Annotated in this window: 56 protein-coding genes, 1 tRNA gene and 3 pseudogenes (1 of these 60 cut by a window edge); 19 read left to right on the top strand and 41 right to left on the bottom strand. The window is 65.4% G+C overall.

Annotated elements, in window-relative coordinates; genetic code table 11:
- Positions 1–34: 34 nt before the first annotated feature.
- Entirely contained in the window at positions 35–1,291 is a 1,257-nt protein-coding gene (locus EH209_RS00565) for a M14 family zinc carboxypeptidase (protein ID WP_126661064.1), read from the bottom strand.
- A gap of 108 nt (positions 1,292–1,399) precedes the next feature.
- Positions 1,400–1,696, bottom strand: coding sequence for a hypothetical protein (locus tag EH209_RS00560; RefSeq protein WP_126661063.1), 297 nt, complete (start codon positions 1,694–1,696; stop codon positions 1,400–1,402).
- A gap of 95 nt (positions 1,697–1,791) precedes the next feature.
- Here EH209_RS00560 and EH209_RS00555 point away from each other — a divergent pair, with 95 nt between their 5' ends.
- The gene (locus EH209_RS00555; protein ID WP_126661062.1) at positions 1,792–3,207 is read left to right on the top strand and encodes an FAD-binding oxidoreductase; all 1,416 of its coding nucleotides are present in this window, start codon (positions 1,792–1,794) and stop codon (positions 3,205–3,207) included.
- 31 nt (positions 3,208–3,238) lie between these two features.
- On the opposite strand, the gene EH209_RS00550 is transcribed toward EH209_RS00555, so the two are convergent.
- Together EH209_RS00550 and EH209_RS00545 are read right to left on the bottom strand one after the other, a co-directional pair.
- Complete coding sequence (locus tag EH209_RS00550; RefSeq protein ID WP_126661061.1) at positions 3,239–5,128, bottom strand: histidine kinase N-terminal 7TM domain-containing protein; 1,890 nt, start codon at positions 5,126–5,128, stop codon at positions 3,239–3,241.
- 125 nt (positions 5,129–5,253) lie between these two features.
- The gene (locus EH209_RS00545; RefSeq protein ID WP_126661060.1) at positions 5,254–6,945 is read right to left on the bottom strand and encodes a thiamine pyrophosphate-binding protein; all 1,692 of its coding nucleotides are present in this window, start codon (positions 6,943–6,945) and stop codon (positions 5,254–5,256) included.
- 174 nt (positions 6,946–7,119) lie between these two features.
- Between EH209_RS00545 and EH209_RS00540 the strand changes: the two genes are divergently transcribed.
- Positions 7,120–7,986, top strand: coding sequence for a UbiA family prenyltransferase (locus EH209_RS00540; protein WP_126661059.1), 867 nt, complete (start codon positions 7,120–7,122; stop codon positions 7,984–7,986).
- Positions 7,987–8,017: 31 nt separating this feature from the next.
- Here EH209_RS00540 and EH209_RS00535 read toward each other — a convergent pair whose 3' ends face one another.
- Positions 8,018–8,275, bottom strand: a complete 258-nt coding sequence (locus EH209_RS00535; RefSeq protein WP_008895135.1) for an amphi-Trp domain-containing protein — start codon at positions 8,273–8,275, stop codon at positions 8,018–8,020.
- Positions 8,276–8,413: 138 nt separating this feature from the next.
- Between EH209_RS00535 and EH209_RS00530 the strand changes: the two genes are divergently transcribed.
- Together EH209_RS00530 and EH209_RS00525 are read left to right on the top strand one after the other, a co-directional pair.
- Positions 8,414–10,540 (top strand): hybrid sensor histidine kinase/response regulator, encoded by a 2,127-nt coding sequence (locus EH209_RS00530; RefSeq protein WP_164721975.1) that lies wholly within the window; start codon positions 8,414–8,416, stop codon positions 10,538–10,540.
- A gap of 153 nt (positions 10,541–10,693) precedes the next feature.
- Positions 10,694–10,984, top strand: coding sequence for a hypothetical protein (locus tag EH209_RS00525; protein ID WP_126661057.1), 291 nt, complete (start codon positions 10,694–10,696; stop codon positions 10,982–10,984).
- A 1,231-nt stretch (positions 10,985–12,215) separates the two neighbouring features.
- Here the strand turns inward: EH209_RS00525 and EH209_RS00520 are convergent.
- Entirely contained in the window at positions 12,216–13,394 is a 1,179-nt protein-coding gene (locus tag EH209_RS00520; RefSeq protein ID WP_126661056.1) for a redox-regulated ATPase YchF, read from the bottom strand.
- Between the two features lie 142 nt (positions 13,395–13,536).
- Here EH209_RS00520 and EH209_RS00515 point away from each other — a divergent pair, with 142 nt between their 5' ends.
- On the top strand, positions 13,537–13,908 hold the full coding sequence (locus EH209_RS00515) for a 2Fe-2S iron-sulfur cluster-binding protein (RefSeq protein ID WP_126661055.1): 372 nt from the start codon (positions 13,537–13,539) through the stop codon (positions 13,906–13,908).
- A 145-nt stretch (positions 13,909–14,053) separates the two neighbouring features.
- Positions 14,054–14,263, top strand: a pseudogene (locus EH209_RS24495) (DUF2267 domain-containing protein); the annotation flags it as partial.
- Between the two features lie 151 nt (positions 14,264–14,414).
- On the opposite strand, the gene EH209_RS00505 reads toward EH209_RS24495, so the two are convergent.
- On the bottom strand, positions 14,415–15,716 hold the full coding sequence (locus EH209_RS00505) for a hypothetical protein (protein WP_126661054.1): 1,302 nt from the start codon (positions 15,714–15,716) through the stop codon (positions 14,415–14,417).
- 43 nt (positions 15,717–15,759) lie between these two features.
- Complete coding sequence (locus EH209_RS00500) at positions 15,760–16,491, bottom strand: GNAT family N-acetyltransferase (protein WP_126661053.1); 732 nt, start codon at positions 16,489–16,491, stop codon at positions 15,760–15,762.
- A gap of 217 nt (positions 16,492–16,708) precedes the next feature.
- Between EH209_RS00500 and EH209_RS00495 the strand changes: the two genes are divergently transcribed.
- The gene (locus EH209_RS00495) at positions 16,709–17,167 is read left to right on the top strand and encodes a hypothetical protein (protein WP_126661052.1); all 459 of its coding nucleotides are present in this window, start codon (positions 16,709–16,711) and stop codon (positions 17,165–17,167) included.
- A 95-nt stretch (positions 17,168–17,262) separates the two neighbouring features.
- Here the strand turns inward: EH209_RS00495 and EH209_RS00490 are convergent, their stop codons facing one another.
- From EH209_RS00490 to EH209_RS00480, 3 genes are all read right to left on the bottom strand, one after another.
- Complete coding sequence (locus EH209_RS00490; RefSeq protein WP_126661051.1) at positions 17,263–17,835, bottom strand: DUF7344 domain-containing protein; 573 nt, start codon at positions 17,833–17,835, stop codon at positions 17,263–17,265.
- Positions 17,836–18,252: 417 nt separating this feature from the next.
- Entirely contained in the window at positions 18,253–18,948 is a 696-nt protein-coding gene (locus EH209_RS00485) for a helix-turn-helix domain-containing protein (protein ID WP_126661050.1), read from the bottom strand.
- Positions 18,949–19,313: 365 nt separating this feature from the next.
- Complete coding sequence (locus EH209_RS00480; protein ID WP_126661049.1) at positions 19,314–19,709, bottom strand: SPW repeat domain-containing protein; 396 nt, start codon at positions 19,707–19,709, stop codon at positions 19,314–19,316.
- A 383-nt stretch (positions 19,710–20,092) separates the two neighbouring features.
- Here EH209_RS00480 and EH209_RS00475 point away from each other — a divergent pair, with 383 nt between their 5' ends.
- The 3 genes and pseudogenes from EH209_RS00475 to EH209_RS24490 all read left to right on the top strand — a co-directional run.
- Positions 20,093–20,548: a response regulator gene (locus EH209_RS00475; protein ID WP_126661048.1), complete on the top strand. Its 456-nt coding sequence runs from the start codon at positions 20,093–20,095 to the stop codon at positions 20,546–20,548.
- Positions 20,549–20,737: 189 nt separating this feature from the next.
- Positions 20,738–20,971 (top strand): hypothetical protein, encoded by a 234-nt coding sequence (locus EH209_RS00470; RefSeq protein ID WP_126661047.1) that lies wholly within the window; start codon positions 20,738–20,740, stop codon positions 20,969–20,971.
- 165 nt (positions 20,972–21,136) lie between these two features.
- A pseudogene (locus tag EH209_RS24490) lies at positions 21,137–21,432 on the top strand (hypothetical protein); the annotation flags it as partial.
- A 176-nt stretch (positions 21,433–21,608) separates the two neighbouring features.
- Here EH209_RS24490 and EH209_RS25235 read toward each other — a convergent pair.
- The 4 genes and pseudogenes from EH209_RS25235 to EH209_RS00450 all read right to left on the bottom strand — a co-directional run.
- A pseudogene (locus EH209_RS25235) lies at positions 21,609–21,728 on the bottom strand (DUF7692 domain-containing protein); the annotation flags it as partial.
- Between the two features lie 184 nt (positions 21,729–21,912).
- Entirely contained in the window at positions 21,913–22,155 is a 243-nt protein-coding gene (locus tag EH209_RS24485) for a DUF7563 family protein (protein WP_126661046.1), read from the bottom strand.
- A 266-nt stretch (positions 22,156–22,421) separates the two neighbouring features.
- Positions 22,422–22,596 (bottom strand) — tRNA-Trp (locus EH209_RS23800).
- Between the two features lie 52 nt (positions 22,597–22,648).
- Entirely contained in the window at positions 22,649–23,560 is a 912-nt protein-coding gene (locus EH209_RS00450) for a DUF5794 domain-containing protein (RefSeq protein ID WP_126661044.1), read from the bottom strand.
- A 525-nt stretch (positions 23,561–24,085) separates the two neighbouring features.
- Between EH209_RS00450 and guaB the strand changes: the two genes are divergently transcribed.
- Positions 24,086–25,588 (top strand): IMP dehydrogenase, encoded by a 1,503-nt coding sequence (gene guaB, locus EH209_RS00445; RefSeq protein ID WP_126661043.1) that lies wholly within the window; start codon positions 24,086–24,088, stop codon positions 25,586–25,588.
- Between the two features lie 73 nt (positions 25,589–25,661).
- On the opposite strand, the gene EH209_RS00440 is transcribed toward guaB, so the two are convergent.
- From EH209_RS00440 to EH209_RS00415, 6 genes are all read right to left on the bottom strand, one after another.
- Positions 25,662–27,335, bottom strand: a complete 1,674-nt coding sequence (locus tag EH209_RS00440; RefSeq protein ID WP_126661042.1) for an AMP-binding protein — start codon at positions 27,333–27,335, stop codon at positions 25,662–25,664.
- Between the two features lie 106 nt (positions 27,336–27,441).
- A complete protein-coding gene (gene cmk / locus EH209_RS00435; protein ID WP_126661041.1) occupies positions 27,442–28,053 on the bottom strand; it encodes a (d)CMP kinase in 612 nt (203 codons plus the stop codon).
- 87 nt (positions 28,054–28,140) lie between these two features.
- On the bottom strand, positions 28,141–28,674 hold the full coding sequence (locus EH209_RS00430) for a hypothetical protein (protein WP_249038718.1): 534 nt from the start codon (positions 28,672–28,674) through the stop codon (positions 28,141–28,143).
- Entirely contained in the window at positions 28,671–30,248 is a 1,578-nt protein-coding gene (locus EH209_RS00425; RefSeq protein ID WP_126661040.1) for a sodium/proline symporter, read from the bottom strand. The genes EH209_RS00430 and EH209_RS00425 overlap by 4 nt, the downstream gene beginning before the upstream one ends.
- Positions 30,241–30,756: a hypothetical protein gene (locus tag EH209_RS00420; RefSeq protein WP_126661039.1), complete on the bottom strand. Its 516-nt coding sequence runs from the start codon at positions 30,754–30,756 to the stop codon at positions 30,241–30,243. The genes EH209_RS00425 and EH209_RS00420 overlap by 8 nt, the downstream gene beginning before the upstream one ends.
- A 265-nt stretch (positions 30,757–31,021) precedes the next feature.
- Positions 31,022–31,522 (bottom strand): cupin domain-containing protein, encoded by a 501-nt coding sequence (locus EH209_RS00415; RefSeq protein WP_126661038.1) that lies wholly within the window; start codon positions 31,520–31,522, stop codon positions 31,022–31,024.
- Between the two features lie 120 nt (positions 31,523–31,642).
- On the opposite strand from EH209_RS00415, the gene EH209_RS00410 reads away from it, so the two are divergent.
- A complete protein-coding gene (locus EH209_RS00410; RefSeq protein ID WP_126661037.1) occupies positions 31,643–32,167 on the top strand; it encodes a hypothetical protein in 525 nt (174 codons plus the stop codon).
- 158 nt (positions 32,168–32,325) lie between these two features.
- Here the strand turns inward: EH209_RS00410 and EH209_RS00405 are convergent, their stop codons facing one another.
- The 12 genes from EH209_RS00405 to EH209_RS00355 form a co-directional block, all read right to left on the bottom strand.
- A complete protein-coding gene (locus EH209_RS00405) occupies positions 32,326–34,098 on the bottom strand; it encodes a YcaO-like family protein (protein WP_126661036.1) in 1,773 nt (590 codons plus the stop codon).
- 61 nt (positions 34,099–34,159) lie between these two features.
- Positions 34,160–35,311, bottom strand: coding sequence for an SPFH domain-containing protein (locus EH209_RS00400; RefSeq protein WP_126661035.1), 1,152 nt, complete (start codon positions 35,309–35,311; stop codon positions 34,160–34,162).
- A gap of 151 nt (positions 35,312–35,462) precedes the next feature.
- Complete coding sequence (locus EH209_RS00395) at positions 35,463–36,695, bottom strand: cation:proton antiporter (protein ID WP_126661034.1); 1,233 nt, start codon at positions 36,693–36,695, stop codon at positions 35,463–35,465.
- 164 nt (positions 36,696–36,859) lie between these two features.
- Positions 36,860–38,311, bottom strand: coding sequence for an MATE family efflux transporter (locus EH209_RS00390; RefSeq protein WP_126661033.1), 1,452 nt, complete (start codon positions 38,309–38,311; stop codon positions 36,860–36,862).
- Complete coding sequence (locus tag EH209_RS00385; protein WP_211338306.1) at positions 38,312–39,028, bottom strand: TetR/AcrR family transcriptional regulator; 717 nt, start codon at positions 39,026–39,028, stop codon at positions 38,312–38,314.
- A 173-nt stretch (positions 39,029–39,201) separates the two neighbouring features.
- A complete protein-coding gene (locus EH209_RS00380) occupies positions 39,202–39,411 on the bottom strand; it encodes a hypothetical protein (RefSeq protein WP_126661032.1) in 210 nt (69 codons plus the stop codon).
- Between the two features lie 178 nt (positions 39,412–39,589).
- Positions 39,590–40,042 (bottom strand): RNA-binding protein, encoded by a 453-nt coding sequence (locus EH209_RS00375; protein ID WP_126661031.1) that lies wholly within the window; start codon positions 40,040–40,042, stop codon positions 39,590–39,592.
- A 58-nt stretch (positions 40,043–40,100) separates the two neighbouring features.
- Positions 40,101–40,304 (bottom strand): DUF1918 domain-containing protein, encoded by a 204-nt coding sequence (locus tag EH209_RS00370; protein WP_126661030.1) that lies wholly within the window; start codon positions 40,302–40,304, stop codon positions 40,101–40,103.
- Positions 40,305–40,343: 39 nt separating this feature from the next.
- Entirely contained in the window at positions 40,344–40,691 is a 348-nt protein-coding gene (locus EH209_RS00365; protein WP_126661029.1) for a hypothetical protein, read from the bottom strand.
- Positions 40,688–41,503: a succinylglutamate desuccinylase/aspartoacylase family protein gene (locus EH209_RS00360; protein WP_126661028.1), complete on the bottom strand. Its 816-nt coding sequence runs from the start codon at positions 41,501–41,503 to the stop codon at positions 40,688–40,690. The genes EH209_RS00365 and EH209_RS00360 overlap by 4 nt, the downstream gene beginning before the upstream one ends.
- Positions 41,504–41,621: 118 nt before the next feature.
- Complete coding sequence (locus EH209_RS23795; protein ID WP_164721974.1) at positions 41,622–41,795, bottom strand: hypothetical protein; 174 nt, start codon at positions 41,793–41,795, stop codon at positions 41,622–41,624.
- A 155-nt stretch (positions 41,796–41,950) separates the two neighbouring features.
- On the bottom strand, positions 41,951–42,631 hold the full coding sequence (locus EH209_RS00355; RefSeq protein WP_126661027.1) for a type 1 glutamine amidotransferase domain-containing protein: 681 nt from the start codon (positions 42,629–42,631) through the stop codon (positions 41,951–41,953).
- A 147-nt stretch (positions 42,632–42,778) separates the two neighbouring features.
- Between EH209_RS00355 and EH209_RS00350 the strand changes: the two genes are divergently transcribed.
- Positions 42,779–43,324, top strand: a complete 546-nt coding sequence (locus EH209_RS00350) for an Hsp20/alpha crystallin family protein (RefSeq protein WP_126661026.1) — start codon at positions 42,779–42,781, stop codon at positions 43,322–43,324.
- 82 nt (positions 43,325–43,406) lie between these two features.
- Here EH209_RS00350 and EH209_RS00345 read toward each other — a convergent pair whose 3' ends face one another.
- The gene (locus tag EH209_RS00345; protein ID WP_126661025.1) at positions 43,407–44,411 is read right to left on the bottom strand and encodes a DHH family phosphoesterase; all 1,005 of its coding nucleotides are present in this window, start codon (positions 44,409–44,411) and stop codon (positions 43,407–43,409) included.
- Positions 44,412–44,705: 294 nt separating this feature from the next.
- Between EH209_RS00345 and nirK the strand changes: the two genes are divergently transcribed.
- From nirK to EH209_RS00325, 4 genes are all read left to right on the top strand, one after another.
- Positions 44,706–45,806, top strand: a complete 1,101-nt coding sequence (gene nirK, locus EH209_RS00340) for a copper-containing nitrite reductase (protein ID WP_126661024.1) — start codon at positions 44,706–44,708, stop codon at positions 45,804–45,806.
- Between the two features lie 145 nt (positions 45,807–45,951).
- The gene (locus EH209_RS00335; protein WP_126661023.1) at positions 45,952–46,356 is read left to right on the top strand and encodes a helix-turn-helix domain-containing protein; all 405 of its coding nucleotides are present in this window, start codon (positions 45,952–45,954) and stop codon (positions 46,354–46,356) included.
- A 223-nt stretch (positions 46,357–46,579) separates the two neighbouring features.
- Entirely contained in the window at positions 46,580–47,758 is a 1,179-nt protein-coding gene (locus EH209_RS00330; protein ID WP_126661022.1) for a thiolase domain-containing protein, read from the top strand.
- Positions 47,758–49,185 carry a zinc ribbon domain-containing protein gene (locus tag EH209_RS00325; RefSeq protein ID WP_126661021.1) on the top strand — a complete coding sequence of 476 codons (1,428 nt, stop codon included), beginning with the start codon at positions 47,758–47,760 and terminating at the stop codon, positions 49,183–49,185. Before EH209_RS00330 ends, EH209_RS00325 begins: the two co-directional genes overlap by 1 nt.
- 75 nt (positions 49,186–49,260) lie before the next feature.
- Here EH209_RS00325 and EH209_RS24480 read toward each other — a convergent pair whose 3' ends face one another.
- From EH209_RS24480 to EH209_RS00305, 4 genes are all read right to left on the bottom strand, one after another.
- On the bottom strand, positions 49,261–49,917 hold the full coding sequence (locus EH209_RS24480) for a hypothetical protein (protein ID WP_249038717.1): 657 nt from the start codon (positions 49,915–49,917) through the stop codon (positions 49,261–49,263).
- A 115-nt stretch (positions 49,918–50,032) separates the two neighbouring features.
- Positions 50,033–51,031, bottom strand: coding sequence for an ornithine cyclodeaminase family protein (locus EH209_RS00315; protein ID WP_126661020.1), 999 nt, complete (start codon positions 51,029–51,031; stop codon positions 50,033–50,035).
- Positions 51,032–51,083: 52 nt separating this feature from the next.
- On the bottom strand, positions 51,084–51,299 hold the full coding sequence (locus EH209_RS00310; RefSeq protein WP_049914556.1) for a hypothetical protein: 216 nt from the start codon (positions 51,297–51,299) through the stop codon (positions 51,084–51,086).
- 637 nt (positions 51,300–51,936) lie between these two features.
- The gene (locus EH209_RS00305) at positions 51,937–52,137 is read right to left on the bottom strand and encodes a DUF7835 family putative zinc beta-ribbon protein (protein WP_126661019.1); all 201 of its coding nucleotides are present in this window, start codon (positions 52,135–52,137) and stop codon (positions 51,937–51,939) included.
- A 284-nt stretch (positions 52,138–52,421) separates the two neighbouring features.
- Between EH209_RS00305 and EH209_RS00300 the strand changes: the two genes are divergently transcribed.
- Positions 52,422–52,772 (top strand): ArsR/SmtB family transcription factor, encoded by a 351-nt coding sequence (locus tag EH209_RS00300; protein WP_126661018.1) that lies wholly within the window; start codon positions 52,422–52,424, stop codon positions 52,770–52,772.
- Between the two features lie 61 nt (positions 52,773–52,833).
- Positions 52,834–53,112 carry a DUF7521 family protein gene (locus EH209_RS00295; protein WP_008895192.1) on the top strand — a complete coding sequence of 93 codons (279 nt, stop codon included), beginning with the start codon at positions 52,834–52,836 and terminating at the stop codon, positions 53,110–53,112.
- A 6-nt stretch (positions 53,113–53,118) separates the two neighbouring features.
- Here the strand turns inward: EH209_RS00295 and EH209_RS00290 are convergent, their stop codons facing one another.
- The 3 genes from EH209_RS00290 to EH209_RS00280 all read right to left on the bottom strand — a co-directional run.
- The gene (locus EH209_RS00290; RefSeq protein WP_126661017.1) at positions 53,119–53,865 is read right to left on the bottom strand and encodes a competence/damage-inducible protein A; all 747 of its coding nucleotides are present in this window, start codon (positions 53,863–53,865) and stop codon (positions 53,119–53,121) included.
- A gap of 171 nt (positions 53,866–54,036) precedes the next feature.
- Positions 54,037–54,633, bottom strand: a complete 597-nt coding sequence (locus EH209_RS00285) for a DUF4013 domain-containing protein (RefSeq protein ID WP_164721973.1) — start codon at positions 54,631–54,633, stop codon at positions 54,037–54,039.
- Positions 54,634–54,923: 290 nt separating this feature from the next.
- Positions 54,924–54,957: the final stretch of a M48 family metallopeptidase gene (locus EH209_RS00280; protein WP_126662487.1), read on the bottom strand. 623 nt of this gene lie beyond the right edge of the window; 34 of the gene's 657 nt are visible here — the last part of the coding sequence; its start codon lies off the right edge, out of view; the stop codon is at positions 54,924–54,926.

Below are 54,957 nucleotides of genomic sequence, written 5' to 3'. Positions count from 1 at the left end.
GCGGGACGGTGGACGTCTCGATTCACGTTCGACGTCACCGCTCGGGTCGGTCCTGTAGGGAGTCCAGACAGAGCAGGCCCACGCGGGCCTGGATCGCGACGAGTTTCCAGATCGGGATCATCTCGTAGTCGAGTTGTGTTCGAATATCCTCGAGTCGCTCGAAGAAGACGTCCTCGAGCGCGGCTTTCGTCTCCGCGAGCGTCTCGCGAGCGTCCTCGTCGGCGCTCATCGCGGCGCGGTCGATCGATCGTACCAGCATCCCCAGGTACGTCAGCAGGTGGTACTGCCTGAGGAAGTGCTCGTCGACGGCATCGGCCCCGTCTCGCATCGCCTCAAGGAGCGTCTGCCGTTTTCGCACACCATCCTGGATGACGTCCGCGCGAGTGCGCTCGAGTTCGGTTCGGTCCTGTATCTGCGGATCGTGGAAGTACGGCAGTTCGACGACGAGTTCGACGACATCCTCGTTGAACCGGGTGGCGTAATCGTAGGCGTTGCCGCCGAGGAGCGCCGCTTCGGGATCGACGTCATCTTGGTCCTGAACGTCGTCGAACTGATCTGCGAAGGTCGGGAGCCGATAGACGACGTCGTCGAACGCCTCCATCGCGAACCACTCGGGTTCGCCCCGGTGGAGCGGAACGTCGTACTCTCCCGGGAGCGATGAGAGCGCGTCGTAGAGCGGTTCGAGGGGTTCGGAGAGATAGTAGTAACAGCCGCCGAACGCGGCGTTGTGGAAGCTGTAGATGAACTCCGGGCGGAGGGTCTCGATCAGGTCCATCAGCGCCCGCGTCCCCGGCGCCGGATCGTCGAAGGCGTAGCCCTCGCGTTCGACCGGGAAGGTGGCCTCGACCTGCTCGTCCGGCGGCGTTCGGTAGAAGTTCTGCGCGTAGTTCGAGAGCGTGAACGGGCCGTCGAACCAGCCTTCGTTGAGACGAACGCCGTCTGGATCGGCGACCGGCAGACAGACGAATTCGTAGTCGAGCGACGCCCGTAACTCGTCGTTCGTCGCGAGTTCGTGGAGCAGGAAGTCGATCGTCATCGACCCAATCGGTTCGTTCGGGTGGGGCGCACCGAACAGGAGCGCGCTCCGGTCGCCGTCGCCGACGGTGACCGTCCACAGCGTCTCGCCGTTCGCGCTCTCGCCGTGTTCGTCGTACTCGAGGTGGTCGTGCTCGGCCGCGAGCGCCCGGTCGCGGTCACGGTGTTCGGCCACCGTGAAGAACGATTCGTAACGCGGGATCGCGCTGTCGATCCATTCAAACGTGCGCGTCGGCGCCGACGGAGGAACTGTCATATACCAGCCATTTCTGCGCGTCCCGAAATAAATGCCGCCGTCCATTCTATGGAAGAAAGAATCGCCGCGTCGCCCGGTCGGCTCGCGTCGCAACGGGACTGAACGCGACTATGAAGGCGTCGCTCCGTCGTCCTCGAGAATCTCCGTACAGACCTCCTTTGCCGCCTCGAGGTGATCGTCGGCTTCCTCGTGGCCCGTTTCGTCGACTTCCCCGAGCAGGTGCTGGACCTTCGCGACGCGCTCGAGGGTCGTCTCTTCGTCGAGGTCGCTCGTCGCCACGTCGCGCGCGACGGCTTCGGCCTCGCCGAGCCAGCGGTTCGCCGTCCGATCGATCGGCAATTCGGCGGTCGCCTCGAGGTGTCGGTGGAGTTCCTGTGCCCGTTCGCGAAGCGACTCGTCGGTCATACGCACCGATACGGCGGGGAGTCCCGTAGTGGTATCTTTCGGCAACTCTCGAAACGGTGGGAAACGTTGATGCGGATAGTGGATAATGGGCTCGTATGACACACGACTGCTCGTTCCTCGAGGATCTCGACCTCGCGGACGATCAGGTCTCGTTCGCAGAGGGACGCCGAGACTCGCACGCGACCGATTTCGGCACCGAGCAGAGCGGCGGCGTGTTCCCGGACGCGGTCGTCTACCCCGAGCGCACGGCTGATGTCTCAGCCGTCCTCGAGGCCGCGACCGAGCGCGGCGTTCCCGTCACGCCCTACGCGGCCGGCACGGGACTCGAAGGTAACGCTGTCCCGGCCCATGGCGGGATCAGCCTCGATCTGACGCGGATGGACGATATCGTCGACTACCGGCCCGACGACTTTCAGATCGACGTCGGACCCGGGATCATCGGCTCGGCCGTCGACGAGCATGTCGCACCGGACGGTCTCTTCTTCCCGCCGCTGCCCTCCTCGGGTGACATCTCCACGATCGGCGGGATGATCGCAACCGACGCCAGCGGGATGCAGACGGTCAGGTACGGCGAGGTCGCCGACTGGGTGCTCGGCCTCGAGGCCGTCCTCGCTGACGGCACCGTCGTCGAGACCGGGTCGCGGGCGAGCAAGACCTCGAGCGGCTACAACCTGACCGACCTGCTCGTTGGCAGCGAGGGGACGCTGGCGGTGGTCACCGAAGCCACCCTCCAGTTGTCGGGCCGGCCGGAACAGATCCGCGGCGGACGGGCCATCTTCGAGACGCTCGAGGACGCGGCCGAGGCCATCTCCGAGGCGGTGCGCACCGAGGTCGACGTCGCCAAGATCGAACTCGTCGACGGGCTGAGCGCCCGGATGGCAAACCGCTACCTCGGCGGCGACCTCCCCGACGCGCCGATGGTCTTCCTCGAGTTCCACGCTAACCACGGGATCGAGACGGAGATCGACCTCTGCCGGACGATCTTCGAGGGCTACGGCGTCCGCCAGTTCGAAGTGAGCGCCGACGAGACAGCGATGGCCGATCTCTGGGAGGCCCGCCGGGAGCTGGCGTACGCCATGCGGAACTACGAACCGGAGCTCCGGCCGCTCCACCCCGGCGACGTGACGGTGCCGATCAGTTCCTACCCAGAGATCGTCCGCGAGGTCAAACGGCTCGCCGACGAGCGCGACCTCCTCGTCCCCTGTTACGGGCACGCGGGGGACGGCAACCTCCACTACAGTCCCCTCGTCGATCCGGCCGATCCCGACCAACTCGAGCGGGGCGAACGGGTCTACCGCGAGGTCGTCGAGCGGGCGATCGAAATAGGCGGGACCGCGACCGGCGAACACGGCATCGGTCAGGGAAAACGGAAGTACCTCGAGCCGGAACACGGCGCTGGCGCCGTCGACGCCATGCGGTCGATCAAACACGCGCTCGATCCGACGGGGACGCTGAATCCGGGCAAACTCTTCCCGGAAACCGAAGACGGTGAGGGCGTGCGGCGGCCGTAGCGCTGACGGCGAGGGCTCGAGTCGCCGCCCCTCATTCCTCCTCGGTCGCCTCGACGAACTCGACGCCGGTAATCTCGAATCGCGCGCCGTCGGCGTCGATCGCCGCGATCGACCAGCCGTGGTGGTCGACGATGTCGGCGACGATCGACAGTCCGAGCCCCGTTCCCCCGTCGCCGGTCGTGTATCCCGGCTCGAAGAGGCGGTCGGGTTCGTCCGCGAATCCTCGACCCGTGTCCGCCACGTAGAACCCGTCCTCGAGCGCGCCGACGGTGACGGTGACGGCGCCGCCGTCGCGTTCGACCTGCTGGCGAGGCCGCGACTCGAGGGACGCAGAGCCGTGCTCCACGCGATCCTCCTGAGCGTGCGAAGGAGGGTTCGTCGAACCGTGTTCCACGCTGTCCTCGGGAGCGTCAGCGACCGAGGGCTCGGAAGACGCGGAGCGTCTTCCGGTGTCCTCCTGAGCGTGCGAAGGAGGACTTGTCGAGCCATGCTCGACACTGTTGCGAAACAGGTTCTCGAGCAACTGGCGGAACTGCGCGGGGTCGGCGCGGATCGTCCGGTCGTCGGCGACCGTAAGCGCGGCGTCGCCCGTGTTGACTGTCTCCCAGGCCGCCCTCGCCGCCGGCCCGAGGGCGACCGGTTCGGGCTCGAGGGCGGCCTGCCCCTGGCGGGCGAGGGTGAGGACGTCGTCGATCAGTTCCTCCATCCGCTCGTGAGACCGGGCGATCGTGCGGACGTGCTCGGGATCGTACTCCTCCTCGAGTAACTCGAGGTACCCCTTCGATACCGTCAGCGGGTTGCGCAGGTCGTGACTGACCACGCTGGCGAACTCGTCGAGCTTTCGGTTCTTGCGCTCGAGTTCACGCTCTCGTCGGACGCGGTCGGTCACGTCGTGGACGACGAGCGTCCAGCCGAGGGGGCCGCCGCGGCCGTCGATGGGCGAGGCCGAGAGCTCGTAGATGCGACGCTCAGCGCCGTCGTCGAGCGAGAACTGGCCGTCGTGACCGTCGCCGTCGGGGGTTGCATCGATTACTGCGTCGACGTCGACCGTCGGAACGACGTCGTCGACGGGGGTGCCGACGAGCGCATCGCGGTCCCGGTCGAAGAGCCGCTGTGCGACCGGGTTGCTGTCGATGATCCGCCGGTCGGCGTCGACGACGAGCACGCCGTCCTCGAGGTTGGCGACGACCTCGTTGCGCGCGATCGGCGCGAGCTCGAGCAGGCGGTAGCGGTAGAGGCCGAACGTGATCGCGAGCCCGGTGATCGTCAGTCCGATCGGGGTCGTCCCGATGATCTCGAGGGACGAACTCGCGACGACGGCCGACGCCCACGGAACCGCCACCGCGACGAGGACGGCGATCCCCTGCCAGCGGTGGAGGCTGTTGCTCCGGACCGCGACGTCGAGGACGATGAGAGCGGTGGCCGCGAGACAGAGCGTCGCGTACGCGAGGTGGACGAACAGTCCGAGATTCGGCTCCGCGGTGGCGACCGTCGCCGGACTGGCCCACGGGACGTTTAGCGGGACCGCCGCCTCGATCGGCGGCTCCCACAGGACGCGGGTCCGACCATTGAGCGCCAACAGGCCGATCATGACCAGCGGCTCGAGCGCTAACAGCCCGAATCGGCGACGGGTGAGCCAGCGGTCCCGACCCGTGTACTCGAGGGCGAAGACGAGAACCAGCGTCGGGATGAGGGCGGCAGGGACCCACTGGAGGTCCGCCCAGTGGGCCTTCCAGACGAACGCCGTCGACTCGATCTCGAGGACGTGCGTTCCCAGCCAGAACGCGACGCTCGCCATCAGCGCGGAGAGGGGGACCGAACCGGCGGTCGGACGCGACCGCCACGCTGCGACCGCGGTCCCGACGGCGACGGCGAGGGACAGCAACAGCACGATGCTGTACGGGTTGATCATCCAGCCCATCCGTGATACCTCTCTCTGCACCAACGACGTTCAAGTGTCTACCGGCCTACTGTTGAGAGACCGATGCAGCCGCCCCTCGATCGGCCGTCGTCCGTCCTCGAGGGTCCGGCCGTTCGGCGCTCGGCTCAGTCGTGGACCAACACGTCGAGGACGTCTGGGCCGTCCCGGGCCAGCGCGTCCGCGAGCGTCCCGTCGATTTCGTCGGGAGTTTCGACGAGTTCGGCGCTGGCACCGTGGCTCTCGGCGTTTTGCACGAGGTCGACGCCGGGATCGAAGTCCATGCCGACGAACTCGTAGTCCTCTTCCTCGCCGCCCATGAGGTGGAGGGTGTTGTCCTTGAGGATGCGGTAGTTGCGGTTGTCCGAGATGACGACCGTCAGGTCCAGATCGTAGCGGGCGGCGCTGTAGATCGAGTGGGGGTAGTACTGGTAGGAGCCGTCGCCGATGAAGCCGACCACGTCGCGGGGGTCGTCCCGCTGGGCCTCCGCGACGGCCGCGCCGACCGCCGCCGGGAGCCCGTAGCCGAGGCCGCCGCCCTTGTTCGAGATGTACTGCTCGGGCGCGAACTCCCACCGCGTCAGCATGGCGTACTTCGAGGTGACGCCCTCGTCGACGATGGCGGCGTCGCCCGCGACGCGTTCCATCGCGTCGACCAGTTCGGCCTTCGAAGCGCGCGGGTCGTCCTCGCCGTCGCCCTCGCCGTAGTCCGACATCTTGGCCGCGACCAGTTCCTTCACCTCGGCGACCGACTCGAGGCGGTCGGCCACGACGTCGTCGGAGAGTTTGCCCTGCACGCGCTCGGTCAGTTCCTGCATAACCAGTCCGGGGTCGCCGACGACGGCCGCGTCGGCGGGCTGGTTCTTCCCGACCTCCCAGGCGTCGTCGCTGAGGTGGATGCAGGTCGTGTCGGGATCGACCAGCGCCTCCTCATGGCGTGTCAGCGTCGTGTTCGTCGACACGCCGGCGAAGCAGATCGTGTCGGTGTCCATCAACGTCGCGGCGGCGTCCTCGCTGGTCGGCAGGTAGGAAACCCACTGGTCGTGGTCGGTCGGGAAGTCGACCTCGCAGGAGAGGATCTCGCCGTGGACGCGGGCGCCGGTCGCCTCGGCAAGTTCGACCGCCGCGGCGACGGCGTCGGCGCCCGAGCGGGCGACGTGGTCGCCGACGACCAACGCCGGATCGTCGGCCTCGGCCAGCAGGTCGGCGGCCCGCTCGAGCTGTGCGGGGTCGCCGCTGCCCGCGTTCGGGATCGGGCCCAGCCGCTCGGGCTCGGCGTCGGTCTCGGCCATCGTGACGTCGAGCGGTAACGCGAGGAAGACCGGCCCGGTCGGGGGCGTCATCGCGACCCGGAACGCCCGTCGCAGCATCGTCGGTAGCGCGGCGACGTCGAGCACCTCGTCGGACCACTTGCAGAACTGGCGAGCCATGTCGGCGAGTCGACCCGAGAGGATCGGCTCCTCGTGGCGGAAGTCGGTGCTGTGGTTACCCGCGGTGACGACCAGCGGCGCGCCGGCAACCTTGGCCGCGTAGAGGTTCCCCAGTCCGTGAGCCAGTCCGGGCGCAATGTGGAGGTTCGCCACGCCGACCGGCGTGATCGAGTCGTCGTGGTGGGCGTGGTACCGACGCCGCTGGGCGTAGCCGCCGGCCATCCCGACCGCGATGTCCTCGTGGAGCCCGAGCCGGTACTCGAGGTCGCTCTCGCCGATCGCTTCCACGATCGGCAACTCCGTCGTTCCCGGATTCCCGAAGACGTAGTCGACGCCGTAGGACTCGAGCGCGTCCGTGAAGAGATCGGCTCCGGTATACCCCTCTGTCATGCCTGTCAGTGGCACGGGACGGCACATCAAACTGTGCGTTACGGAGCGACGCGCCGGTTGCGGAGAGTACCGGCCCGAATTCGCGGTGAGCGTATCTGGAGTTCAAGGGCACCCGACCCGCAGCGAACGGCGTGCCGGCCCGGGTATTATACATCAGTTCGTTGTCGCTCGAGTATGGCCCTCGCGAGAACCGGCACGGGCCCGCGAGCGACGGCGCAAGCGTTCCTGTCACAGGTCCACCCCGTCTTCATGACGCCACCGGTCGCAGCGGCGCTGTTCGGTGCGGTCCTCGCCGGGCGGATCGAGGCGACGCTCGCGGCGATCCACGCCGTCGCGATCTTCGCCGCGGTCTACACGGCTCACGTCAAGGACGGCTACGTCGACTTCCACATTCGCGGCGAGGACGACGAGCACCCGCTGACCGAGCGAGGGTGTCGTGTAGGTCTAGCGCTTTCGACGACGGTCTTCGCCGCCTGCTGCGTGCTCCTGTGGGCGCTCGTCGATCCGACCGCGGTCGCCCTGACGCTGCCCACGTGGCTGATCGCCTACCACCACGCGCCGCAGTTGGACACGAACCCGCTTACCGCGACGACCGGCTACCCGCTCGGGATCGCCCTCGCGATCCTCGGCGGGTTCTACGTGCAGGCCGGGACGATCAGCGGCGTCGCGGCGGGGTTCGCCCTCGTCTTCCTCGTGCTCCTGTCGGGGATCAAGGTCATCGACGACACTCAGGACTACGACTACGACCGGTCGATCGAGAAGCGTACCGTCGCCGTCGCCGTCGGGCCGGACCGCGCGTACGCGCTGGCCTACGGGCTGATGCTGACGGCCTTGCTGGCCGTCCTCGCCTTCGCCGTCGCTCGCGTCTTCCCGCCGACGACGGCGCTGGCCGCGCTCGCTTTCGGCGCGGTCGCGCTCGTCGCCCGCCGCGCGGATCCGACCGTCGCCACGATGTTGCTCGTTCGGGGCTCCTACGTCTTCCTCGCCGTGCTCGTCACCGCCGTCTGGTTCAAGCCGCTCGCCGGCATCGGGTTCCCGTGAAGAAATTGTGACGAGTCGGCGACGGCGCCGCTTACCCCTCGTCGGACGACTTCGGCGGCTTCCAGTCCATTTTGAGGGAGATCGTTTCGTGCGAGCCCCGCAGGATCGACGACCGCTCGCGGACGCCCAGTTCGTAGGCGATCGACTGCGACGGCCGGAGGTCAACCGTCTTGTTCCCCGTCCGGACCGACGCCGGGCCGTCGCCCTCGAGTTCGTCGGCCAGTTCGCGGAGTCGTTCGGCGACCTCGTCGCGTGTGAGTTCCTCGGCGGAAAGGGTCTTGTCCACCATACGGGACTCTCCAACGAATTCCGTCAAAAACGATGTGCCTAACGAGGTTGACCTCGAGTCGCGGGGCGCCCGGAACCGTCAGTCGAGCCTCGGAGGGACGCCAGAACAATTTTGGTATCGAAGTCGTGTGCAATGGTAATGGGCGATACCGTTCGGATTCTTCTCGTCGACGGCGATCCGAGTCTTGCCGAGTTAGCCGCGACCGTTCTCGAGCGGGAGGACGACCGGTTCAGCGTCGAAACGGTCGCCGGCGCCGGAGAGGGCCTCGCGTTCCTCGCCGACCACGAGGTCGACTGCGTCGTCTCGGACTACGACATGCCCGGTCGGGACGGGATCGCGTTTCTCGAGGCCGTCCGCGCGGACTACCCCGACCTGCCGTTTCTCCTGTTTACGGGCAAGGGCAGCGAAGCGGTCGCCAGCGAGGCGATTTCGGCCGGCGTCACGGATTACCTCCAGAAGGAGTCCACCACCAGTCAGTACGCGGTGCTGGCAAACCGGATCGCCAACGCCGTCGAACAGTATCGAGCGAGACGCGCCATCGAGGACGCCGAGCGGAAACTCTCTCAAATCGCCGAGAACACGAACGACGTGCTCTTTCTGTTCGACGGCGACTGGAGCGAACTGCTGTTCGTCAACTCCGCGTACGAAGCGATCTGGGGCCGGCCGATCGACACCCTTCGGGAGGATTCCGAGTCCTTCCTCGACGCCGTCCACCCCGACGACCGGGAGCGCGTGCGCCGGTCGATGGAGCGACTCTCGAACGGTGCGGAAGACGAGATGGAATACCGCGTGGTTCGCCCCGATGGCGAACGGCGGTGGGTTCGCGTCGAGACCAAACCGGTCTTCGACGGCGAAACCGTCTCCCGAATCGTCGGCTTCGTCCGCGACATCACCGACCGAAAGCGACGCGAGCGGGAACTCGAGCGGACGAGCGACCTCCTCGAGAAGACCGAACGCATCGCCGACGTCGGCGGCTGGGAGCTCGATACGGACACGAGGGACGTGTTCTGGACGGACCACCTCTTCGAACTGCTGGGGTACGACGAGGTGCCCTCGCTGGAGGAGGCCCTCTCAGTCTACCACGAGGACGACCGCCCGGCCGTCGAATGCGCCGTCGAAGCGGCGCTCGACTACGGCGACCCCTTCGACATGGAAGTGCGGGCGCGACGACCGGACGACGAGATCTGCTGGCTTCGCGTTCAAGGCGTTCCGACAGTCGAAGACGGGACGGTCGTCACGCTCCGCGGCGCGGTTCAGGACATCACCGACCGAAAGGAGCGCGAACGCGACCTCGAGCAGGCCCGCGCGGAGTACGAGGAACTGATCAACGGGATGAACGATACGGCCTGGGTTATCGGACCCGACCAGACGTTCCTGACGGTGAACGACGCCGCCGTCGAAACGCTCGGCTATTCGAAGGCGGAACTGCGTTCGATGCGCCCGCATGAGATCGACGCGGGCCTCGACGACGAGGAAGTCACGGCCCTCATCGAGGAGATGCCGGAGAACGAGGTGCAGGTCTTCGAGACGGTCCACGAGACGAAGTCCGGGGAAACGTTCCCCGTCGAGATCAGTTCCAGTATGATCTCCTACCGGGGGGAGACGGCGGTGTTGAGCATCGGACGGGACATCTCGAGTCGCAAGGAGCGCGAGGAGCAACTGGCGGAGTTCGCGTCCGTCGCGAGCCACGATCTCCGAAACCCGCTCACCATCGCTCAGGGCCGACTGGAACTGGCCCGGGAGGACTGCGACAGCGAGCACCTCGACGAGATCGGGCGGGCCCACCAACGGATGAGCGCGTTGATCACGGATCTACTGTCGCTGGCCAACGACGGCGAGCGAATCGGGGAGATGGAACCGGTCGCCCTCGACGCGTTCGCCCGGTGCTGCTGGGACCACGTCGCGACCGCCGAGGCGACGCTCGTCGCCGATCTCGACCGGACAATTCGGGCCGACCGAAGCCGTCTCCGGCAGCTCTTCGAGAACCTCATGCGGAACGCGATCGAACACGGCGGCGCGGACGTAACGGTCGCCGTCGGCGGACTCGAGGACGGCTTCTTCGTGGAAGACGACGGCGACGGAATCGCCGAGACGCAACGCGAACGAGCGCTCGAGTCCGGCTACTCGACCGCCGAGGACGGAACCGGGTTCGGCCTCTCGATCGTCGAACAGGTGGCCGACGCCCACGGCTGGGACGTCCGCGTGACCGAGGGCGCCGACGGCGGCGCGCGGTTCGAGATCACCGGCCTCGAGCGAACCGACTGAGCGGAGACGGCGGACGGGATCGGCGGGAAGCGAGAACAGGGCTGTCGATTGAGGGTCGTCCGTGCCCGCGATACCAATCACTGGTACTGAGTAGTATTACAGCTATAGAGCCCTCACACAAGATGTGTGTTCACTGAATTGTAACTACGATCGATGCCCACCCGGTTGGACGTAGTCGCAGTCGCCTGTCTCTCGGGCGGACTGCTTGTAGCAACCCTTATCGCCCTCTCGTTCCCCGAGTTACCGGTCTCGACGTGTACCGATATCGGGTACACCGGCAACGGGCCGCCCGACGGGTTCGAGTTCTACGAGTTTCACCGCGGCTGGATGGGCTACTCGCCGGACGGGGGCGTGAATCGATGCGATACGCCGATCGTGGCGATCGCAGTTGCGTTACTCGGTATCGGGAGCGCGAGTCTCGGTTACGACCGTTGGAGGCGGTAACGGGGTCCGCTGTACTGATCGCCGCGTTCGGCTACAACTGGGAAACGAGAGCGGTTACGTGTTCGTCTCCGCTTAATTCGTGCTCACGATCTTGATCACCGATACTGAGTCAACACAGTGTACACAACTCATAAATTTCGATCTACGCTCGACTGACTTTCGTGCTCACTATAGTTACAAACGAAATGGTAATGGAGAATTTGTCAGTAGTTTCAAAGATACGTAACACCGACTAAGCGACATTGTGAAGTTGTCTGTTGAAAAAACGAAGTTTGGATGTGGAAAATGTTTTCTCTCCCTCAATCATATGAGGAAATATGACTGTTTCGCGTCGGGACAGAATTTTAGTAGGCTCGGGCGTGATAGCCATTTCAATCGGGGTATTCCTTCCGTGGCTGAAAATTAACCCGAACCTCCCCCCAGACGCTAAAGTACTGTCTGTCCAGAATTACATGAACGCAGGGTTTTCGACGTTTGATTGTGCCCTGCTCGGTTTAGTTGGGCTTGTTCTCGGCTTCCGTGTAGTCAGTTCACACGAGCGGTTAGAAACTGCACTTACACTTCTGACGGGTATTGGAACGGTGGTATTTTGCGCGCACTATCTATCCGGTTCCTCACTCACTGGATTTACTACGATGTTCGTTCCCGCACTGGGTTGGTATCTCACTATTCTCGGCGGAGCCCTACTGACTGCCGCCGGAGGACTTCGATTGCCGTCAATAATTCGAGCGACTGAAACGACGACACTGATGGACTAATTCTCTGTACTGACCACCTCACTCGGTTAAAGCACAGAGAAAGATAACCGTACTAATTTGTACTCACGATCTTGATCACCAAAACTGAGTACACACAATGTACACAATGTATAGACTCTATTTCGACTCGGTCTGACTTTCGCGATCACTACAGATGCGTATTTACCGAATCGGAATCTTTGTAACAGAGAATTGTAATTAATTCACTTATGAATAGAACAGATTGGTTTCTCGCGCTCATTACTTTTTTATTGGCTATAATCACTCTTGAAACCGCCACAGTCGACACGAACCAAATCTTTCGAGATATTGGTGGGAGTGTCTCTCTATTGGTGATCCTTCTATTACCGCTCTACCTTCTTGCCCACATCGTGATGGACCATCATGATGGGCCGGACTGGTAATTGAGTCCTCCGTACTGACCGCTAAGCCCAATTAAATAAAAAGCGGAGGGCATATCTATTAGTATTTTGTCAGTTAGTGCTCACGATCTTGATCACGTCGCTCTCCTCGAGTTCGTACTCCTCGCCGACCTCCCGGTTCGTCTTCGCGTTGACGGCGTGGAGGTAGCCGTCGCCGATGTCGGAGTGGACGGCGTAGGCCAGATCGACGGGCGTCGAGCCGTCGGGCAGCAGGAAGGCGTCGGGCAGGATGTTGCCGCTCCCGTCGGACCACTTCGCGGCGTCCTCGACCGGGTAGGCGGTGAGGTACTCGAGCAGGTCGTAGACCGCGTAGTTCAGCGCGCCCTGGACGCCGGTGCCGCCGTGCTCGGCCATCGTCTCCGCTAAGTCCTCGAGGGCGCCGCGTTGGGCGTCGTTGACGTCGTCGCCGAGCGCGAGCGTCTCGTCGCCGGGGTCGTAGTCGACTAGCCCGTTGTCAGCGGCTCGGCGGAGCGCGAGTTCTCCCTCGGCGGTCGTGGGGATAACCGGCTTATCCAGGTCGAGCAGTTTCTCGACGTTCTCTTCGGGGGCGACGTCGATCTTGTTCGCCGCGACGACGATCGGTTTGGTTCGCTCGCGGACCAGCCGCGCGAGTTCCTCGCGGTGGTCGTCCTCCCACTGGATCGGGTCCTCGGGATAGTCGAGTTCCCGGAGGACGACGGCGATCTGTTTGGGCGAGGCGCCAAAGCCCGAGAGCATGTCCGCCAGAACGTCGTCGATGTCGAAGTCGGGCGAGCGGGACTTTCGCTCGACGGACTCCCAGTTGCGCTCGACGATGCCCGCCAGCCAGAGGTCCATCTCCTCCTCGACGAAGTCGATGTCCTCGAGCGGATCGTGCTCGCCGATGTCGACGGGTTCGCCCTTCTCGTTGGTCCCCCCGGAGGCGTCGATCACGTTGACGATCACGTCCGCGTTGGTGAGTTCGTCGAGGAACTGATTTCCGAGCCCCTTCCCCTCGTGGGCGCCCGGCACCAGCCCCGCCACGTCGATCAGTTCGATCGGGACGTAGCGCTTGCCGTCCTCGCAGTCGTCGGCGTTACAGCGCTCCTCGCGCTCGAGGCAGGGACACTCGGTCCGGACGTAGCTGACGCCGCGGTTGGCGTCGATCGTCGTGAAGGGGTAGTTGGCGACGTCGACGTCGGCCATCGTCGCCGCGGTGTAGAACGTGGACTTGCCGGCGTTGGGCTTTCCGGCAAGCGCGATCGAAAGCATACCGTTCGGTACTCGCGTGGCGCAAAATTGCCTTTCGGTTGGGAATTCTCCGACGGCGGGCGCTACCCGCCGAGAGGCGTCCGACTCGAGTGACCGGCCGGGGCGACAAAGAACGAAGCCGCTGCGCGTCGTATCGGTCGGCATGCCGACGATCGAGTTTCGCGGACGGGAAATCGAGTGTGAACGAGGACAGATCCTTCGCGATGTCCTCCTCGAAGCGGACGAGTCGCCGCACAACGGTCGCACGAACTGGCTCAACTGTCGCGGGCACGCTACCTGCGGGACCTGCGCCGTCGCGATCGAGGGCGACGCGAGCGAACCGACCACGGCCGAACGGCGCCGCCTCGCGATCCCGCCGCACGATCGCGACGCCGGGCTCCGGCTGTCGTGCCAGACACGAGTCGAGGGCGATCTCGAGGTCCGAAAATACGACGGCTTCTGGGGCCAGCGGGTTCCGGACAGCGAAACATCCGCGGCGTCGGACGACCCGACGGCGCCTACGGACGAGCGCTGAGCGGCCGACCGTCGACTGACGGGATCACGGCTTTCCCCCGACGACGCCCCCGTCGAACATGCAGTACGACGACTTCATCGGCGAAGTCTAGCACCGCGCACAGCTCGACTCCCGAGAGGGTGCGCTGAGCGTTTCGCGGGCGACCTTGACGACCCTTTCCGAGCGCATCCAGCCAGACGACGCCGAGAACCTCGGCGCACAACTCCCCGACGAACTCGGCCGGTTCCTCGAGGAGGTCGACGACGTCGAGCGGTTCGACTTCGACGAGTTCGTCGACCGCGTCACCGAGCGCGAGGAGATCGGCGTGGACGACCAGGCCGACGCCGCCTTCCACGCGCGGGTCGTGATGGACGTCGTCGCGGAGACGGTCACCAGCGGGGAACTCGAGGATATCGAGCGGCAGTTGTCCGAGGACGAGGCTACGATCAGCTGTTCGAAATCGCCGAAGAAGCTGAGAGTCCCGCGTATCGGAGCGGAGCGACCCGAATCGACCGCCGGTTCCGTCGTTACCTCGTTCCCGGTTCGAACGACTCGAGCAGCACGGACGTCTCGCGAACCCCCTCTTCGAAGACGGCGTGGTCCGACGCCGAGACGCGATCCGCGTAGGGATCCCAGTCGACGGCCCGAATCTCGGCGAGTCGGGGAAGCGTCGCGTGTTTGAGCCCGGTCGCAACCACGTCGACGGAGTCGTCCGTGTGGGACGAGACCGCGCGGGCGAGGGCGTCGACCGAGCGCGCCTGGCCGTCCCACTCGTGGTAGATGACGGCCAAGGCGAGCCGAGATCGTTCGTTCTGTAGCACCTCGAGGACCGTTTCCACCGTCGACGGAACGGCCGCGACGGCGTCGACGCCCGGATCGCGTCTCGGCGTCGGCGACTCGAGGGGGTCCGCCGAGTCGGGAGCGTCGTCGAACGCGTCGTGACCAGGTGTCTCGAACGTATCGGGGACGGGGTCGTCGTTCGCCGCGGGTTCGGACGGCTCCACGGGACGCGCGGGAGCGGCGGTTCGACCCTTGGGACTGGTGTCGTTCCAGATGGCGGGTGACGCTCCCGCCTCCGACTCCGAAGGGGCCGCCGCGCTGGCCGTCTGCGATACCTCGGCGTCAACCCCCGTTCCGGCGGTCGTTGACGCATCGGAATCAGCCCTCCCACCGTCGGTCGACCGATCGGTCGACGAGACGATATCAGTCGTCGTCGACTCCAGCGCGGTCGTCATGGTGGCGACAGCGGCCGCCGTCGGCCGTTCCATCGTCGGTTCGATCGGCGAACCGGTCGCGGCTGACGACTGCGGGGTGCCCTCGTTCGGCTCGGCCGCAGCCGACGGTTCGGTTTCGACCGTCGACTCGGTCTCGGCCGCACCTGCGGTGGCGGAAGGGGCGATCGAATCGGACGACGCGACGCCCAGCGGCTCCCGGACGGCGGTGGCGAAGCCGGTCGCACCACCGACGGCGGCCAGCGTCGTCATCAGCGAGAGCGGATCGCGGATCGCGCCGCCCTCGAGGGCCACGTACACCGTCAGCCAGGCGGCGAGCCCGCAGGCGACGACGATCCCGATCGACACCCGGGTCACGGCTCGCCAGCGGATATCCGACGAGACGTTCCGGCTGGCCAGCCAGTAGCCGCCGGTGGCCAGCCCGGTCGGAACGAGCAACGAGACGAACAGTTCGAACGCGACGGCCGGCTGTGAGACCGGCGTCTCGAGCGTCCGGACGATCCCGACGACCGCCAGCGCGAGTCCCATGGCGACGATCGCGGCGGTCGATTCGCCCCAATCCACTCGGTCGAACCGAGCGGGGGTAGCAGAACGCATACCTCCCCGTTTCAGGGATGGTTATATAAAACGAATTGTCGACTCAGAGTTCGATAGCCAGCATCACCTCGTCGACGTAGTGGCCGTTGAGCTTATAGTGATCCTCACGGATCGCTTCGATTTCCCAGTCGTGTGCTTCGAGGAAGGCGACGGCGTCGTCGTTGCTCGAGGGGACGCTCTGGTAGACCCGCTCGTAGCCCCGAGAGCCGGCCCACTCGAGGCCCCGCGAGAGGAGGTGCGAACCGAGCCCGTGGCCGCGGTACTCCTCCAGGACGCCGACGGTGAGCTCGGCGGTGTGGGATAACTTCTCCAACTCCGGCGCGTGGAGGTGGACCCAGCCGACGACGTCCTGATCGACGGTCGCGACGAAGAACATCCGCGACTCGAGTTCGTTGTGCCGGAGCAGGGCCTCCTCGTGGTCGATCTCGTCGGCGACGCTCTCGGCCTCGATGTAGGTCTTCTCCTCGGCGACCTGCCGGATCGCGCCGACGATCCCCGAGAGGTCTTCCTGTCTGGCCGGCCGGACGTGGAACTCGAGATCATCGGCGACGTACTCCTCCTCGGTGCCGGCGTCGAGAACCACCCGGAGCGTTCCGTCCACCGCCTCGAGGCGCCCGTCGCGTTTGAGGATCGCGACGTGGTGGCGGAAGCCGCTGGGGTCGATGCGCAGCTCTGACCGGGCGTCGTCCGGATCGACCGCCCCGTGGCGCTCGACGTACTCGTAGATCCGTCTCCGGTCGTCGTGGCCGAACTCCAGTGGTTGGGAAGACACCATGCCGGATGTTGCCACACAACAGTACTTAACCCTTGCCGAGCGGCAGCTGCCGGCGGCGAACGCGGAACGGAGACGCCGCGGCGTCGCGCCGAACTTAATGGACCCACAGGTGAATCCGGATCGACTTCCTCGGGTGGTTCGTCTCACCGGTTGCGTGAGATGACTATCGACCCGAACCGGGTCGAGCGAACAGGTGTGCATCTCACGTCGCTCCCCCATGATCGGTACGGATGTGGTCGTCGCCGCCCTCGCCCTCGCCCTCGCGGTAGTCGTCGGACTGGCGGTCCACGAGTGGACCCACGCCCTCGTCTTGCGGCTCGCCGGGATCGATCACACGGTCTCCTACCTCCCTGGCCGAACCGACGGCATCATCGGCCTGCTAACGTGTTGTCCGTGGGCCGTCGTCGAGCCCCAGCCGACCGGTCGCGAACCGGCAGTCCACCTTCGCGCCGCGGCGCTGGCGCCCGTCCTCCTCGCCGTTCCCGTCTTCGCAGCCGGGTTCGGGGGCGCCATCCCGGCCGACTCGCCGATCGCGATGGCCGTCGCGATCGGCTGGCTCGCCTGCTCGGTTCCCAGCCCGCAGGATTTCTCGGTCGTCTTCTACGCCCACCGCGTCCTCGAGACCGAGATCGCCGCTGATCCGAACACGACGGCGCTCGGCTCCCGCGCCGACTGACGGTCGTCGACTTCGTCGGGCGCCGCCGCGTTGTCGGTCGCTTCCTTCCTCTTTCGCCGTCGCGATATCCGGTAGCGAGAAGCTGCCGCAGTCGTCTAGGACGCGATCAGTTCCGAATACCAGTGGATCGCCGTTACGGCGGCGACCACCAGGAGGACGACCGACGAGACCGCGAGCCACGGAATCGGCAGCAGGCCGCCGGCCGTCGCGACCACGAGCAGCGCACACCCGCCCACCGTTCCCGCGTATCGATGCGGCCACGGATCGGTCGATTCCGACTCGAGTCCCGAGAGGTACGGATCGAACTGGGCGGCCATCGGCGTCGGCTCGACGATCCCCCGATCCTTGTTGTAGTCGACGATCCCGCGCGTGTCGAGTTTCGGCAGGTGCGACTGGTAGAGGGAGATGTAGACCCGCTGGCGCTGATCGGAGGTCAGGTTCTCGACGGTCGTCTCGTGTTCGTCGGCGGCGATCCGCTCGGCGAGGTCGCGAAGCGTCATCGGCTCGCCCGCGCGTCGGAGATACCGGAGCACGTGGCGCCGACGGCTGGTCTGGAGGATGTGGAAGATATCGTCCGGCTCGAGTTCCGACTGTTCGTCGTTCGGTTCGGCTCCGTGCGAGGTGTGTCCCGCGTCGGTGCACCCGCTTCGGGACGCAGTGTCCGCCATCGTCGATAGGAGACGTGTCGGCGGGGTCGGTTAATAACTTGGTCGTTCCGGCCAATGACCGTCTCGCGGCTCGAGTTCTCGTGCGTCCGCACGCGGAATCGGGAAAAAGGGTGAAAGACGGTCACACAGCCACGAGTGACCGCTGTGATTGAGCACGAGTGATCCACCGGCGCGCGTATCGCACTCGGTAGCTCGTTGCGGAGTCGGCATCGTGCCGACATGCCACATTTCATTCCGTCCAGTAATAAAGCTATCCCTCGAAATATATTCGTCTCTATCTCGGATTTTAGTGGACGTATGGGTTCAAAATAGGCCGATTTCCCTGCCATCCAGGTATGGTTCGGATGGTGGGGGGGAGAACGGTAATCGTCCGTTCGACTCGCGTCTCGAATTGGTCTGGCAGAGCGAACTCGGCGACTACGGATCGATCGCGGTTGGCCTCAGTCCGCCGGTCAACTCCGCGTTGACGAGCGCGGCGTGACACCGGCGGAGCCGTTCCGACAGCGCCTGGTGTGAGACGTCGAGTTCCGCTGCGAGTTCCTTGAGCGTGATCCGGCGCGGAACCTCGAAGTAGCCGAGTTCGTGGGCCGCCTGGATCGTCTCGTACTGGGTCTCGGTGAGCGGCGTCCCGGCGCTCGCCAGATCGTCGATCCCCGTCAGACGGGTCACGTTGACCCCGAAGTCGTACTGCTCGAACAGCGAGTAACACGCCGATAGCGAGTCCCGATCGTGGAAGAGCAACGTCACCGACCACGAGCCGTCGTTCCCGCTGGCCTCGAGGATCGCCCCGCCGTTCTCCGCGACGATCCGTTCGAAGAGTTTGAACCGATCGCCGAAGGCAAGGCGGAACAGCCACCGCTCGCGGTCGGCGGCCGCGCCGGTACTCGACCGATCGGTCGTCGTCTCGTCGGTCACGCTCGCGATCACGTCGACCGAGGGATCGGTCTCGAGCGCCGCTCGGACGGTCTCCCGATCCGGGCCGGAGAGCCAGACCAGCGGCGGCGCGTCACCGATCATCCCGCCGATCTGGTACTCGAGTTTCGGTACTCGTTCGAACGACTGAGCGGCCGCGAGACGGTCGGCCGGGATGTCGAGTTCGACGACCGTCGTCATTACCGTCACTAACCACAACGGGACATAGACTCGTTGGGTTTCCGGTAGCCTTTCCCGCCACCAATATTTCGTGACAGTCAGGGAAAATTGAATGGGTGAATATCGATCAACCGGGTGTGACTATCGAAGTTCCCGCCGTCGATTGCACTTTCTGAAGGCATCGAAAAACTATAATATTAGTAGCCGATAATAGTTATCTGACCAAGGCGTCGAGCTTGGTCGACAGGGAATGCAGGCCGGCTTGTGCCACGTTTTCTTCGGGATCTCGTTCGCCAAGCACCGCTTGTAGTCGATACTATCTCTCATTCGTGGTCCGGCGCCGCCGTCGAGAGACGCGGTCGACGACCGTCGCGGTCACCGGTTCGTCAGGTGCTGGGGCTGGCCGACCCCGTCGATCGGCGACCGCCGACGATGCTGCCGGCGGCCAGCAGCGCGACGAGGACGCCGGCGATAACGTTACTCCAGAGGAGCCGATCGGCGCTCACCTCGAGCACGAAGGGGGCGGCTACCACCCAGAGCGCGAGGAGGACGACGATCGCCGGCGCGGCGATACTCGGGAGCCGACCGCCGTCGGGCCACCCCGCGGTGTAGGCGGCGAAGAAGGCGATCGCCGCCCCGAAGACGACGTTGTTGGCAATGATCAGTCCGGTTCCGGTCAGTATGACTCCCGACCAGAGGATCCAGGTGCCGATCGCGGCGGCCAGTCCGACCAGTCGGTCCGGCAGCGGCGAACGAGTGTCGGTCGTTCGGCTGGTGCTCATGCGCGTTCGTACGCGCGCCACTGGTCTAAATGATACCCACGCATTATGCCACTCGGTGACGAGCGCGGTGTTTCGTGGCGGTCGGTCGATTCGACGGCACTGGAGCCGGCAGACTGGCGTCCAGCGCCTCGAGTCCGGTCTCAAGGCCGCTGTACTGATCGTAGCGGTCCGCTCCCGGATTCGCTCCCCTACAGACTGCCCCGAGCCGGATACAGACGCCGGTCAGAAATCGTCGGAACGTGTGACTGCACGGATTTCGGTGCCAGGAACGATCGTTCGGGGGGTCGTCACCGCGGACTCGTTCGCGCGACGGACGGGTGGCCGAGACGACTGTCCGCAGACAGCACCCTCGTTGTTTTATCGTCCGGCGCGAACTATGCTCTATGACCAGCGGCAACGACAGCATCGAGGACGTAATCGACATCTTACTCGTCGAGCCGAATCCGGGTGACACCCGGCTGTTCACGGAGAACTTCAGGGACGCGAAGCTCATGAACACCGTCCACGCCGTCTCCAACGGCGACGCCGCCCTCGATTTTCTCCACCAGCGCGGCGAGTACGCCGACGCGTCTCCGCCCGACATCATCTTGCTGGAGCCACAACTCCCCGGTACCAGCGGCATGGACGTCCTCGCCGAACTGGAGGGCGAACCGATCTTCTCTGACATTCCCGTCGCCGTGCTCACGAGTTCGGAGATGGGCGAAGCGATCGTCCAGTCCCACGGCCTCGAGGCGGACTTCTACGTTCGAAAGCCGGTCGAACCGGCGGACTTCGTCTCGTTCGTCGACGAGATCGAGGAGTTCTGGTTCGCGATCGTCCGCGAGCCGTCGGAAACGTGACTCGTTTCGGGAGCCGTGACGGCGATTGATACGGTCTCGCGACGGGGGTGTGACCCGGCGTCGACGGACGAGAACACATACCGAGTGTCAGGGAGAATCATGACTGTTAGCCGCTGACGTGGTCGAAATCGGCCGGCAATCCTTCTCGGGGCCAACACCGTTTTTATCGTTGGGCAGCTAGCATCGGTGATGAACTCCACCGTGACGGACACCAGCCGACCGCCCGATAGCAAAACCCTGCTGTTTTGCTTCGAATGCGGCCACGAGAGCGCAGTCGACGGCGACTGGAACCTCGAGCAACGCGACGGCCGCGAACACTACAGCTGTCCCGAGTGCGGGACGACGATCACCGCTCGCCCGGCGGATGAGAACGCGCCGGCCACGGACTCGAGCGGCTCTCGGTCGTACTGCGCCGGCGACTAATCGCTGACCGGCCGGCGGTCAGTTTGCGACCTATCGTCTCGAAACGGATTCTTCGATTCTCTGCAGTCAGGCGGAGTGACTGTTTGCATACCGTCTGGTATCAGCGAGTTTGTCTATCGTTCTCCCTGTCCGCCTCGAGGTTTCAAACACCGGCGACGAAGGCAGGCGAACTGCCACGATGCTAGATTCGGGAACAGAACGCCTGTCGAGAGCAAGAGCACGATGCTCAAGCACTCAGACGGCCAGCCGGGAAATTTCAAGGTTTACCGCGAGTACCACGAGAAACTGCGACGAGCGGACGGCTGGTACTGTTTCGTCGTCTATCGGCCTCACCGCAGAAGCGGCTGCACGAGCGTCAAGGACAAGATGGCTCGATCGGTCTCCCGCTGCTCCGCTGGCACGGCGGGGAAGACCATCGCGGAACCGAGCAGGCAAAAATCGCTATCAATTCGATTTTCTAACACCCCTTTTAGTTCGACTTATTATTTGATAACGAATACCGTGGCATTCAAGGTTGACGTTGTAGAACTGGATATCGGGCTGGAGGGAACCACCAGCACCACCTACCTCTCCAGCCCATTCACTAGTTGTGTAGTGGCATCTATAATGGTTCTGCATGGTGCGTTATGCCAGCAGCCTACGGTTTGATTTCTCCTTTTGGGAGAACTGAAACGGATGGTTCTCCGTCGAAAGTAACAGCTCGAGTCGAGAACATCTCGGCGATCTCCCGGCGCTGCTCACGGGTGAGATCGTCGCGGGATGTTTCTCCAGTTGGTCAGCGAGACCATTGACCGTTGCACCGCCGTCAGTCGCGACCGTCATACAGATTCACCTCGACTCTCGATCACACGGCGGACGTCGGCGTCGGTCGCTTGGTAGGCCGGATGAACGATGGGCCCCTGACCCTCGATGTCGACGACCGACTCGCCAGGACGAACGCCTCAGACATCGGTCTTCCCTCCGTGCCGACCGACCGGCGTCTCCGGGACCGAGATCGAGACATCGATCCCAGCAGCGGACCCGCAGGTCAGACGCCGGTAGGTATCGCAGTCGGGACAGCGGTCGATGCGGTCGCTATTATCGTCGTAAACGCGGCCGAACCGGTCCGTAACGTGGATGCCGCAGTGCTCGCACGTCGGCAAATTGTCGGTCGACGGCCACGGGGCAATCGTCACGCGGACCACCCTGTATTCGAAGTGTACCGAGAACTCGAGAGAAGTCGCTCCTCAGTTTTATTTCAGATGGGGTTAGAGGGATTTGAACCACGAGGACTCGCTTCGCTCGTCCTCTGGGCTCAAATCCTCCGTTTCCAACACTCATCGCTCACGATATTGTTCGCGATGAGGAATGGGGTCGGAGGGATTTGAACCACGGTCGCAGCACGCTGCTCCCTGATTCAAATCCCACCGAGACATACCTGCCGCTCGCGGTTTTGCTCGCGGCAGAGGAATGGGGTCGGAGGGATTTGAACCCCCGATCGACTGATATCTCCGGTGCGCCTCGGAACTCCAGAGGGTCATCACACGGACACTGATCAGGTGTCCGATCAGTATATCAGTCTGGAGTTTCGTCCCGGGCGCGTTGCCTCTGGAGTCAGTCGCCATGCCGGGCTTGGCCACGACCCCTCGCTCTCCAGTTGGGCTATCCTGCCTAAAGTGGTTTCGATTCCGAACCGTCCTACAGCCACGGGGCCCGCCCTTCGGTGTCGGTCGTATCGTCGCCCGGATACGTTCCCGCGTCGGCGTCGTCGGACTCCTCAACGGGTTCGACGTCCAGTTCCACGCTCCCGTCGGCGTCGCCGCCGTCGGTGACCGGATCGACGCTCATCGCAGGGCCGTCATCCGCCGCGTCGCTCGAGTCGCGCTCGAGCGGTAGGTCGATTGCGAAGACCGCGGCGACGATCAGGGCGGCCAGCGGGGCCTGTCCGAAGGCCATCCCGAGCAGGGACAGCGGGAGCAGGCCGAGCGCGACCGCGCTGCCGAAGCGGAAGCGGTCGATATCCATGTAGTCGCGCAGGTACGGCGCGCCGAGCGCGATCAACAGCGCGAAGGCGACGCCGATGGCCGCCGCGAGGGTCGCGTTCGCGACGAGCGCGGGGTCGTTCATCACGGTGAACGTGGCCCCGCTGGGGTCGACGCTGGCGACCAGGCCCAGTCCGATGATGACGATCGGGTTGGGCAGGTACTCGCCGATCGTCGCGCTGGCGGTCTTGGCCGCGATAGCGGCGATGACCAGCGCGGCGAAGCGCTCGAAGATGGCGATGTCGATCAGGCTCTCGAACGACGGCGCCAGCGCCGCCTGCACGGCCGACAGCAGTATCAGCGGGATGCCGACCAGCAGGACGATCGCTGCCTGTTCGCGGGGCGTACCGGACATCTCCGCGAGGATCACCGCGACGGTGGCGCTGCCGCCGAAGATCAGCAGGCCGACCTGAACGGCCCCAAGCGGGTCGTTCAGGGCGCCTGCGAGGATCAGCGCCGGGAAGACACCGTCGATCAGGGGCAGCATCATCACGAGCGCCAACAGGCGCGCGTCGCCGCCGACGATGCTCTCGAGGCGGAGTGCGACCGGGTGTCGTGACGTACTCATCGGTCAGGGCTGGTGGCCGTGACCCGAGGCCGGTGGGTAATAGGGAGGACGATCCCGAACGGACTGGCGGGCGAGCCCCCAGTTCGTGGGATTCGGACCGCGGCCTCGCGCTGTGAGTTTCAGTGTAAAGTTCCCGAACTGGAATTTGGCGGCGTCGCTTTCGACGCTCGTCCGACCAGCGGTTCGGGGGGCACTGAAACTCACAGCGATCATACCCGAACGGACGACTGGACTCTCAATAAACGTTGTGTGGGACGTGGTCTCACAACCCGACGTATTCCAGACACTAGGGACCAGATTCGCGAAAAAATGTACATTGTTGCGGACCGCGGAAACGACCCTCGACCGGCGTTCGGACGACTACCGTCGCCTCGAGTGCGGTCGGCTCCCGAACGACGGCCGGGCCGGAACCGCACCGGCTCGTAATCGACCGCGTCGGCCGCGTCCGCCCTCGAGAGCCCCGGTACTCCTTGTCACCCGACGCTAACTCGCAACGTTTTTCCGCGACGGGGCCGGACGATTTACATGGCGAACGACATTCCTGAGCACGAGCCCTATTCTGAAAAGCTGGACGTACCAGAAGCGCTGACGTTCGACGACGTGCTCCTTCGACCGAAGGAGAGCCGCGTCGAACCCGACGACGCCGACCTCACCTCGAACGTCTCGAAGAACGTCGAGGTGTCGGTTCCGATCCTCTCGGCCGCGATGGACACCGTCACTGAGAGCGATATGGCCATCGCGATGGCCCGGCAGGGCGGACTCGGCGTGCTCCACCGGAACATGAACATCGACGAGATGGCCGAGGAGATCGAGCGCGTCAAGAGCGCAGACGAACTCATCATTCCCCGCGAGGAGGTCGTCACCGCAGACCCCGAGATGACGGTCCGCGAGGTCGACGAGCGGATGGCCCGCCGCGGCGTCGGCGGCGCGCCGGTCGTCAACACCAACGGCGAAGTGCTGGGGATCATCTCGAGTACGGACATTCGACCCCACCTCGAGGTCAACGAGGACGACCCGGTCACCGAAGCGATGACCGACGAGGTCATCACGGCCCACGAGGACATCGACGCCCGCGACGCGTTCGACCTGATGTACGAGCACAAGATCGAGCGCGTGCCGGTCGTCGACGACGAGAACCTCCTCGTGGGACTCGTCACGATGCAGGGCATCCTCCAGCGCCGCGAGTACCAGGAGGCCGTCCGCGACGAGGACGGTCGCCTCCGCTGTGGCGTCGCCGTCAGTCCGTTCGAGCGGGATCGAGCCGAGGCCGCCGACGAGGCCGGTGCCGACATCCTCTTCATCGATACCGCCCACGCCCACAACCTGAACGTCATCGACGGCGCCCGCGAGATCAAGGAGGCCGTCGACGCGGACGTCGTGGTCGGCAACGTCGGCACCCGCGAGGCCGCCGAGGACCTCGTCGACTTCGCTGACGGCATCAAGGTCGGCATCGGGCCGGGCTCGATCTGTACGACCCGCATCGTCTCGGGATCGGGGATGCCCCAGATCACGGCCGTCGCGCAGGTCGCGGACGTCGCGGCTCAGAACGACGTCCCCGTGATCGCCGACGGCGGAATCCGCTACTCGGGCGACGCGATCAAGGCCGTCGCCGCCGGCGCGGACGCGGTCATGCTCGGCTCCTACTTCGCCGGCACCGACGAGGCGCCCGGCCGCGTGGTCACGATGAACGGCAAGAAGTACAAGCAGTACCGCGGCATGGGTTCGGTCGGCGCCATGAAGTCCGGCGACAGCGACCGTTACCTCAAGGACGAACCCGACGAGGACGACGAGTACGTTCCCGAGGGCGTCGAGGCCGCGACGCCGTACAAGGGCACGCTCAAGTCCGAACTCCACCAGCTCGCGGGCGGCATGCAGTCGGGCATGGGTTACGTCGGCGCGGAAACGATTCCCGAGTTCAAGCAGCGTAGCGAGTTCGTCCGCGTCTCCTCGGCCGGTCAGGCCGAGAGCCACGCCCACGACGTCGTCATCACCGACGAGGCGCCGAACTACTCGCCCGACAGCGAGTAACGTCGCCAGTCCCCGACGAAGTGCCGGTCGAGACCGCCGCCTCGAGCGCATCCGACACCGCTCGCTCGCCGACTCAGGCCAGTTCCGTCCGCCGGATCTTGCCGGTCGTCGTGGTCGGCAGTTCGTCGACGAACTCGATCTCGCGCGGATACTCGTACTCAGCTAACTTCTCGCGGACGAGGGCCCGAATCTCGCCCCGCAGTTCGTCCGAACCCGTCTCCCCTGAAACAGGCTGGACGACCGCCTTGATGATCTCTCCGCGAGTCTCGTCGGGGGCGCCGACGACGCCGACCTGTTCGACCGTCTCGTGTGTGAGGATCGTTTCCTCGACTTCCCGCGGCGCGACCCGGTAGCCGCTCGTGATGATCAGATCGTCGTCCCGCGAGGTGAACCACAGATATCCGTCTTCGTCGCGCTCCGCCAGATCGCCAGTCAGGTGCCAGGCGTCGCCCTCCGGGCCGTCCTCGAGCGTCACCCGCTCGGTCTTCTCCGGCTCGTTCCAGTACTCCTCGAAAATCACGGGGTCGTCGCCGCGACGGACCGCAATCTCGCCGATGTCGCCCTGTTCGACTCGCTCGCCCGTCTCCGGCTCGAGGACGGCGACGTCGTGGCCCGGCACCGGCTTTCCCATGCTACCCGCCTTCGCGGGGAACCACTCCCGACAGTTCGTCACGAGCAGGTTCGCCTCCGTCTGGCCGTAGAGTTCGTTGACGACCACACCGACGAGTTCCTCGTCGGCCCACTCGAGGATCTCGCGAGTCAGCGGTTCGCCGCCCGAGCAGATCGCTTCGAGCGAGAGGTCGTACCGCTCGGTCGGCTCGTCGACGCCCATGAGCATCCGGATCGCGGTCGGCGGGACGAACGCGTTCGTCACGTCGAACGCCTCCATGAGCTCGTAGGCCCGCTCGGGATCGAACGACCCCATCGGGTAGCCGACGACGGGCCGTCCGTAGTGCCAGGCGGGGAAGACGAGGTCGCCGAGCGCGCCGATCCAGGCCCAGTCGGCAGGCGTCCAGTAGACGCCGTCGCGGACGTCGCGCTCGAAGTACATCTGAAACGCGGGACAGTGGCCGAGCCAGACGCCGTGGGTGTGGAGCACGCCCTTCGGCTCGCCGGTGCTGCCGCTCGTGTACATGACGATCGCGGGGGTGTCGACGTCGGTGTCGGCGCGGTCGAACGCTGTCTCCCCCCAGTCGACGGCCTCGTCGAACCGTTCGACGGTTACGTCCTCGAGCGCCGCCTCGTCCGCGTCTCCGTCGACTGATTCTCCGTCGTCGACGACGAACACGTACTCGAGGGCGGGACAGTCGGGCGCGACCTCACGCATCGTCGGCCACTGGCTCGCGTCGACGACGGCGACGCGGGCCTCGCTGTCGGTCAGCCGATAGCGGAGCGCGTCGTCGCCGAACAGCACCGACAGCGGCAGCGAGACCGCGCCGAGCTTCCAGCACGCGAGGTGCGTCAGGACGTTCGCGGGCTTTTGCGGGACGACGACCGCAACTCGATCCTCGCGCTCGAGACCGCGGGCCTTGAGTGCGTTCGCGACGGCGTTCGACCGCTCGTCGAGATCGTCGAACGTGTATTCCTCGTGCCCGCCGTCGTCGTCGACCTGGTACAGCGCGACCCGCTCGCCGTCGTGTTTTCCGACCAGATCCGCGGCCGCGTTGAAGTCGTCCGGCACCTCCCATGCGAACGATTCGGACGCCGCGTCGTACGTCTCGCCCTCGAGCGTGACGGTGTACGCCATATTGTGCTAGCTACCCACACACGACAAGAAAGAACTGTCGCCAGTATTGGGTCCGCCGGCTACACGGACCACTCGATCGCGGCTCGACGAAAACGACTGAAAATCGCTACGGGTTCAGATCCGGCGTCGAGAACGCTCCCTCGTCGACGTTGGGATCGTACTCCTCGAGCGCGGTGCGGACGAGGTTGAAGACGGCCTCCTTCCCCCACCGGGCCGTGTTGATATTGAGGTCGTAGAACTCGCGGTCGTCGATATCGATATCGTAGTACGACTGATAGCGGCCGGCCTCGCTGACTTCGCGAACCCGCATCTCGGCCTCGGTCTCGACACGCTCCTCGATGCGCTCGAGGCGGACGTCCTCGGGCGCGTCGAGCCAGATCCGCAGGTCCGCGCGCTCGCCGGCCAGCCAGCCCGCCAGCCGGGACTCGAGGATGAAGGGTTTGTTCGCCATCCCCCACTTCTCGGCGATCTGCTGGAGGCGCTGGTCAATCGCACGGTCGATATCGTCGGACTCGTCTGCCTTCGCCGTCAGCTGGTTCAGGTTCATGTCTCGGTCCTCGGCGAGTTCGCGGAAGACCTCGCCGCCCGAGACGTACGGACAGCCCATCGCGTCGGCGAGTTGCTCGCACAGCGTCGTCGCGCCACAGCCCGGCGGGCCGGAGACGGTGATGAACAGTGTCGTGTCGATCTCGACCGTCGTCGTCGCTCCCGTGGACATGTGTGCCCGCTCTCGGTTCAGGGTGAAAAATAATGCGACTCTCGCGGCGGTCGTGAATCCATCTCACGGCTGAAACCGGGCGGACGGTCAGAAGAGCGACCAGCGCGGCGACTCGACCGCGACCGCGACGCCCTCGAGTCGCGGCTCGTCCGCGAGGGCGGCCACGCGCTCGCGTTGGAGGTCGGCGTCGCTGGTGCTGACCAGCGTCATCGAGCCGCCGTAGCGCGTTCCGGCCTGGTCGTCCCACTCGATCTCGAGTCGAGCGCGGCGGAACCGCGTCCCCTCCGTTAACTGAATCGACTCGAGGTTCTCGAGGGGGACCGCGAAGTTCGCCTCGTCGAGGCCGAGCAGTTCCTCGAGCCGGCTGTCGTCGACGAGCGCGCGGTCGCGGTGGCCCATATCGGCCCGCAACAGCATCGAGCGGTAGGACTCGCCGACGAAACACCAGACGAGGCGCTCGTCGGTTACTACGAGCTCCCACAGCTCGATCGAGTTCGGCCGCTGGCGGAGCCACTGCGTGAGCCGCGCGAGTTCGGTCTCGCCCCGGCCGTCGGTCTTGGGTGCCGGATCGGATCCGCCGTCCGACGCCAGTTCGGCGTCGGGATCGGTATCGGCCATCATCGTTCGATCAGCGCGTGGAGGTCGCTCGGGACGGTGTGTCTGGTCTGGGTCACTAGCGAGACGCCGACGAACAGGATGATCGCTACCAGCAGCGCGACCGTTCCGACGGGGAACACGTCGGGGAAGACGTAGAACGCCATGATGAGCGACGCCCATCCATCGAGCCCGGCGATCTCTAGGACCATCGGAAGCGCACTGAAGAGGATGTTAACGGCGAGACCGCCGAGAATCGCGACGATCGCCCCCTCCTTCGTCGCGCCCTTCCAGTTCAGGCCGAAGACGGCGATGGGGACGAACGCGGCGGCGAAGAAGCCCCAGCCGATCGTTCCGAGGATACCGACGAGCGTGTCCGAGAAGTAGACGACGCCGGTCGAGAGGATCGTCAGTCCGGCCAGCGCGCCCTGCGTGACGCGCAGTTCCGTCCTGTCGTCCTCGATCGGGCGACCGAGCGCTCGCGGGATGTCCCGCGAGACCGCGGCCGCGCCGATGTTGAGGAACGAGTCGCTGGTGGACATGATCGCCGCCAGCAGCGCCGCGAGGATCAGCCCGGCGACGACGCTCGGCGTCTGCTCCAGGACGAACACCGGTCCAACCTCGCTGGCGCTGAACGTCTCCCCGATCTCGCCGGCCTCAACCATTGCGCGCATCGAGAACCCGGCGGAGAAGGCGATCAGGCTCGAGATCGCGTAGGAGATGGCGGCGATGGGGGCGCCCCACTTGAGGATCGTCATGTCGCGGCTCATGTAGAACTTCGTGATGAGGTGGGGCTGGCCGGCCGAGCCGACGGAGAACAGGATCCACCACGCGATACCGACGAGGACGGCCGTCGTCGCGCCGCCCATCGCGCCGAACGGCGAGACCAGGTTCGGATCCGCGCTCGCCAAGTTCCGCGAGATGTTCTCCATGCCACCGCCGAACGACAGCGCGTACGCGAAAACGAAGACCGCGCCGGTGATCATGGTGAGCGCCTGCAGGAAGTCCGTCCAGACGCCCGCGATCATCCCCCCGAGCATGCTATAGAGCAGCAGGATGAGAGCCCCGCCGAGCAGCCCCCAGATGACGGGGACGCCGAAGATGGCGCGCATGACGAACTGCAGCGCCGCGAGGTTCGTCGCGAGGTAGGCGACGACGCCGACGATCACCGCGAGGCCGGTCAGCCCCCGGACGGTGTCGCTCTCGTAGCGGACGTACATCCCGTCGGCCAGCGTCAGCACGTTGCGGACGTCCGCCAGCAGTCGCATCCGCTTTGCGAGGACGATCCACGTCAGCAGGAACCCGAGCGGCGCGGTGAAGAAGATCCACAGCGCGGTCGTGCCGTACGCGTAGACCAGTTCGGGGCCGCCGACGAAGCCGAAGCCCGACTGGATCACCGAGAACGCGGTCATCGCGAGCACCCACGTGCCGACGCTCTTGCCGGTGATCAGGAAATCGCTCGTCGACTCGGTCCGCATCCAGCCCCAGACGCCGATCAGGACGACGATGAACAGGTACGCCGCGCCGAACCCGAGGATGATGGGGTCGTCGGCGACGGGAATCCCCCCCTGGAGGGGCAGCGGCGCGAGCGGACTACTCATCGACCTCACCTCCGTCCGTTACTTCGCCGCCGTCGGCCACTTCGGTGGTCCGAGACGGCTGCTCCGGCGCCAGCGGGAACGACTCGCGGCGCTGGCGTTCGCGGGCCGACTCGACGATGTCGTCGACGATCTCCTCGCCGGCGATGCGGTCGAAGATCAGCGAGTAGTAGATCGCCGCGGTCAGCGGGAGCAGCCAGATGAACCCGAAGTAGATCAGCGTGGCGGTCGGGACGCCGAGGACGTAGCTGTACTCGGAGATCCCCGGCGCCCACGTCAGCCAGATGCCGGCCAGTCCGATCAGGAAAAACGCCGTTAGCGCTCCGATCAGGGACGTGTACGGCGCCAGATCGGGATCGCCGGTCCCTCGCTCGATCGTCGCCGAGGCGATCACCGCGAGGATGAGCGCCGCCGCGACGATTGAGAACACCCTGTACAACCCGAGACTCGCCGTTGCCAGTGCACCCAGCGAGAGCACACCGATCGCAGCCATCGTGGTATTTCGTGCCATTGATCCGTGTCACCGTAGTTGCGGTCAACCCTACCGGGGAGGAACCCCAGCCCGTAGCTGTCACCACAGCGGATCGTCGTCGACCGACGTACCGTCGTATGTCACCAACTGCCGTGATACTTAATAACCCAACACAGACTTCCGAGAAAGTGCTCGTTAACATGTCAACAGCGGGCTCAAGGCCGACCTCGAGAACCAGTCCAGCGTCTCGAGTCGCGAGAATCAGTCCGACATGGCAAAGATCGTCGAGGCAGGTGACCAGCAATCAGTCGGCGACGAACGAGTTTCCGCACTCGGTACAGGTCATGCGAAAGGCTCCCTCGTCGGTGAGCTCGAGGCCGTGTCCGACCTCAGCTTCGCACTCCCGGCAGTAGAGCAGCGACTCGATCTGGCCCCAGTCGTGTCTCGCTTTCGGTGCGCCGAAGGCGAAGCCGACGACCGACTCGTCCGAGTCGTTGTAGCCGTGCTGGAACTCTCCCGGCGCGAAGCGGATCACCTCGCCCGCCTCGACGGTGACCTCCCGCCCGTCCGCCTCGTCGCCCGGCGAGCGTGTGTCGAATGTCACCGTCCCCGCCTGTACGTAGAAGACCTCCTCCTGGTCGTGGTGGGTGTGGAGCCCGCCGGAGAAGGACTCACCGGGCTCGAGTTCGAAGTAGTTCATCGCGAAGTCCGTGAAGCCGAGCGCCTGCGAAATCGGCCGTCTGACGGAGTGAACCTCCATCGGATTGCGTTCGATATCCACGTCGTCGATCGCGGTCTTGTCCATAGCGACACATTCAGCCACAACAGCATAAAATGTCCCGCGATACCTCACCACATAGTCACGGAGCGCGCCGGCGGTACGCGAAGAGAAACGCATACGGTCGTCCGCTCCCGAGCACCGAGTGTGAACCGCCGTACGGTACTCGGATTCGCCGCGACGTCGGCCCTCGCAGGGCTCGCGGGCTGTATCGAGGGCGTCCAGGAGCACTTCGGGTTCCAGGGCGTCATCCCCGTCGAGATCCAGAGCGAAGCCGAGGAGACGCAGAACATCCTCCTCAAGTCGCGTGAACGCGAGTCGGGCCGGCAGAGCTACGAGCAGAGTTACTCCGTCACCCCGGAGGAGACCGTCAGCGCGCCCCACCTCGACCAGACGGAACAAAGCTTTCGCGTCGCCAAGATCGAGAACGAAACGATGGTGACCGTGAGGACGGTATCGGTGACGCCCGACGCCAACCTCGTGAAGATTCAACTCTACGACGACAACCTCGTCGTCGAGGTCCGCCGGGACGACGGCGAAAACGAGATCGCCGACGGCGAGGACGAGGACGGCGACGGAAATGAGACGGCAGGGAACGGCAACGAGACTGACCCCGACGCGACCGGCAACGAGACGGCCGCGAACGAAACCGACACGGACGACGACGAGTAAGTCGGCATTCTCCTCGCGCCGGCGCCGGCGCGGAATTTCTCGCCGTCCACGAAACCGTCGATTCTCGAGACGAAGAGACGCTTCCCCGAGTACTCGCTCCAAATACCGGATCCCGACGTCTACTCTCTTCCCAACCACTCACCGCTCCTACTGGCCGCTCACGGATAGGGATGGAACACGCGCTCGAGGCGCGGTTCGAAGCCAAGCTCCGCCGGCACCGTCCACGCCCGCTCGCCGAAGAACGGCTCGCCGGTGAACAGCGGCTGGGCGCCAGGTACGACGACCCTGACCGCCTCGAAGCCGGTCTCCGCGACGTCTCGCGTCGTCAGCCGCGCCGCATACGGCGTCAGGTCGGCGTCGGTCGTCCGCTCGACGAGTTCCGTCAGCGCCGCCCGACCCTCGGGCGCGGTCTCCGGACCAACGCTTTCGGCCGAAACCGTCCGCTCAACGTCGACGAACCCGCGAACGACCTCGGGGAACGCCGCGTACTCCCCAATGGCGCCCGAGGCGTCGCCGACCTCCTCGGGGCCGAGATTCCGCAGTTCCATCCAGTTCTGCAGCGCCTCCTCGAGCGCCGAGCGCGCGGCGGCCGTCGCGTCGAGGTCGGCCGCGGAGCCGACGGCGAAGGCCGGCCACTCGTCGGCCGTCGGATCGACGGCGCCCTCGAGGGCGTCCGGATCGCGGTGGACGGCGACGGCGACGACCGGGACATCGACGTCCTGGGTGACCAGCAGCGGCGTCACCGATAGCCCCTCGCCGCGCGCGCGCCGGGCGAGGACGGTGAAGCCGTCGTCGTCGACGGTCAGCCCGAGCGGGTCAAACGTCGAGTACCACGCGAGCATCGTCGCGTCCCGCTCGATGACCTCCGTCAGGCCCGAGAGCAGGGCGTCGACAGTCGACGAGCCGAGTCCGAGCCCCGTCGTGATGCCGGGGACGAGCCCCCGACCGTCTGCGGGTTGCGGGAACTGGACCGCGTCAGCCGGCAGGTGGACGTCGTCGCCGGTCGCGAGGTCCTCGCCCGGCACCCACCGGTGCTCGTCGCTCGCGTCGTAGGCGGGTGCACCGTCCGGGCGCACGAGCGCCGTCGGCGAGACTGCGTTCTCGAGGTCGTCCTCGCTGGCACGGACGAACTCGTCGTCCCGGTAGACGCCGGCGCAGTAGCGCTCGAGGCCCTCGCCGACGGCTTTCATCAGCGCCGCGTTCCAGTCATCGGCGACGCCGGCCGCCTGCGTCGGCGCGCTCGCGTCGCTGAACCCCTGCGTGTCGGTCGTCGTCGCCAGGTAGTAGGGCGCGGGGAACGATTCGATCTCGCCGATGGTCCTGACGATGCCGACGCGGTCGTCGATCGCCGCCTCGGCGTGCTCGACGGCCGCGTCGAGGGCGAGCGCGTCGTCATCGTCGCGCTCGAGGGACCGGTCCCGCGTGTCGGTCTGACACTCACAGCCGGGAACGGGGAGGACCCGCCGCCTCGCGTGGGGCAGTTCGAGGACGTGGCCGATCACCGACCGGTCGTCGCCCGACAGGACGCGGACGCACTCCCGGCCCGCGAGCGCGCCGGCGAGACGAGCCGTGCTGCGGTCGGCCTGGGGCCGGTCGCTTCGCTCGCCCTCCGCTATGTTCGCGGCGACGCGCTGGCGGAGACAGTCGAAACAGCCCGTCGCGGGCGCGAAGCCCGAGACGGCCGCGTCGACGGCGGCGAGTGGCTGGCCGCCGACGCCGCCGACCTCGACGGCGATCCACGGCGTGTCGCCGGCGCGCGCGGCGGCGTTCGCTCGGCGGAACGTGGCCGCGCCGGCCACGTCGCTGACGACCGCGAAGCGGGCGTCCTCGAGGTCGTCGGCTGTCGCGTCTTCGACGGTGACGTCGACGTCTCCGAGTGCGGTGACGACCGCCTCGCGGACCGGATCGTCACCGACGACGTGTACGTTCATACCGGATCACTCACAGGCCGGCATCAAAAGGGCCGCGCTCGGTCGCGAGATTCCGAGGGGATCAGTCGTCGTCGGAGTCGCCGTCGCCGTCGCCGTCCGTCTCCTGGCGGGTCTCGGCGATGTCGATCGTCTCGCCGGTCTCCGAGGGCATGTCCTCGCCCTCCTGGATCGCCTGGGCCTCCTGTTCCATCGCCTCGACGTCCATCTCGACGTCCTCGATCTCGCCGAGCATTTCGGAGATATCGTCTAGCCCGATCAGTTCGCGGGTTTCCTCGTCGAACTCGAGGCTCTCGAGCTGTTGACCGTCCCTCTCGACGTCACTCCCGGTGAGGTGGGACCCGTAGCGGCCGACCAGCGAGGTAAGTTCCTGGGGCATGACGAAGGTCGTCGACTCGCCCTGGCCGATGTCGGCGAGCGTCTCCATTCCCTTCTCGATGACAGCGCGTTCGCCCATCGATTCGGCGGATTTCGCCCGCAGCACGGTCGATATCGCGTCACCTTGCGCCTCGAGGATCTGGCTCTGCTTTTCACCCTGGGCGCGGATGATGTTCGACTGCTTGTCACCCTCCGCCTGTTCGACGGCGCTGCGGCGTTCACCCTGGGCCTCGAGGATCATGGCGCGCCGGCGGCGCTCGGCGGAGGTCTGTTCCTCCATCGCGCCCTTGACGCCCTTCGAGGGCGTGACCTCGCGGACCTCGACCGATTCGACGCGGATCCCCCACTCGTCGGTGGGTTCGTCCAGTTCCTGGCGGATCCGCTCGTTGATCATCTCGCGGCGGGAGAGCGTGTCGTCGAGTTCCATATCGCCGATCACGGCGCGCAGCGTCGTCTGGGCCAGGTTCGAAACCGCGCGCTCGTAGTCGTCGACCTCGAGGAACGCGCGCTTGGCGTCCATCACGCGAATGTAGACGACGGCGTCGGCCGTGACGGGCGAGTTGTCCCGCGTGATCGCCTCCTGACTGGGCACGTCGATCGTCTGGGTCCGCATGTCGAAGGTGTAGACCCGCGAGACGAACGGCGGGACGATGTTCAGCCCCGGTTCGAGCAGTTTGCGATACTCGCCGAGGACGGTGAGCGCGCCCCTGTCGTAGGCGTCGACGATCTCAACCATCGACCAGACGGTGGCGACTACGACGACGAAAACGAGCGCGCCGACGACCAGCAGCGGATCCTCGGCGACCGTTTGCGCGGGGTAGACTGAAAGCGGCGTCATATGTGATATACGGTACCGACCCGAATAACACTTGGCCCAAACGAGATAACCCGACGCCCTCGAGCGACGATTCGACGCCGGCCACGGGAAAACGGAGTGTGACTCGAGAGCGAGTCTCGAACCGATCGGGCGCTCGGGAATCGGTAGTCAATCAGTCGCTCGAGACCGCGTCGACGTAGACGAGTTCGTCGGCCCGCTCGAGCAGGCGCACGCCCCAAGTGACCGTGACGGGGACGAGTGCGGTGGTGAAGATCGCGATGAAGACCAGGATCGAGAACATCTGCGTGTCGATGACGCCGGCCTCGAGGGCGACGGTGGCGATGATGATCTCGACGGTTCCCCGTCCGTTCATCCCGAACCCGACGACGAGCCCCTCTCTCGATGTCAGCGACGTCGGCAGGGAGAAGAGCCAGGAGCCGACGATCTTTCCGAGGAAGGCGATGGCGACGAGGGCGATCAGGACGCCCAGCGAATCGAAGAACACGCCGAACGTGATGTCGAATCCGACCGTCACGAAGAAGACGGGCGCGAACAGCCCCATCGCGAGGTCGTAGATGACGGTGTGCATGTGCTCGTACAGGTCCGGCTCGACGTCGGCCTGCCGGAGGAACATGCCGGCCATGAAGCCGCCGATGATCATGTGCAGTTCCGCGAGTGTCGCCAGGTAGGCGAACAGCATCGAAACGAGCAGGGCGAAGGTGAAGGCGGTCGTCCGGTCGACGAAGCCGTACCGCTCGCGCTGGCGCTCGATGTGGTGCCACGCGACGGGCAGGAAGCGATAGCCAAGCAGGAGCGTGATCACGAAGAAGGCGAGCGCCTTAGCGAGGATCAGTCCGATCTCGGTCGCGTCGAACGCGCCGGCGGTGACGTAGCTGTCGACGCCGGCGAACGCGACGAGCACCCCCACGTCGGAGGCCAGCGCTCCCCCGAGCAACACGTTCGCGATCCGCGTGTCCAGCAGTTCGAGGTCCGCAAGGATGCGGGACTTCGTGGCCAGCGACGTGGCGGCCATCGCGAGCCCGAGGAACAGGGCCGCGCCGACGGAAACGTCGAGCGCGATCCCCGCGCCGTAGCCCAGCCCGAACGGGATGACGAACGCGCCGAAGGCGATCAGCAGTGACTGCGGCCCGAGCCGGAACAGTTCCCGGAGGTCGACCTCCATCCCGACGAACACCATCAGGAGGAACACGCCGAGCTCGGCGAGGACGGTCAGCAGCTCCGAAGGGTGTAACAGTCCCAGCAACGGTGGGCCGAACGCGATGCCGGCGAACAGCTCCCCCATCATCGTCGGGTAACCGAAGCGCTCGGCGACCCCGCCGAAGATCCAGGCGACCGTCAGGACGAGCAGGAGGCTTAGAATATCGATGTTAACGGCTTCGACCATCGATCACCACCACCTTCCGGCGCGGACGGCGATCGACGGCTGATCGCGGCGCTGATACGGCTTTTCGATCCGCCGACGTACGCTGTCGCCCCCGGTAGTCATAGTGGTTCCACTCGGTCGGGTACGTCTCCCCTTGGATACTTTACTGATGGGGGGAGCGGTCGTCAGTCGTCGGTGCTCGTCTCCTCGAGATCGAGGTCGTCGGCGACGCCCTGGGAAGCGCCGGGTTCGGCATCGCGCACGCCGGCGTCCCGCCAGGTGCCCCGGCGATACCAGCCGTAGGCGAGGGCGGCGCCGACGGCGTTCGAGACGGCGAAGGCGATCCAGATCCCCTCGTAGCCGATCGCCCTCGAGAGGCCGTAGGCGGTCGGGAGGCGGATGCCGGCGTAGATCACGAGGACGATCGCCGCCGCCGTGAGGGTCTTGCCGGTGCCCCGGAAACTCCCGTTGTACGCCCGCATCACGCCGATGAAACCGAACGACGGCGCGACGTACCGCAGGAAGGAGACGCCGATGTCGACGACCTCTGGATCGGTGGTGAACACGGCGATAATCGGCCGCGCCCCGAGCCACGCCACGACGCCGAGGGCGCCCAGCACGACGAACATCACTCGAGCGGCGAAGTTAGCGGCGTCCGCAGCGCGGTCCGGTTTGCCGGCGCCGACGTTCTGGCCGGTCATCGTCTCGACCCCGCGGGCGACCGCCACCGCCGGCAGGAAGATGACCGAAAACACGCGCGTCCCGACGCCGTAGGCGGCGACGACCGTGTCCGGGAAGAACGCGACGATGACCAACAGCAGGTTGATCGACAGCGCCCGGCCCATCCCCTCGACCGACGCCGGAATGCCGATCTCGACGAGTTTCCGCGCGTACGAGAGGTCCGGCCGCATCTGCCCCAGTCGGATCTTGACGCCCCTCGAGCCGCGAAACATGATCGCGAGGCCGACGGCGAGGGCGAGCCCCCGGGAGAAGACGGTCGCGATCGCCGCGCCCTGAATGCCGAGTTCGGGGAACGGCCCCCAGCCGAAGATCAGGAACGGGTCGATGACGACGTTGAGCAACACCGAGCCGAACATGACGAGCATCGGCGTGATCGTGTCCCCGTAGCCCCGCATGAGCGCGATGAAGACGAAGAAGCCGAACATAAAGGGCATGCCGAGCGAGATGACCTGCATGTAGTCGGTCGCCAGCGGCAACACGTCACGGGAAGCACCCAGCAGCCCCAGAAGTTCCCTGACGAAGCCGTAGCCGACGACTCCGATGAGGGTGGCGCCTAGCAGCGACAGCGCGACCGTCTGGGAGGCGGCGTACTCCGCCTCGCGCTCCTCGCCCGCGCCGATGTGCTGGGCGACGAGGACGCTCCCGGCGACCGACAGCCCCATCCCGACCGAGATCAGCAGAAAGACCATCGGGAACGCGAAGCTGATCGCCGCCAGCGTCTCCGTCTTGTACTGGCCGAGCCAGAACGTGTCGAAGAGGTTGTAGGCGGTCTGCAACAGGTTCGTGACGATGATCGGCAAGGAGAGGTAGAACAGCGGCCGCGCGATGCTGCCCTCGGTCAGGTCGAACTCCTCGCGGCCCTTGAAGAGGGTCGAGAGGCGATCCGCGAGGCTCATCTAGTCTCCCTCCGTCTCGTCCTCTCCTGTGTCCTCGCCCGCGTCCTCCGAGTCGTCCGCTGTCGTCGCTTCCGTCTCGGCGGCCGACGAGGCGTCCGCCGTCCCGTCGGTCGAGGACACGTCACCGTCGTCGGGACTCGAGTCGTCGGTCCGCAGGTCGTCGATGTACTCGTGGACGTACCGCCTGGTCTGTTCGAGGGATTGATCGACGGCCGCCGCGCGCGTCTGGGCGCCGTGGAAGACGGTGACAAGGAACTCGGCGGTCTCGTCGGGATCGACGTCATCGCGGAACTGCCCGGCCTCGATTCCGGCCTCGACGAAGTTCGCGATCCGGTCGTGCATCGCCCGATCGAACTCGGTCAACTGCTCCTGGTAGGCCTCGTTGTACGGCGACTGGGACTTGATCTCGAGGATCGCCGTCCGGAACTCCTCGGCGGCGTCGTCGTCGCCCTCCGTCAGCAACTCGTCGAACAGCGCGTGGAGCCGTTCGGCCGGCGTCTCGCCGGCGAGCGTCTCGAGTCGGTCCTCGAACCGATCGAGCAGGAAGCCGAGGAACGACTCGAGGAGGTCGCCCTTGCCGTCGAAGTGGTAGTGCAGGGTGCCCTTGCTCTTGTCCGACTCCGCGGCGATGTCTTGCATCGTCAACTCCGCGTAGCCGTGTTTGCAGAGCGCCCGGTACGTCGCCTCCATAAGATCGTCGACGGTGTCTTCAGACATTCGAGATTTCGTTACCCGACTTACTGACCGACCAGTCAAAAGGGCTTTGCAACCGGACGGTCGCGATCAACTGGATCGCAAGACGGGCGGTCAAAGAGACGAGAAGACGGACGATAACAGTAGATGGTATCTCGATTTCGTTACTAATAGAGGGCCCACATCTGAGCGGATTTTCAGAAATATGCCTCTCTGATCACAAACAGTAGCCAGACTATCGGTGCAAGAGCGAGTACCAAGCCTAATACGCCTATCGGATAGTTCCCTTCCAGGAGTCCCCGCGCCCATCCCCTTCCGAGATAAAAAATGAACAGGGAAAGGACAACTAAAATCACATTGCGGAGCGAAAAGCCGAATCCTTCCGCGTTGTCATCAGGTGATGACATTTTGTAATAATTCTCCTCGTCTTGTTATAAGCGTTCTCCCGTTCGTTCGCACACGTACTTGACGAAACCAGTCATCCAGTTTCAGGCGTGGTTCTGAATAAAGAAATCGTAGTACTAACTACTGATAACGGGACATCAGGACAGATACTCGCCGTCCGACGCGTCGAGACGACGAAACTCAGTCCTGTTCGCGCAGTCGCTCGAGGACGTCGCGGGCGTTCTCGACGGCCTTCTCCTTCTTGGCGGGGTAGGCCTCGACCTTCCCGCGGAAGGTGATTCCGTCGCCGAGTCGAACGTCCCCTTCGAAGGCGGCCTGCTTGTCGAGTCGCAGGAAGAGTTCGGTGTTCTCGGTGACCCGCTCGTCGAGTTCGTCGATCACGTCGTCGAAGCTCTCGAGGTCGGCCAGCCGCGAGAGGACGTGGCGGACGTCGTTGGCCTTCTCGACGCGAGCCGAGAGGACCAGAATTCGGTCGCCGTAGTGGCCCTCGCTCTCGACGCGTTCGATCTCGAACGGTTCGTCGTCGTCGCCGTCGGGAAGAAACGTGCGCATGGCCTCCTCGACGCGTTTCTCGTCCTCGGTGGCGTAGCAGAACGTGCGTAAGTCGACGTAGTGAAGCGGGATCTGTGGCATCTGAACCTATCCGTGTCCGTGAAACGGTCGCGAATCGAATCCTCGCGACCAGCGGTCGTTATTCCTCGTCCTCGTCTTCGTCGTCGTCGGCCGCCTCGAGGTCGTCCTCGGGGACGCCGGTCTCCTGTCCGTCCTCGAAGCTGACGGTGTAGGTGACGTCGCCGAACATCGACTCCATCGTCTGGGTGACGGTGCCGGTCTCTCCGTCGAACTCGCTGTGCTCGTCGTTCAGGACGACGCGATCGTCTTCCTCGAAGCTCATACCCGATGGTTCCCCGCGGTCGCGTAAAAAGGGACTGATTCAGTTGTTCGCCGCCGTCGCCCGGTCGCGCAACCGCTCGTATCCGTAGCCGACGGCGACCGCGATCGAATAGCTCGCGCCGAGGAACGGCACCCAGTAGATCCAGAACTCGAAGCGCGGCGCGAGGGCGTTTCCGATCGCCGTTCCGACGCTGTAGAGCAGATATCCCGGGAGCGCGAGCGGCGAGAAAAACCGCGTCTCGAGCCAACCGAGGGCGAAGGGGACGACCAGCGTCGCGAAGGAGACGAGCGTCGCGGGGCTCGCGACGGCCCGGCGGAGCGACGCCGGCAGGTACCGCTCGAGCGCGGGGCTCGCACCGTCTCCCGGACGCTCGCGTTCGGCGGTCATTCGGCACCTCCGGCCTCGACCTCGAGCAGGCCGTGCATCGCGAGGACGCGCGCCGTCGCCAGCCGCGTCAGTTCGACCCTCGTCTCCCGATCCAGCAAGAACTCGGTCGTCTCGAAGAGGTAGGCCGCCGACTCGAGTTCGCGGGCGGCCTTCTGAAAGAGCAGGGGGCTCGAGAGGTCGGTCTCCCGGGCCGTGAACCGGTGGAAGGGGAGGTACCAGGGGACGCCGTCGGCGTCGAGCGCGTCGGCGAGTTCGTCACCGCGGGCGTCCGGCGAGTGAAAGATCGCCTGCCCGACGTACTCCCGGTGAAATCCATAGACACCGAGCGACCGGTGGAGATCGAGGACGACGTCCGGTTCGCGGCGTTCGACGGCGTCCCAGATACCGCGCGCGAGTTCGGTCGTCGGCTCCTGACCGACCGGAAACATGCGGTTCAGATCGCCGTCGGGGCCCTCCCGCTCGTTGTTCTCGACGGCCACGCGGTTCGTCTCGGGGACGACGACGAGCGTGCCCGCGTCGGGGCGCCAGTCGACGACCTCGCGAGCGACTGTGACGCCGCTTCGCTCGTCACCATGAACGCCGCCGAACACCATCGCCGTCGGACCGTCCCGCGGCGAGTCGATTTCGTACAGCGGCGTCTCGTGATCGGTGTCCGTAAGGAGTCGTTCCGTCTGTGTTTCGGCCTCGCCCGTGTCGCTCGGTGCTCGAGCGGCCGCGAGCAGCCGGTCGTTACCCGGCGGCTGACTCGCGACACCGGCGGTAACCGTTCCCGCGAGAACGCTGCCGGCGGCCAACAGGGTCCGACGATTCATCGGATCGGAGAACGGCGTCCCGCTTGAAGCGCTTTCCTATCGACGACGCGCGACGTCACAACTGAGTGAGATGAGACTCGAGGAGGCCCGACGCGACCGTCGGTCGGTCGCGGTCGAACTATCGCATGTTCTCGAGGGCGACGACGGTGTCCGACATGAGCCACGCGTCCTCGTTGGTGGCGTCTTCGATGCTGAGTGCGAAGAACGACTCGCGGCCGTCGTCGACCGTAATTCGGTAGCTACGGCTCTCTAAGCGGACTTCTGCGGACGGGTTCGATTCAGCGGGGACCACAGTCGTGCTCGGGAACCAGCGGGGATAACTCGCTCGGTCGGCGGTCGATCCGGGACGAACGGAGCCGCGAACGGTCGCACGAGAGTCGTCCGAACGGGGACGGATTAGCAATATCGACGGACGCTATCGGGTCGCCGGTGCGTACGCCGGAGGCGTTACTCGCCGAGCTCGGAGAGCAGCGTCTCGGCCGCCGCGCTCGAGGAGCCGGGACCGCGGGCGGTCAGCAGGTCGCCGTCGACGGTGACGCTGGTGTCCGCGTCGAGTTCGGCGTCCCAGTTGGCGCCGGCCGCCTTGACCTCGTCTTCGACCCAGTAGGGCAGTTTCCGGCCGCTGGGCATCAGGTCGTTCTCGTCGACGATGCCCTCCTCCCACTCGTTGGGGAAGCCGGTGATATCGCGACCGTTGACGATGAACGCGCCCTGTCGGTCGCGGGCGAACGCGAGGATGCCGACGGCGTGGCAGACGACCAGCGCCTTGCCGTCGTCGCCGGCGACGGCCTCGCGGAGGAGGCGCCGCGCGTCGCTGTCCTGGTTGACGTCCCACTCGGCGCCGTGACCGCCGGGGAAGACGACCGCGTCGTAGCCCTCGGCCTCGGCCTGGGCCGTCGGGATCGGATCGTTCAGCCGCTCGTCGTTCTCATGGACCTCCCGGACGTGCTCGGCGGTCTCCTCGCCGACCTCGTCGGGGTCGATCGAGCGCTCGTCGACCTTCGGTGGACTCCCGGAGGGCGTCGCGACCGTGATCTCGAGGCCCGCTTCCGAGAGCGTCTCGAGCGGCTCGACGCATTCTTCTCCCCAATACCCCTCTTCGCTGACGACAAACAGTGCAGAACTCACACCCGTTCGTACGGGACGGAGCGTAAAAACGACCAGCCCTCCCCTCGGTTCTGCCGCAATGTCCGCTTCGATACGTTTCCTTGCGTGACAATCCGCGACGACGAGAGTGGCCTTTTTCGCCGTTCGCGTTGTGTGTTACAACATACCATGTCTGATAGACCCACCCCGTTCGACGGACTCGACGAGCTGTTCGACCAACTGAATCGTCGGCTCGAGACGGCCGCCCGAACCTGGCAGTCGGAGGTCGATGATCGGAGTCGACTCGACCTCTCGATGAGCGGGGCGGCAACCCGGCTGGACCTGACCGATCAAGGCGACGAGTTCGTCGCCACCGTCGACGTCCCCGGCTACGAGAGCGACGACCTCGAGATTCGCGTCCGCGACGAGACGCTCGCCATCAGGGGCGAACGGCAGCACGCGGTCACGGAGAGCAGCGGACTCGGCGAGCGCGACAATCTTGAGGAACGCGAGCGCGAGGAGACACGCGGGACGGGCGAAGGCGACCGGGCGGGCGAGCAGGAGGGAACCTACATTCGCCGCGAGCGCGAGTTGCAGTCGTTCAGCCGGCAGGTTCGGCTTCCCGAGCGCGTCGACGCCGACGCCGCGACCGGGACCGTCAACAACGGCGTCCTGACGGTTCGGCTTCCGAAACTGGAGCCCGGCGGCGAGACGCGGACGATCGACATCGACTGACCGGCGATGCCGCAGCCAACACTCATCGACCGATCGCGACGGCCCCGCCACCAGGTGTGTGCCCGGATCGACTGGCGCGCGCTCACTGGACGTCGTCGAGGTTCAGGGCGTCGAAGAACCGACGCGTGAGGCGGCCGTCGACGAACTCGAGCAGCGCGTCCGTGTCGTCGGCCTCGTCGGCGAAGAGGCCGAGCTCGATCCGTCCGCCGGCCATGTCGTGGTGGCCGCCGACCTGTCCGAGATCGTCGAAGGCGGTCTGGAGCGTCTCCCCGATGTGGATCCGCGGGTCGATCGAGCGCGCGCTCAGCCGGATCGAGCCGTCGACGACGCCGTAGACGAGCACCGTGTCGACGCCCTCGAGGTTCAGCAGGTAGTCCGCGGCCTGGGGTAAGGCGTCGGTCTCGGTCGTTTTGCCGACGCTCGCGACCAGCGAGGAGCCCCGCCGTTCGCGGCTCGCGATCGCCTTCCCGATCGCGTCGAGCGTGCCCGGCGAGAACGCGCTGCTGTAGAGTTGCTCGAGGGTCTCTAAGTCCGCGTGGGGGTAGACCGCCAGCGCCGCCTCGTACTCCCGGAGGGTCGGCTCGCGGACGAAATCGAGCCGTTCGCGGTGGAGCGCGAACAGCAGCGCCGAGGCGAGCCGCGTCGTCAACTCGATCTCGAGCTCGCAGAGGTACTCGACGAAGATGGTCGCGGTCGCTCCGATCCGGGTCCGGACGTCCTCGAAGGGCGCGCCGACCGACTCGCCGGGGTGGTGATCGACGACGATCCCGGGCTCGATCTCCGTCGGGAGTTCGGTGTTGGCTCCCGGCTGTGAGTGATCGACGAAGCCGATGCAGTCGTAGTCGTCGACGGCCGTGTCCTCGATCGGCTGCAGGGAGATGTCGAGCATGTTGACCAGCGCCCGGTTTTGCTGGTGGGAAATCTCGCCGCCGTAGGCGATCGTCACCTCCTCGACGTCGTGGTCGGTCGCGATTGCCTTGAGGGCCAGGGCGCTGGCCAGACAGTCCGGATCCGGATTGTCGTGGCAGACGATCGCCAGCGACTCCACCGTCTCGAGGACGGCCACGAGTTCGTCTGCACGGGACATACTTGGTGTACGACGACGAGACGTTTGAATCCCGCGTCGCGTCTCACGAATAGTATCGGCGATCCCAGCTCCCGTCGTGCGGTTCGCTCGAAGGAACGCCGGCTCGGGCCGCGACCGAACTCGGACGGTCGCTCTCGAGGCGCCGTCGAACACGCTTATACCGAAATCAGAACATCTTCGGGTCCGTTCTCGAGCGGAGGTAACGCGGCTGTACCCCTACAGTAGGCTTCCCATCCCGGAGAAACGCGCCTCTTGGTTCAATAATCGAACGGATCGATACCTAAGTGTCACGTCATGACCCCGAACACCAACTCCCGACGACGGTTCCTGCAAACGGCCGGTGGGGCGACCGCGCTGGCGATCGCCGGTTGTCTCGACGGACTGTCTAACGACGGCGAGCAGAACGCACAGGGCACCGATACCGAGACGGACGAGGAGGGGGAGCTGGCGGCGGTCGAGTCCGTCGACGTCGAGAGGATCGCTCGCGATCCGACGACTATCCCCGATCCGGTCGACTGGAACGAACCTCGCGAGCACGACGTCACGGTTCGAACCGAGCGGGTGACCGCCGAGATCGAACCGGGGGTCACCTTCGACTACATGACCTTCGAGGGGCAGGTTCCCGGTCCGATGCTGCGGGTCCGCCGTGGCGACCGCGTCACCCTCACCTTCGAGGTCCCCGACGACCTGAACGTCACGAACCACAACATGGACTTCCACGCGGTTTACGGACCGGGCGGCGGTGCTGACGCGACGACGATTAGCCCCGGCGACGATCCCGCGCAGATCAGCTTCAGAGCCGAGTACCCGGGCGTGTTCATCTACCACTGTGCGATTCCGGACATGGACCAGCACATCAGCGCCGGGATGTTCGGCTCGATTCTCGTCGAGCCCGAGGACGGCCTTCCGGAGGTCGACCGGGAGTTCTACCTCGGCCAGCACGAGATCTACACGGGCGGGTCGGTCGGCGAGGAGGGACACCACGGCTTCGACTTCGACGCAATGCTGGCCGAGCAGCCCACGTACGTCGTCTTCAACGGACAGGCCTACGGTTTCACCGAGGACGGCGTCGGGCCGATGCACGCCGAAGTCGGCGAAACCGCCCGCGTCTACTTCGCCAACGGCGGGCCGAACCTGCTGAGTTCGTGGCACCCGATCGGCAACGTCTGGAGCCGGTTCTACCGCGACGGCGACCTCCTGACCGCCCCCGATCGTAACATCGAGACCGCGCCCGTGGCCCCGGGGACGACCGCCGCGGCCGAGATGGAGTTCCCCGTCCCCGGACCGGTCAAGATCGTCGACCACGCACTGACCCGCGCGGCTCGGCGGGGCGCACTCGCGGTCATCGATGTCGACGGCGAGGCGGATCCCGAAATCTACGATCCGAATCCGTGAGAACCGACCTTCGAAGACCGCCATACGACGGGTAATCGACCCCCGTTTCCAGCGCAGTTAGAACGATGCAAATCGAAACAAACACACCCGTCCCAGTGTCCGGTATCGGCGAGAAACCCGGGGTCGATCAACGCGCTGTCCGCCCATGAGGAACGATATCGACGGCAACCGGATCCGAGTCACGGTGACCGTGACCGAGGACGATTCGATCGAACAGCTCGTCGACTGCGTCGAGGACGTGGTCGACGCTCGCATCGTCGACGCGCCCGACTCGAGTCGCCGCCCGACGACGCTCCGAATCGACGTCCGGGACGTGACGCCGAAACAGTGGGAAGCACTCGAAGTCGCCTTCGAGAAGGGGTACTTCGACTGCCCTCGAGAGACGGATCTCGAGACGCTCGCGGCGAGGCTTTCGATCTCGAAGTCGGCGGTTTCCCAGCGCCTTCGCGCGGCCGAGTCGACGCTCCTCCGCGCGATCGTCGAGGCGACTCGAGCGTCCGGATCGCACGACGTCGACACCGGGGTCGAACCGGAACCCGAAACGCGATAGCCGGCCGAGCGTTACTTCGCGGTCACGGTGCCCGTTGGACGACCAGCAGAACTCGCCGAGTCAACCGTCACGCGCTCGCGCAGGTCGGGAACGTCCGTCGGTCGCTCGACGGTCGTCGTCTCCTCCTCGCGCTTGTTCGGCGCGTACTGGGCGACGTATCGGTGGCGCCAGCGTCCTCCGCGAGTATGTACATCTTTTATCCTGGGAGATCTCAGCCACGTGTATGCGAGACGCGTATCTCGTCGGCGCGGGGCAGTCGGACTACGGGGCGTTCCCCGAGGAGAGCTACCGGTCCCTGTTCCGGACGGCGTTCGAAGCGGCGACGGAGAGCGTACCGAACGGGATCGACGGCGAGGAGATCGACGAAGCCTTCGTCGGTCACCTGGGAGTCGGCGGTCGCCAACTGGGCCTCTCGGGGCCCGCGGTCACCGAACACGTCGGCCTCGGCGGGGTCCCCTGTACGCGCGTCGAGAACGCCTGCGCGGCCAGCGGCTTCGCCGTTCGCCAGGCCGTTCAGGCGGTCAAGTCGGGAATGGCTGACGTCGTTCTGGCCGGCGGCTTCGAGGTCATGTCGGACACGAGCTCCGACGCGACGAAGTACTGGCTCGGCGTCTCCGGGGAAACAGAGTGGGAACGACTCTCCGGGACGACCTTCTCGGGCGTCTACGCCCAGATGGCTTCCGTCCACATGGAGCGGTACGGAACCACCCGCGAACAGCTCTCTCGAGTGGCCGTCAAGAACCACGCAAACGGCGCGAAGAACCCCCACGCCCAGCTGGGGTTCGAGTGCTCGCTCGAGGACGCCGAGTCCGCCCCGGTCGTCGCGGACCCCCTGAACCTCTATCACTGCTGTCCGACCTCCGACGGCGCGGCCTGCGCCCTCATCGTCAGCGAGGACGTCGTCGAGGAGTACACGGACGATCCGATCCGCATCGCCGGCGTCGGCGCGGGCAGCGACAACGTCGGGCTCTTCCAGCGCGACACCTACACCGGCGTCCCCGCGAGCCGGCGCGCCGGCGAACAGGCTTACGAGATGGCCGGCGTCGAGCCGGACGACCTCGACTTCGCGGAGGTCCACGACTGCTTCGCCATCGCCGAACTGCTGGCCTACGAGGATCTGGGCTTCTGCGAGCGCGGCGAGGCCGGCGACCTGATCGAGTCCGGCGCGACCGAACTCGGTGGCGAACTCCCCGTCAACACCTCCGGCGGCCTCAAGTCCAAGGGCCACCCCATCGGCGCGACCGGCGCCGGGCAGGTTGTCGAGGCGTTCAAACAGCTCTGCGGGAAGGCGGGCGAACGGCAGGTCGAGAACCCGACCCGTGGCCTGACTCACAACGTCGGCGGCAGCGGCGGTGCGGCCGTCGTTCACGTATTTGAGAGAGAACGGGAGGTGAGCGCCTAATGACCGCGATCACCGGCGTCGGCGCCTACGCGCCGCGGTTCCGCATCACGGCCGAGGCCTTCGAGGAGGCCTGGGGCCAGTTCCACGCGGCCGGCATCACCGAGAAGGCCGTTCCCGCGGCCGACGAGGACGCGCTGACGATGGGCTACGAGGCCGCCACGCGGGCGGTCGAGGCCGCCGCCGTCGACCCCTCGAGCGTCGACTGGCTCGCCTTCGCCTCCTCGCGGCCGCCGGAGGCCGAGGAAGATCTGACCGCCCGGCTGGGTGAGATGCTCGCCCTCGACGAATCGACGACCCGGCAGCTGTTCACCGGCAGCACGCGCGCCGGCACCCGTGCGCTCTGGGCCGGCATGGATGCGATCGGCGCGGACGCGACCGTCGGGCTCGTCATCGCGGCCGACGCTCCGAAGGGCGACCCCGACGGCGGCGTGGATCACGCCGCGGGCGCCGGCGCCGCCGCGTTCGTCCTCGAGCGCGACGGGCCCGCCGAGATCGTCGACCGCGCCGAGTACACGACGCCCTACCCGGGAACGCGGTTTCGCAACACCGGCGAGGACGAGACGCAAGGACTGGGCGTCACCCAGTACGACCGCGCCGCGTTCACCGAGACGATCGGCGGCGCCGTCGACGGCCTCGAGACCGAACCCGATCCCGACGCCGTCGCGATTCAGGCGCCCGACGGCAAACTCCCCTATCGCGCTGCGGGCGCGGCGGGCGTCGGTACCGACGAGATCCGGGCCGCCGCGACGGTCCACGAATTGGGCGATCTTGGCGCCGCGAGCGTCCCCGTCTCGCTCGCGACGGCCCTCGAGGACGGCGTCGAGTCCGTTCTCGCGGTCGCCCACGGTAGCGGCGCGGGCGCGGACGCGCTCATGGTCGATGCCGACGGCGCAGTCCCCGCGAAAACGGCTCTCGAGGGCGACGACACCCTTTCCTACGCCGAGTACCTGCGCCAGCGCGGCGTCGTCACGACCGGCCCGCCGTCGGGCGGCGGCGCCTACGTCAGCGTCCCCTCGTGGCGCCGGTCGATCCCCCAGCGCTACCGGCTCGAGGCCGGCCGCTGTCCCGACTGCGGCGCGCTCTCGTTCCCGCCGGAAGGTGCCTGCGGCGACTGCGGCTCGCTCGTGGAGTACGAGCCGGTCGAGCTACCCGGGACGGGGACTGTCGAGGCCGTCACAACTATCTCCCAGGGTGGCGCCCCGCCGGAGTTCGCAGAACAGCAGGCCCGGTCGGGCGACTACGCGGCAGCGATCGTTGCCCTCGAGGACGAGTCCGGCACCGAGTCGGTTAGCGTCTCCGCGATGGGCACCGACGCGGCCCCCGAGGCGTTCGCGGTCGGCGAGCGGATCGAAACGACGATTCGCCGAATCTACACGCAGGAAGGCGTGACGCGGTACGGGTTCAAGGTCCGGCCGGCGGACGAATAGCAGGCTCGCGCTCGCGTCGACAACGGGTACGGAGCCCCGAACGGCCGAGTTCGAGGCGTTCGAACGGCGCTCCCCTTACTCGGTGACGAGCCGAACGTCGTCGAAGTACCGACGAACGCCCGTTTCCCAGACGACGTTCATGCCGACGGCGAGCGTCACCGTTCCGCTGAGATCGTCTACCGAGTACGAGTAGGTTTTCCACCCAGAATGGTCTTCGATGTCTTTTTCTCGATCGAAGTCGCTCTCCTCGAGTCCGCTGCGCGGTTTCTTCCCGGCGAAGAACGCGACCTGCGACATCCGGTTGAACGATTCCTGCTGACTGTAGACGTCGACGGTTACCGTCCGTACCCGGCTGACGTTCACCGGCTGTTCGACCCAGATCGTTCCGTCATCGGCGGTTCCGTCGATGTACAGCGCCAACGAGTGGTCGCCGTCAGACGCTCGTTCGGACGTTATCGAGACGGAATGCGCGACCGGATCCGTCGATTCGCCCGGCACCGACGGGAGGTCCGTTCCGACGGTCCATCCGTCGAGGTACGATTCGAACGAACCGTTCCGAAGCGCGCGGGACGACGGCGTCGTCGAGCGATCGGGAATCGGGGGATCGTCGAGACGTTCCGATTCGTCCTGCGGATCCGTACTGGTGGTCGAACGATCGGTGAGCGGCGTCCCTTCGGCGAGTCCAACGCCGAGGAATCCGGCGAAACTGGCCATGTATGATCGTCGTTGCATCGAATAGGCCCGAATATGTGGGGAAAAGTAACTGTACCCCAAGCTAAAACGCTTCTTTGAGTCGTTCCTCGCGATAGTTCCTATGAGAACGGCCCCGAGGGAACGATCGATTCGCCTAGTCGCCGGTCAGCGCCTCGCTCGCAGGCGCGAACTCGATCGTCTGTCCGCGGCCCTCGCGCTCGGCGCGCTCGTAGAGCATGTGTGCCGCGGCGACGGTCTCGATGCCCGTCCCGCCGCTGTCGAAGAGCGTGATCTCGTCGTCGCCGGTCCGCCCGGGCTCGTTCCCGGCGACGATCTCCCCGAGTTCGGCGTGGATATCCTCCTCCGTCACGGCGCCCTCCTGGACGGCTAGCATGAACTCGCCGGAGTCGAAGGTCGCGCGCTCTCGCAGGTCGGGAACGTAGGTCGCGCGTTTGACCGTCTGCGCGTCCACCTCCCGCTTGTCCGGCGAGTACTGACCCATCGCCGTCACGTGGGTGCCCGGCTCGAGGTCGTCGCCGTTGAAGACCGGCTCGCTGGCTTTCGTTGCCGTGATGACGACGTCTGCGTCGGTAACCGCGGCTTCACTCGAGTCGACCGCTCGGACGTCGGCCTCGAGGTCCGCGTCGAAGTCGGCGGCGAAGGATTCGCGGCTCTCGGGGGTTGGGGAGTAGACGCGAACCTCGGCGAAGTCGCGGACGGTCGCCGTCGCGCGCAGTTGGCCCCGCGCCTGCGCGCCGCTGCCGATGACGGCGAGGACGGTCGCGTCCTCACGCGCGAGTTCGTCGACCGCGACGGCGCCCGCCGCGCCGGTCTTGTGGGGGTTCATGCTGGCGCCGTCGAGCAGGGCGAGCGGCGCACCGCTGTCGGCGTCGAACAGCGGCGTCATGAACCACGCGTCTCCGGCGCCGAAGCCGGCACTGTACATGTAGCCGCCCATCGCTCCGGTCTCGGGGAGGACGGCGGCGTAGCTCGTCAGCATCCCCTCGGGATCGGCGCGGAAGAACTTCGACCGCGGCTGGGCTGGCGCGCCCTCGCCGCGCTGGCGGTACCCCTCGCGGACGGTGGCGACGTAGTCAGCCGGTGATGCAAGGTCACTGACGTCCTCACTGGAGAGAAACAGGGTCGCAGTCATAGCAGAAAACGGGACGCGAGCGGAGATAAAAACCGGGGAGACAAGAACGACCTCAGTCGGCGTTCATCGGCGGCCGCGTGGACTTGGGTTCGTCCGCACCGTCTGCGGGCGTATTGACGAACATCGCGTGCCCGATGATCGCCATCGCGACGAACGCGCCGACAGGCACCGCAGCCGTCAACGAGAGTCCCACGAGCGTGAGGGCTGCAGTGATACCGAGCAGTGCGACTGGGATGAGGCCGAGAACAATGTCGTAATATCCAGTCATAATCTGTACTATCATATGAGGAATAGCCATATAAGCGTTTTCCATAATTAGCCGATACTGGATTCATTTCTCATCCGTATATAGCGTGGTGGATTTGCATAACTTATGAGATCATTATCTGCGCTCTCGAGATCGGTAATTTGGCCGCGTTTGCGACTAGTTACGGTAATACAGATTATATGATTTTAATATCCAACGTTGCTAATCGCAGGACGTAATCGGGACTCTGAACTAAGCGAAGTGGATCACACCACGGATCGTATATAATTATCGTACATTATTATAATCTCCACCTCGAGATAGTTTATCCCGTTTGTGATAAGTCACGGGACCGACCAACCGAAACGAAACCTGCAGACGGGGGCCAGCCGGCGGTAATCAAAGACGATTGTCGTATTCGATACGCTCGATCGAACGGTCGACGATGGCCAGTTCGCGGTGCGACGGAAAACACGGAGTACGCGGTCTGCAGTGATTCGATGCCAGCGAAACCACGTCGGAGGCCGAGCGAACAGCCCCGGTCGCCAAGCAGGAAAATAACTCGTCTCGTCGTCGTCAGGCTCCGGATGGTCGCAAATCGAATCCTCGAAACGAAGCGGATCGACGCGACCGACTCGTCAGGACCGCACCAGTTGCGTCACGCGTTGTTCATCCGCTTGCTCTCGCGGTTGCCACAGCGCGAGCACTCGCGGACGCGGTAGGGTTCGCGGGAGTACTGAGCGGTTTCGTCGTCGTCGCCCTCGGTTATCAGTTGGATCGAAACCTCGTGAAGCGTATCGGTTCCGCAGACCGCACACGGTTCGGTCATCCCGTCTGATACGCCGTTCGTCGTTGCCATATTCGGACCTTACACTGCACCACCATATATCGTCGACAGCGACTGCGGATCAGGAGAAGGGGTATATATAGGTATTTTCGCAAATTGAAGACGCGACGTGACGATCGCGGTGACAATCGATATGAACCGGTCTCGGTCGCTTCGTCGGCGATAACGACGCTTTTGTGGCTGTCTCACACCGCTCTCGAGCGGTGACGATGACCGGGCGATGAGATTTATCAGCGTCAAAGACACTCTCTACTACTCGGAAAACATTTAGCGATGAATCTCCAAAGCGGTCACGTATGGACGACGAATCCTCCATCGAGGAGATTCTCAATACGATCGGGGACGAGCACGCCCGGACCGTCCTCGCCTCGATCAGCCGCGAGCCCGGCTCCGCGAAGGAGTTGGCCGAGCGGCTCGATCTCTCCCAACCGACGATCTATCGCCGCCTCGAGCTCCTCGAAGCGAACGATCTTATCGAGTACCGCACCCTCGTCGCGGACGACGGGAACCACTACAAGGAGTACACGTGTAACTTCAACAGCACGGTCATCTCGCTCGACGACGACGAGTACGACGTTCGTATCTTCCGGGAGGAGAACCTCCCCGATCGGTTTTCACAGCTCTGGGACGAACTCGGCGTGAACTAACGACTCGAGATAACATGACAGGAGACACAGCGACACCGACCGCACGCGCCGGTGAGACCCGATGACCGTCGCCGGGCTCAGTCAGGCGCTGCTCATGGTGATGCAGATGGCCGTCTTCGCGCTCTCGCTCGGGCTGACGCTCATCAGCTTCCAGTCCTACCGCCAACGCCAGTCCAAGCGCCTGGAGTCCGCGTTCATCGGCTTCGCGTTTCTCAGTATGGGTGTCGGACTCACGACGATCGTTTCGCAACTCCCCGATCCGATGACGCTGTTTCGCGTCGTCGAGACGGTGCCGTTTATCGTCGGTTTCGGCATGCTCTACGTCTCGCTGTACCGGTAACGCTGACTACTTGGCCGACGGCGGCGCGGTCGTTTCGACGCGGTCCTCGAGCCAGGCGATCGCGTCCTCGACGGCTGCCTCGTCGGTCCCTCGCACGCGGATCCGCCCCGGCCGATTCTCGCCCCGCGGATAGCTGCCGACGCTGACGTCGAACGTTTCAGTGACCCCCTCGAGCACCTCGTGCAGCGATCCCTCGGGAGCGGGCGTGTAGATCGTCTTGGCGACGGCGTCGCCACGAAACTCGTCTTCGACCGCGCGGAACATGGCCTGCATCTCGTCGGGGATGCCGGCGAAGACGTAGACGTTCTCGACGATACAGCCCGGTGCCCAGCCCGCGTCGGTCACGATCGGCGTCGCGCCCTCGGGCAGCGACGCCGCGGCGTCGAGATCGAGCTCGAGGTCGTACTCCTCGACTAAGTCCGGATTCTCGTCGCGGAACTCGGCCGCCTTCTCGAACAATCGCTCTCGAATGCGATCGAAGACGACGAACTCGCGGTCGAGGCCGTCCGCGACGGCTTCGACAGTCACGTCATCAGGCGTGCCGCCGATCCCGCCGGTGACGATCACGGCGTCGAACGCGTCGTTCCAGCGGGCGGCGTAGTCGGCGATCAGCGCTCGGTCGTCGGGAATCGTCAGGATGCGATCGACGCTGCTCCCGCGTTCGGTGATCCGCTCGGCCAGCCACGAGGCGTTCGTGTTCGTCGTTGCTCCGGCCAGCAACTCGTCGCCGACGGTGACGATCGCGACGTGCATAGCCGCCGTTCGGTCTCCCGACAGTTAGCGCCTCCGCTCGCACGGGTCGCCCTCACTCGACGGTGACGGTCGGACGCTTCGTGTACAACGGCACGGCGACGACCGACTGGCAACTCGAGGTTCCACCATCAGGGAGGCGACATGATGAGTAGTTCGGCGTTCGGTACTCGCTCAATCGTCTTTCACTTCCGTACCATCTACCGCCTTCTGTTGGTAGACAGTGTCGTCGTTCGACCGGAGTTCGTGCAACGTTGTCCCGATGGTTCGATAGCTGTAGACGAGCAGATAGAACGACACGATGCCCGCCGCGAATAGGGCAGTCGTGCTAATTGCACCGGTTTGTGTGGGAACGTAGACGACGAGGATGAATCCTCTTGTCTGGGTCGTCCAGTCGAACTCTGGAATCTCCGCCCGCCAGACGTTCCACGCGACGAACAGTAATCCACCGATTGTCCACAATCCAAGCGCCAGCGACCAGCTTTTTAGGTACCGGTACTGGCGAGTGACAGTCGAAATTTCCCGCAGTGAAAATCCGGACCGAAGCGTTCGGTGAACGGCGTAATTCGCGAGCGCCGCAGGGATCAGATAGAACGTCCCAAGAAGGACTGTGAGGAACACCACGTTCAGAGGAAGAATGATCTCGATCGGGTCTCCGAGTAGATCGGAGGGTGGAACCGTCCCTGTGAGAACGAGGATATTCTGCAGCGTCGTCGAGTCGACGGCGCGGGACGACCGAGAACACCCACTACAGAACGGGATTCGATCCAACTCGCGGCGAATCGGCGACAGGGATCGAACGGATCTTCCCCATCGTGGCGACCGGCGAGCGGTTCGTGCTGGCTCTCGCCGGCTATACGGCAGTCGTCGCGCGAATCGTCGAGGATCGACGGTCGGCGTGAGACGGACTTCGGTCGAGACGGTGCCGCGATGACGCCGGAATCGGCGGCCCCAATCTCGAGAATTCGGTTTCGGTGTGGTCCGTGTCGCTCGTGCCACCGCTATCGCTCGGCGGGATCGAGCAGCGACCGTCGAGAGACCGACTCGCGTGCTCGACTTCATCAACTGCGTGCGAGCGAGCGAAGCTGTTCGAGA

The sequence above is a fragment of the Haloterrigena salifodinae genome (assembly GCF_003977755.1).
GTDB lineage: Archaea > Halobacteriota > Halobacteria > Halobacteriales > Natrialbaceae > Haloterrigena > Haloterrigena salifodinae.
The sequence above is the reverse complement of the archived record's forward strand: the minus strand, read 5'-3'. Positions and strand labels throughout refer to the sequence as shown.

Excerpts from the sequence above, each read along its gene's own strand:
- EH209_RS00520 (WP_126661056.1), bottom strand. The coding sequence starts at position 13,394 with ATGCTTTCGATCGCGCTTGCCGGAAAGCCCAACGCCGGCAAGTCCACG.
- EH209_RS00295 (WP_008895192.1), top strand. The coding sequence starts at position 52,834 with ATGACCGTCGCCGGGCTCAGTCAGGCGCTGCTCATGGTGATGCAGATG.
- EH209_RS00515 (WP_126661055.1), top strand. The coding sequence starts at position 13,537 with ATGCCGACGATCGAGTTTCGCGGACGGGAAATCGAGTGTGAACGAGGA.
- EH209_RS00380 (WP_126661032.1), bottom strand. The coding sequence starts at position 39,411 with ATGTCATCACCTGATGACAACGCGGAAGGATTCGGCTTTTCGCTCCGC.
- EH209_RS00540 (WP_126661059.1), top strand. The coding sequence starts at position 7,120 with ATGGCCCTCGCGAGAACCGGCACGGGCCCGCGAGCGACGGCGCAAGCG.
- EH209_RS24480 (WP_249038717.1), bottom strand. The coding sequence starts at position 49,917 with ATGCAACGACGATCATACATGGCCAGTTTCGCCGGATTCCTCGGCGTT.
- EH209_RS00350 (WP_126661026.1), top strand. The coding sequence starts at position 42,779 with ATGTCTGATAGACCCACCCCGTTCGACGGACTCGACGAGCTGTTCGAC.
- EH209_RS00385 (WP_211338306.1), bottom strand. The coding sequence starts at position 39,028 with ATGTCTGAAGACACCGTCGACGATCTTATGGAGGCGACGTACCGGGCG.
- EH209_RS00415 (WP_126661038.1), bottom strand. The coding sequence starts at position 31,522 with ATGGACAAGACCGCGATCGACGACGTGGATATCGAACGCAATCCGATG.
- EH209_RS00425 (WP_126661040.1), bottom strand. The coding sequence starts at position 30,248 with ATGAGTAGTCCGCTCGCGCCGCTGCCCCTCCAGGGGGGGATTCCCGTC.
- EH209_RS00365 (WP_126661029.1), bottom strand. The coding sequence starts at position 40,691 with ATGACCGCCGAACGCGAGCGTCCGGGAGACGGTGCGAGCCCCGCGCTC.
- EH209_RS00330 (WP_126661022.1), top strand. The coding sequence starts at position 46,580 with ATGCGAGACGCGTATCTCGTCGGCGCGGGGCAGTCGGACTACGGGGCG.
- EH209_RS00495 (WP_126661052.1), top strand. The coding sequence starts at position 16,709 with ATGATCGGTACGGATGTGGTCGTCGCCGCCCTCGCCCTCGCCCTCGCG.
- EH209_RS00475 (WP_126661048.1), top strand. The coding sequence starts at position 20,093 with ATGACCAGCGGCAACGACAGCATCGAGGACGTAATCGACATCTTACTC.
- EH209_RS00405 (WP_126661036.1), bottom strand. The coding sequence starts at position 34,098 with ATGAACGTACACGTCGTCGGTGACGATCCGGTCCGCGAGGCGGTCGTC.
- EH209_RS00500 (WP_126661053.1), bottom strand. The coding sequence starts at position 16,491 with ATGGTGTCTTCCCAACCACTGGAGTTCGGCCACGACGACCGGAGACGG.
- guaB (WP_126661043.1), top strand. The coding sequence starts at position 24,086 with ATGGCGAACGACATTCCTGAGCACGAGCCCTATTCTGAAAAGCTGGAC.
- EH209_RS00485 (WP_126661050.1), bottom strand. The coding sequence starts at position 18,948 with ATGACGACGGTCGTCGAACTCGACATCCCGGCCGACCGTCTCGCGGCC.
- EH209_RS00325 (WP_126661021.1), top strand. The coding sequence starts at position 47,758 with ATGACCGCGATCACCGGCGTCGGCGCCTACGCGCCGCGGTTCCGCATC.
- EH209_RS00395 (WP_126661034.1), bottom strand. The coding sequence starts at position 36,695 with ATGGTCGAAGCCGTTAACATCGATATTCTAAGCCTCCTGCTCGTCCTG.
- EH209_RS00545 (WP_126661060.1), bottom strand. The coding sequence starts at position 6,945 with ATGACAGAGGGGTATACCGGAGCCGATCTCTTCACGGACGCGCTCGAG.
- EH209_RS00565 (WP_126661064.1), bottom strand. The coding sequence starts at position 1,291 with ATGACAGTTCCTCCGTCGGCGCCGACGCGCACGTTTGAATGGATCGAC.
- EH209_RS00555 (WP_126661062.1), top strand. The coding sequence starts at position 1,792 with ATGACACACGACTGCTCGTTCCTCGAGGATCTCGACCTCGCGGACGAT.
- EH209_RS00550 (WP_126661061.1), bottom strand. The coding sequence starts at position 5,128 with ATGGGCTGGATGATCAACCCGTACAGCATCGTGCTGTTGCTGTCCCTC.
- EH209_RS00305 (WP_126661019.1), bottom strand. The coding sequence starts at position 52,137 with ATGGCAACGACGAACGGCGTATCAGACGGGATGACCGAACCGTGTGCG.
- EH209_RS00440 (WP_126661042.1), bottom strand. The coding sequence starts at position 27,335 with ATGGCGTACACCGTCACGCTCGAGGGCGAGACGTACGACGCGGCGTCC.
- EH209_RS00560 (WP_126661063.1), bottom strand. The coding sequence starts at position 1,696 with ATGACCGACGAGTCGCTTCGCGAACGGGCACAGGAACTCCACCGACAC.
- EH209_RS00420 (WP_126661039.1), bottom strand. The coding sequence starts at position 30,756 with ATGGCACGAAATACCACGATGGCTGCGATCGGTGTGCTCTCGCTGGGT.
- EH209_RS00310 (WP_049914556.1), bottom strand. The coding sequence starts at position 51,299 with ATGACTGGATATTACGACATTGTTCTCGGCCTCATCCCAGTCGCACTG.
- EH209_RS00450 (WP_126661044.1), bottom strand. The coding sequence starts at position 23,560 with ATGAGTACGTCACGACACCCGGTCGCACTCCGCCTCGAGAGCATCGTC.
- EH209_RS00370 (WP_126661030.1), bottom strand. The coding sequence starts at position 40,304 with ATGAGCTTCGAGGAAGACGATCGCGTCGTCCTGAACGACGAGCACAGC.
- EH209_RS00535 (WP_008895135.1), bottom strand. The coding sequence starts at position 8,275 with ATGGTGGACAAGACCCTTTCCGCCGAGGAACTCACACGCGACGAGGTC.
- EH209_RS00315 (WP_126661020.1), bottom strand. The coding sequence starts at position 51,031 with ATGACTGCGACCCTGTTTCTCTCCAGTGAGGACGTCAGTGACCTTGCA.
- EH209_RS00490 (WP_126661051.1), bottom strand. The coding sequence starts at position 17,835 with ATGGCGGACACTGCGTCCCGAAGCGGGTGCACCGACGCGGGACACACC.
- EH209_RS00505 (WP_126661054.1), bottom strand. The coding sequence starts at position 15,716 with ATGCGTTCTGCTACCCCCGCTCGGTTCGACCGAGTGGATTGGGGCGAA.
- EH209_RS00480 (WP_126661049.1), bottom strand. The coding sequence starts at position 19,709 with ATGAGCACCAGCCGAACGACCGACACTCGTTCGCCGCTGCCGGACCGA.
- EH209_RS00345 (WP_126661025.1), bottom strand. The coding sequence starts at position 44,411 with ATGTCCCGTGCAGACGAACTCGTGGCCGTCCTCGAGACGGTGGAGTCG.
- EH209_RS00470 (WP_126661047.1), top strand. The coding sequence starts at position 20,738 with ATGAACTCCACCGTGACGGACACCAGCCGACCGCCCGATAGCAAAACC.
- EH209_RS00390 (WP_126661033.1), bottom strand. The coding sequence starts at position 38,311 with ATGAGCCTCGCGGATCGCCTCTCGACCCTCTTCAAGGGCCGCGAGGAG.
- EH209_RS00400 (WP_126661035.1), bottom strand. The coding sequence starts at position 35,311 with ATGACGCCGCTTTCAGTCTACCCCGCGCAAACGGTCGCCGAGGATCCG.
- cmk (WP_126661041.1), bottom strand. The coding sequence starts at position 28,053 with ATGTCCACGGGAGCGACGACGACGGTCGAGATCGACACGACACTGTTC.
- EH209_RS00525 (WP_126661057.1), top strand. The coding sequence starts at position 10,694 with ATGCCCACCCGGTTGGACGTAGTCGCAGTCGCCTGTCTCTCGGGCGGA.
- EH209_RS00335 (WP_126661023.1), top strand. The coding sequence starts at position 45,952 with ATGAGGAACGATATCGACGGCAACCGGATCCGAGTCACGGTGACCGTG.
- EH209_RS00290 (WP_126661017.1), bottom strand. The coding sequence starts at position 53,865 with ATGCACGTCGCGATCGTCACCGTCGGCGACGAGTTGCTGGCCGGAGCA.
- EH209_RS00430 (WP_249038718.1), bottom strand. The coding sequence starts at position 28,674 with ATGATGGCCGATACCGATCCCGACGCCGAACTGGCGTCGGACGGCGGA.
- EH209_RS00300 (WP_126661018.1), top strand. The coding sequence starts at position 52,422 with ATGGACGACGAATCCTCCATCGAGGAGATTCTCAATACGATCGGGGAC.
- nirK (WP_126661024.1), top strand. The coding sequence starts at position 44,706 with ATGACCCCGAACACCAACTCCCGACGACGGTTCCTGCAAACGGCCGGT.
- EH209_RS00360 (WP_126661028.1), bottom strand. The coding sequence starts at position 41,503 with ATGAATCGTCGGACCCTGTTGGCCGCCGGCAGCGTTCTCGCGGGAACG.
- EH209_RS00530 (WP_164721975.1), top strand. The coding sequence starts at position 8,414 with ATGGGCGATACCGTTCGGATTCTTCTCGTCGACGGCGATCCGAGTCTT.
- EH209_RS00375 (WP_126661031.1), bottom strand. The coding sequence starts at position 40,042 with ATGCCACAGATCCCGCTTCACTACGTCGACTTACGCACGTTCTGCTAC.